The organism is Paenibacillus tritici (assembly GCF_018207515.1).
GTDB lineage: Bacteria > Bacillota > Bacilli > Paenibacillales > Paenibacillaceae > Paenibacillus_AQ > Paenibacillus_AQ tritici.
Window position 1 is genome coordinate 5,818,955 of the sequence record NZ_CP073365.1, and the last position, 57,671, is coordinate 5,876,625.

General features: G+C 54.9%; 48 protein-coding genes and 1 other RNA gene (2 of these 49 running past the window's edge). 4 read left to right on the forward strand and 45 right to left on the reverse strand.

The features are described from left to right. From KDC22_RS25015 to KDC22_RS25040, 6 genes are all read right to left on the reverse strand, one after another. A protein-coding gene (locus tag KDC22_RS25015) for a pyridoxamine 5'-phosphate oxidase family protein (protein ID WP_173128268.1) crosses the window boundary here: on the reverse strand, positions 1 to 70 show its 5' portion. 383 nt of this gene lie to the left of the window's left edge; only the first 70 of its 453 coding nucleotides appear in the window; it begins with the start codon at positions 68 to 70; the stop codon falls past the left edge of the window. 96 nt (positions 71 to 166) lie between these two features. Then, complete coding sequence (locus KDC22_RS25020; protein WP_211720744.1) at positions 167 to 1,276, reverse strand: LCP family protein; 1,110 nt, start codon at positions 1,274 to 1,276, stop codon at positions 167 to 169. A gap of 83 nt (positions 1,277 to 1,359) precedes the next feature. Further along, a complete protein-coding gene (locus KDC22_RS25025) occupies positions 1,360 to 1,656 on the reverse strand; it encodes a YlaH-like family protein (protein ID WP_211720745.1) in 297 nt (98 codons plus the stop codon). Positions 1,657 to 1,778: 122 nt separating this feature from the next. Then, the gene (typA, locus tag KDC22_RS25030) at positions 1,779 to 3,623 is read right to left on the reverse strand and encodes a translational GTPase TypA (RefSeq protein WP_173128276.1); all 1,845 of its coding nucleotides are present in this window, start codon (positions 3,621 to 3,623) and stop codon (positions 1,779 to 1,781) included. A 253-nt stretch (positions 3,624 to 3,876) separates the two neighbouring features. Then, complete coding sequence (locus KDC22_RS25035; RefSeq protein WP_173128278.1) at positions 3,877 to 4,389, reverse strand: hypothetical protein; 513 nt, start codon at positions 4,387 to 4,389, stop codon at positions 3,877 to 3,879. A 183-nt stretch (positions 4,390 to 4,572) separates the two neighbouring features. Beyond that, complete coding sequence (locus tag KDC22_RS25040) at positions 4,573 to 5,232, reverse strand: TerC family protein (protein WP_211720746.1); 660 nt, start codon at positions 5,230 to 5,232, stop codon at positions 4,573 to 4,575. A 141-nt stretch (positions 5,233 to 5,373) separates the two neighbouring features. On the opposite strand from KDC22_RS25040, the gene KDC22_RS25045 reads away from it, so the two are divergent. Next, complete coding sequence (locus KDC22_RS25045) at positions 5,374 to 6,069, forward strand: TerC family protein (RefSeq protein ID WP_211720747.1); 696 nt, start codon at positions 5,374 to 5,376, stop codon at positions 6,067 to 6,069. A 24-nt stretch (positions 6,070 to 6,093) separates the two neighbouring features. Here the strand turns inward: KDC22_RS25045 and thiI are convergent, their stop codons facing one another. The 6 genes from thiI to KDC22_RS25075 all read right to left on the reverse strand — a co-directional run bounded on the left by thiI (position 6,094) and on the right by KDC22_RS25075 (position 10,891). After that, complete coding sequence (gene thiI, locus KDC22_RS25050) at positions 6,094 to 7,335, reverse strand: tRNA uracil 4-sulfurtransferase ThiI (protein WP_211724187.1); 1,242 nt, start codon at positions 7,333 to 7,335, stop codon at positions 6,094 to 6,096. 57 nt (positions 7,336 to 7,392) lie between these two features. After that, entirely contained in the window at positions 7,393 to 8,544 is a 1,152-nt protein-coding gene (locus tag KDC22_RS25055; RefSeq protein ID WP_211724188.1) for a cysteine desulfurase family protein, read from the reverse strand. Between the two features lie 142 nt (positions 8,545 to 8,686). Continuing rightward, the gene (locus KDC22_RS25060; protein ID WP_211720748.1) at positions 8,687 to 9,400 is read right to left on the reverse strand and encodes a lytic transglycosylase domain-containing protein; all 714 of its coding nucleotides are present in this window, start codon (positions 9,398 to 9,400) and stop codon (positions 8,687 to 8,689) included. 188 nt (positions 9,401 to 9,588) lie between these two features. Continuing rightward, positions 9,589 to 9,993 carry a hypothetical protein gene (locus KDC22_RS25065; protein ID WP_173128290.1) on the reverse strand — a complete coding sequence of 135 codons (405 nt, stop codon included), beginning with the start codon at positions 9,991 to 9,993 and terminating at the stop codon, positions 9,589 to 9,591. A gap of 11 nt (positions 9,994 to 10,004) precedes the next feature. After that, positions 10,005 to 10,226 carry a DUF1540 domain-containing protein gene (locus KDC22_RS25070; protein ID WP_216857140.1) on the reverse strand — a complete coding sequence of 74 codons (222 nt, stop codon included), beginning with the start codon at positions 10,224 to 10,226 and terminating at the stop codon, positions 10,005 to 10,007. 167 nt (positions 10,227 to 10,393) lie between these two features. Then, positions 10,394 to 10,891, reverse strand: coding sequence for a YpuI family protein (locus KDC22_RS25075; RefSeq protein ID WP_173128293.1), 498 nt, complete (start codon positions 10,889 to 10,891; stop codon positions 10,394 to 10,396). 231 nt (positions 10,892 to 11,122) lie between these two features. On the opposite strand from KDC22_RS25075, the gene KDC22_RS25080 reads away from it, so the two are divergent. Beyond that, on the forward strand, positions 11,123 to 12,991 hold the full coding sequence (locus KDC22_RS25080; protein ID WP_211720749.1) for a S8 family peptidase: 1,869 nt from the start codon (positions 11,123 to 11,125) through the stop codon (positions 12,989 to 12,991). A gap of 7 nt (positions 12,992 to 12,998) precedes the next feature. On the opposite strand, the gene pdxR is transcribed toward KDC22_RS25080, so the two are convergent. Further along, complete coding sequence (gene pdxR / locus KDC22_RS25085) at positions 12,999 to 14,438, reverse strand: MocR-like pyridoxine biosynthesis transcription factor PdxR (protein ID WP_211720750.1); 1,440 nt, start codon at positions 14,436 to 14,438, stop codon at positions 12,999 to 13,001. 95 nt (positions 14,439 to 14,533) lie between these two features. On the opposite strand from pdxR, the gene KDC22_RS25090 reads away from it, so the two are divergent. Continuing rightward, a complete protein-coding gene (locus tag KDC22_RS25090) occupies positions 14,534 to 15,748 on the forward strand; it encodes an aminotransferase-like domain-containing protein (protein WP_211720751.1) in 1,215 nt (404 codons plus the stop codon). A 120-nt stretch (positions 15,749 to 15,868) separates the two neighbouring features. Here the strand turns inward: KDC22_RS25090 and rnpB are convergent. The 30 genes from rnpB to KDC22_RS25245 form a co-directional block, all read right to left on the reverse strand. Next, positions 15,869 to 16,286: RNase P RNA component class A (gene rnpB / locus KDC22_RS25095), an RNA gene on the reverse strand. Between the two features lie 78 nt (positions 16,287 to 16,364). Continuing rightward, positions 16,365 to 17,480 carry a Nif3-like dinuclear metal center hexameric protein gene (locus KDC22_RS25100; protein ID WP_211720752.1) on the reverse strand — a complete coding sequence of 372 codons (1,116 nt, stop codon included), beginning with the start codon at positions 17,478 to 17,480 and terminating at the stop codon, positions 16,365 to 16,367. Continuing rightward, the gene (locus KDC22_RS25105) at positions 17,456 to 18,235 is read right to left on the reverse strand and encodes a tRNA (adenine(22)-N(1))-methyltransferase (protein ID WP_211720753.1); all 780 of its coding nucleotides are present in this window, start codon (positions 18,233 to 18,235) and stop codon (positions 17,456 to 17,458) included. The genes KDC22_RS25100 and KDC22_RS25105 overlap by 25 nt, the downstream gene beginning before the upstream one ends. Continuing rightward, positions 18,232 to 19,059 (reverse strand): hypothetical protein, encoded by an 828-nt coding sequence (locus KDC22_RS25110; RefSeq protein ID WP_173128312.1) that lies wholly within the window; start codon positions 19,057 to 19,059, stop codon positions 18,232 to 18,234. The genes KDC22_RS25105 and KDC22_RS25110 overlap by 4 nt, the downstream gene beginning before the upstream one ends. Positions 19,060 to 19,184: 125 nt before the next feature. Further along, a complete protein-coding gene (rpoD, locus tag KDC22_RS25115; RefSeq protein WP_211720754.1) occupies positions 19,185 to 20,318 on the reverse strand; it encodes an RNA polymerase sigma factor RpoD in 1,134 nt (377 codons plus the stop codon). Positions 20,319 to 20,358: 40 nt separating this feature from the next. Beyond that, positions 20,359 to 22,194 carry a DNA primase gene (gene dnaG, locus KDC22_RS25120; protein WP_216857141.1) on the reverse strand — a complete coding sequence of 612 codons (1,836 nt, stop codon included), beginning with the start codon at positions 22,192 to 22,194 and terminating at the stop codon, positions 20,359 to 20,361. Between the two features lie 30 nt (positions 22,195 to 22,224). After that, positions 22,225 to 22,686 (reverse strand): YaiI/YqxD family protein, encoded by a 462-nt coding sequence (locus tag KDC22_RS25125; protein ID WP_211720755.1) that lies wholly within the window; start codon positions 22,684 to 22,686, stop codon positions 22,225 to 22,227. Positions 22,687 to 22,872: 186 nt separating this feature from the next. Next, on the reverse strand, positions 22,873 to 24,954 hold the full coding sequence (glyS, locus tag KDC22_RS25130; RefSeq protein ID WP_211720756.1) for a glycine--tRNA ligase subunit beta: 2,082 nt from the start codon (positions 24,952 to 24,954) through the stop codon (positions 22,873 to 22,875). Further along, positions 24,947 to 25,834 carry a glycine--tRNA ligase subunit alpha gene (gene glyQ, locus KDC22_RS25135; RefSeq protein ID WP_173128324.1) on the reverse strand — a complete coding sequence of 296 codons (888 nt, stop codon included), beginning with the start codon at positions 25,832 to 25,834 and terminating at the stop codon, positions 24,947 to 24,949. Before glyQ ends, glyS begins: the two co-directional genes overlap by 8 nt. Positions 25,835 to 26,283: 449 nt before the next feature. Continuing rightward, complete coding sequence (recO, locus tag KDC22_RS25140; RefSeq protein ID WP_211720757.1) at positions 26,284 to 27,039, reverse strand: DNA repair protein RecO; 756 nt, start codon at positions 27,037 to 27,039, stop codon at positions 26,284 to 26,286. A 36-nt stretch (positions 27,040 to 27,075) separates the two neighbouring features. Beyond that, positions 27,076 to 27,219, reverse strand: coding sequence for a YqzL family protein (locus tag KDC22_RS25145; protein WP_173128330.1), 144 nt, complete (start codon positions 27,217 to 27,219; stop codon positions 27,076 to 27,078). A 107-nt stretch (positions 27,220 to 27,326) separates the two neighbouring features. Next, positions 27,327 to 28,217, reverse strand: coding sequence for a GTPase Era (era, locus tag KDC22_RS25150; RefSeq protein WP_173128333.1), 891 nt, complete (start codon positions 28,215 to 28,217; stop codon positions 27,327 to 27,329). A 619-nt stretch (positions 28,218 to 28,836) separates the two neighbouring features. Continuing rightward, positions 28,837 to 29,256, reverse strand: coding sequence for a cytidine deaminase (locus KDC22_RS25155; protein WP_211720758.1), 420 nt, complete (start codon positions 29,254 to 29,256; stop codon positions 28,837 to 28,839). Between the two features lie 254 nt (positions 29,257 to 29,510). After that, positions 29,511 to 29,906 carry a diacylglycerol kinase family protein gene (locus tag KDC22_RS25160; protein WP_173128340.1) on the reverse strand — a complete coding sequence of 132 codons (396 nt, stop codon included), beginning with the start codon at positions 29,904 to 29,906 and terminating at the stop codon, positions 29,511 to 29,513. Then, a complete protein-coding gene (ybeY, locus tag KDC22_RS25165) occupies positions 29,906 to 30,406 on the reverse strand; it encodes an rRNA maturation RNase YbeY (protein WP_173128343.1) in 501 nt (166 codons plus the stop codon). Before ybeY ends, KDC22_RS25160 begins: the two co-directional genes overlap by 1 nt. Next, positions 30,378 to 32,657: an HD family phosphohydrolase gene (locus KDC22_RS25170; RefSeq protein ID WP_173128346.1), complete on the reverse strand. Its 2,280-nt coding sequence runs from the start codon at positions 32,655 to 32,657 to the stop codon at positions 30,378 to 30,380. The genes ybeY and KDC22_RS25170 overlap by 29 nt, the downstream gene beginning before the upstream one ends. 17 nt (positions 32,658 to 32,674) lie before the next feature. Next, complete coding sequence (locus tag KDC22_RS25175; RefSeq protein WP_173128349.1) at positions 32,675 to 33,646, reverse strand: PhoH family protein; 972 nt, start codon at positions 33,644 to 33,646, stop codon at positions 32,675 to 32,677. 15 nt (positions 33,647 to 33,661) lie between these two features. Then, positions 33,662 to 34,843, reverse strand: a complete 1,182-nt coding sequence (gene yqfD, locus KDC22_RS25180) for a sporulation protein YqfD (protein WP_211720759.1) — start codon at positions 34,841 to 34,843, stop codon at positions 33,662 to 33,664. After that, the gene (gene yqfC / locus KDC22_RS25185; RefSeq protein ID WP_211720760.1) at positions 34,840 to 35,133 is read right to left on the reverse strand and encodes a sporulation protein YqfC; all 294 of its coding nucleotides are present in this window, start codon (positions 35,131 to 35,133) and stop codon (positions 34,840 to 34,842) included. Before yqfC ends, yqfD begins: the two co-directional genes overlap by 4 nt. Positions 35,134 to 35,304: 171 nt before the next feature. Continuing rightward, positions 35,305 to 35,910 carry a hypothetical protein gene (locus KDC22_RS25190; RefSeq protein WP_211720761.1) on the reverse strand — a complete coding sequence of 202 codons (606 nt, stop codon included), beginning with the start codon at positions 35,908 to 35,910 and terminating at the stop codon, positions 35,305 to 35,307. A 16-nt stretch (positions 35,911 to 35,926) separates the two neighbouring features. Next, complete coding sequence (gene floA / locus KDC22_RS25195) at positions 35,927 to 36,928, reverse strand: flotillin-like protein FloA (protein ID WP_173128361.1); 1,002 nt, start codon at positions 36,926 to 36,928, stop codon at positions 35,927 to 35,929. A 35-nt stretch (positions 36,929 to 36,963) separates the two neighbouring features. Further along, the gene (locus KDC22_RS25200; protein WP_211720762.1) at positions 36,964 to 38,346 is read right to left on the reverse strand and encodes an NfeD family protein; all 1,383 of its coding nucleotides are present in this window, start codon (positions 38,344 to 38,346) and stop codon (positions 36,964 to 36,966) included. Positions 38,347 to 38,541: 195 nt separating this feature from the next. Beyond that, positions 38,542 to 38,985, reverse strand: coding sequence for a GatB/YqeY domain-containing protein (locus KDC22_RS25205; protein ID WP_173128367.1), 444 nt, complete (start codon positions 38,983 to 38,985; stop codon positions 38,542 to 38,544). A gap of 15 nt (positions 38,986 to 39,000) precedes the next feature. Then, positions 39,001 to 39,174 carry a 30S ribosomal protein S21 gene (gene rpsU / locus KDC22_RS25210; protein WP_005547957.1) on the reverse strand — a complete coding sequence of 58 codons (174 nt, stop codon included), beginning with the start codon at positions 39,172 to 39,174 and terminating at the stop codon, positions 39,001 to 39,003. A gap of 142 nt (positions 39,175 to 39,316) precedes the next feature. Continuing rightward, positions 39,317 to 39,676 carry a histidine triad nucleotide-binding protein gene (locus KDC22_RS25215; RefSeq protein ID WP_211720763.1) on the reverse strand — a complete coding sequence of 120 codons (360 nt, stop codon included), beginning with the start codon at positions 39,674 to 39,676 and terminating at the stop codon, positions 39,317 to 39,319. Between the two features lie 1,273 nt (positions 39,677 to 40,949). Continuing rightward, the gene (locus tag KDC22_RS25220) at positions 40,950 to 44,468 is read right to left on the reverse strand and encodes an AAA family ATPase (protein WP_211720764.1); all 3,519 of its coding nucleotides are present in this window, start codon (positions 44,466 to 44,468) and stop codon (positions 40,950 to 40,952) included. Then, a complete protein-coding gene (locus tag KDC22_RS25225; RefSeq protein WP_173128376.1) occupies positions 44,465 to 45,652 on the reverse strand; it encodes an exonuclease SbcCD subunit D in 1,188 nt (395 codons plus the stop codon). Before KDC22_RS25225 ends, KDC22_RS25220 begins: the two co-directional genes overlap by 4 nt. A gap of 54 nt (positions 45,653 to 45,706) precedes the next feature. Beyond that, entirely contained in the window at positions 45,707 to 49,897 is a 4,191-nt protein-coding gene (locus tag KDC22_RS25230; protein WP_211720765.1) for a UvrD-helicase domain-containing protein, read from the reverse strand. Next, a complete protein-coding gene (locus KDC22_RS33620) occupies positions 49,894 to 53,556 on the reverse strand; it encodes a PD-(D/E)XK nuclease family protein (RefSeq protein ID WP_246552967.1) in 3,663 nt (1,220 codons plus the stop codon). The genes KDC22_RS25230 and KDC22_RS33620 overlap by 4 nt, the downstream gene beginning before the upstream one ends. Positions 53,557 to 53,868: 312 nt before the next feature. Then, on the reverse strand, positions 53,869 to 55,269 hold the full coding sequence (locus KDC22_RS25245; RefSeq protein WP_211720766.1) for a class I SAM-dependent rRNA methyltransferase: 1,401 nt from the start codon (positions 55,267 to 55,269) through the stop codon (positions 53,869 to 53,871). Positions 55,270 to 55,375: 106 nt separating this feature from the next. On the opposite strand from KDC22_RS25245, the gene KDC22_RS25250 reads away from it, so the two are divergent. Further along, positions 55,376 to 56,365: a Na/Pi cotransporter family protein gene (locus tag KDC22_RS25250; RefSeq protein WP_211724189.1), complete on the forward strand. Its 990-nt coding sequence runs from the start codon at positions 55,376 to 55,378 to the stop codon at positions 56,363 to 56,365. Between the two features lie 138 nt (positions 56,366 to 56,503). On the opposite strand, the gene KDC22_RS25255 is transcribed toward KDC22_RS25250, so the two are convergent. Next, complete coding sequence (locus KDC22_RS25255) at positions 56,504 to 56,953, reverse strand: RpnC/YadD family protein (protein WP_211720767.1); 450 nt, start codon at positions 56,951 to 56,953, stop codon at positions 56,504 to 56,506. Between the two features lie 100 nt (positions 56,954 to 57,053). Next, positions 57,054 to 57,671: the final stretch of a hypothetical protein gene (locus tag KDC22_RS25260; protein ID WP_246552969.1), read on the reverse strand. Its footprint extends 1,590 nt past the window's final position; only the last 618 of its 2,208 coding nucleotides appear in the window; its start codon lies off the right edge, out of view — the gene reads right to left on this strand; its stop codon occupies positions 57,054 to 57,056.

Sequence of the window (57,671 nt, forward strand, 5' to 3'; positions counted from 1 at the left end):
GAAGAACAAAGGTTTCCGACTGCAGCATAGCTAGCAGAGTTTCATTGAGCTGAGCAACGGCTTCGGACATAGTTACAGGCCCCCTATGCGGCATGAGTACATTCAATTTATTATATTATAGCACAGGACAAAACTTGCATTCAATTTACAGAGAATGTACCTTGGCTCATCGGCTGCCTGCCGCCACGGAAGCAGAGACACCGGATATCCGGTCCTGCAGGCTTTTCTTGGCCGCTTCAAGCTCTTTGTCGTTAATATATACATAAGGACTGCGCCAGGTTCCGGTTACCGGCACATATTCGACATTCTCCTTGGAAATATCCCAATAAGTGGCGATAAGGCTCTTAATCTGCGCATTTTCAATATCGCTCTCCAGGTTATCATCCACTGCGTCCAGCACCCGGCCGATTTTGAGTACACCGCCCAGCGACTGCATCTGGGATATCAGTGAATTCAGCACCTCGTTCTGGCGTTTATTGCGTTCAAAATCATCGGAAGGCTTCGTAGCCGGTTTGCAGTTGGACTTACGGTAACGTACATAATCAAGCGCTTTGTCTCCGTTTAGCTGGGCCTGGCCCTTCTTGAGATTAATATCTGTGCCGTCCACGCTGTCCGTATAACACATATTTGCGCTGATATTAACGTCTACGCCCCCGAATTCATCCACGATATCCCGGAAGCCCTGGAAATCGAGAACCGTTGTATAATCAACCTCAATGTCCAGATATTTGCCCATCATCTTCTTCATCTCGTCCTCGGCAAGAATGCCGGAGGTCTTCTCTTTACCCTTGAAGCGGGAGTAAAAAGCGTTGATCTTACTCTTCTTGTATCCGCTTAGCTCGATGTATGTATCACGGGGCAATGAAACCACAGTGGCCGATTTGGTCTCCGGGTTCAAGGCCGCGACCATAATCACATCCGTCAGGTTGGACGGGTGCTTCGGACGGTTATCGGTGCCTAGCAGCAGCAGGGTCAGCGGCTTCTCTGACGCGGATTGTCCCGCCTGAACCGGCTGATCCACTCCGAATCCTCCCCGGTCAACCTTCCAGTACAAGTATCCTGCGTAACCTAAGGCTGCCAATACGGCAATCAGGAGAATGACCAGCAGGAGTCTCATCAGGCGGAAGAAGAAACTGCGCTTTTTAGGCTTTTTCTTTTTGCTTGCGGTTGATTTTTTGGTTGTAGCCGGTGCCGTTGATCTGGGCTGTTGTCTGTTATTGGTGCTTCCTTGCGGGCTGTTCTTTCTGGGTGGCAGACCGCCCTTGCTTGTATTCATAATTGATTTAGTTCCTTTTCATTCAGGTAGAATAAGATCACTTTATAATAAATTAGACGAGCCAGGGCAGCAAAAGTTGCGCCCTAGTTACGCTTCGCTGCAGCGGAAGCCTTCCGCTTCTGCCGGGCCTCTACCAGATAGCGGACACGCACAAGCAGCATCAGTCCGACAGCCACCAGCAGGCACTGGATAATCGGCAGCTTGTCATGCTGGAAAATGAGCAGCATCCCCGAACCCGCCGCCATCATGATGTAGAGTACGATCTCTTTGCCGATAGGCAGCTTCTGGTTAACGCGAAATACTTGGTTATACACGTACGTCAGCAGAATAAAGATAACAATGTAAGCGACAATTGGATGCTCAGCGAACCAGCTCTGCATAACCCGTCACTCCTCCCGGATATAAGTATCGCTTACATTATATCATCCACAGCCGTTTTATACTGCAAAACCACAATAAAAGCCGCCGGATTCTTCATCCGGCGGCTTGAATGGCTTGCAGTTTACGCTTGGCTGGCTTGCGCCGCTTTACGCTGCTTCTCTACACGTTCGCGCTCGCCCTTGTTCAGAATCTTTTTGCGCAGACGAACAGATTTAGGAGTGATTTCGCAATATTCATCATCATTCAGGTACTCAAGAGCACCTTCCAGTGAGAACATACGTGGAGTTTTCATCTTCACAGTCTCATCCTTCGTAGCAGAACGCACGTTGGTCAGCTGTTTTTCTTTGCAGATATTTACAATGATGTCATTATCGCGGGTATGTTCACCCACAATCATGCCTTCATAAATTTCAGTTCCCGGTTCCAGGAAGAGAATACCGCGGTCTTCTACTCCCATCATGCCGTAGAGAGTCGTATTGCCGGTTTCACTGGATACGAGTACGCCCTGGTGACGTCCGCCAACCTGTCCGCCAATCAGTGGAGCATAGCTGTCAAACGCATGGTTCATAACGCCATAACCGCGGGTCAGGGTCAGGAAGTAGGTGTTGTAACCAATCAGACCACGTGCAGGAATCAGGAACTCCAGGCGAACCTGGCCAGTACCATGATTGATCATGTTGACCATTTCTGCTTTGCGTGTACCCAGACTTTCCATAACAGCGCCCATGCTTTCTTCCGGAACATCAATCATCAGACGCTCAAGCGGCTCCATTTTGGCTCCGTCGATTTCCTTAACGATAACTTCAGGCTTGGAGACCTGCATTTCGTAACCTTCACGGCGCATGTTCTCGATCAGGATACCCAGGTGAAGCTCACCACGGCCGGATACGACAAATGCGTCAGGGGAATCTGTCTCATCTACACGCAAGCTGACATCGGTCTCCAGCTCTTTGAACAGACGCTCACGCAGCTTACGGGAGGTAACCCACTTGCCTTCTTTACCTGCGAACGGGCTGTTGTTCACGAGGAATGTCATTTGCATCGTAGGCTCGTCAATCTTCAGAACCGGCAGAGCTTCAGGATGCTGCGGATCAGCAATGGTCTCACCGATGTTGATATCCTTGATACCGGCAATGGCAACGATGTCGCCTGCGCCAGCCTCTTCCGTCTCCACACGCTTCAGACCCTGGAAGCCGAACAGCTTCTCAATCCGGGCAGTCTTGCTCTTGCCGTCACGCATAATTACAGTCACGGATTGGCCTTGCTTAATTACACCGCGGTTCACGCGGCCAATAGCAATACGGCCCAGGTATTCATTGTAGTCCATCAGGGTTACGAGGAACTGCAATGGTTCTTCAATCTTTTCGGTTGGAGCCGGAATATGCTCAACAATCGTTTCGTACAGGGCAAGCATCGTGTCATCCTGCTTCTCAGGGACCATACTTGATGTGCCGTTAAGTGCAGAAGCATACACAACCGGGAATTCAAGCTGATCGTCATTGGCTTCAAGCTCAATGAACAGATCCAGGACTTCATCAATAACTTCCTTCGGACGCGCAGCCGGACGGTCAATCTTGTTCACGACTACGATAGGGGTCAGGTTCTGTTCCAGCGCTTTGCGCAGCACGAATTTCGTCTGCGGCATGCAGCCTTCATAAGCGTCAACCACGAGCAGTACGCCGTCAACCATCTTCATGATCCGTTCAACTTCACCGCCGAAGTCGGCATGTCCAGGGGTATCTACGATGTTGATCAGGAACTCTTTATAGGTAATTGCTGTATTTTTGGCTAGGATGGTGATTCCGCGTTCCCGCTCCAGATCGTTACTGTCCATGGCCCGTTCCTGCAAGTGCTCGTGCGCGCTGAAAATCCCGGACTGCTGAAGAAGCTGATCGACGAGTGTTGTTTTACCATGGTCAACGTGGGCAATGATCGCAATATTACGGATATCTTTTCTTGAATGCATGATTTGTATCCAAATCCTCTCATTTATCAAATTAAAAATGTTTAAATTTATAGCATGTCACGGCAGTCTCACAAAAGAAGCGCCAGGCAGAAAGCCGACGCTCCAACATTCCTTAATTTTATAGTGAAAGTACTATGAAAAGCAAGTCTTTTTCTGAAAAAAACGTTACCAGGCTCGCTTAATTTTTCTAATTCTGCCATAAGGCTGATTCAAAGGGGCATATTAAGCGGATCAAGGTCTGCTTGTCCACCGCTTACCAGCCACCGTTCCACTTCTTGCGGCTTCCCGGTCTGCCTCTGCCCAGCATCAGCCAGAGACCTGCAGCAACCAGTACAGCGCCGAGCAGATACAACGCCCCGGTACCCAGCAGAGTGAAAATAATCAGCACCAGGCTAAGCAGCCCGAGAATCACGGAGGTGGTTGTCAATCCTCTGGTTCCGGCTGAAGCATACAGCGAATATTCGTATAGTCCGACCGCGATACCCAGCAGAAGTGCAGGCCATAAATGCCTCATAAGATCCCAGCCCCAGGTATTGCATAAGCCAAAGAGCAAGCCGTACACCGTTAGTATGCCCGCAGGAATGAGTACTGATGCAGAAGCGCGGCGGGTGAAAAAGAGCACATGCAGGATCAGGCCCGGAACCAGAATGATGAGCGGCCACAAGGTTCGTCCCAGAAAACCGAACACCCCCAGCTTGCCCAGCAGAATCACAAGGCCGGCGGCTGCGATATACACACCCAGTTTCATGTCATTTTTGGAAGACATCTTTCACCTATCCCTTCAAAATTCGTGTCTTTTCACTGGCGACAGCATTCCCTTTTATTTTATCTGATAAAGACATAAAACACCATCATTCTTCAGGCACTGGACGATTATAATAAAGAAAAAAGCTGCACCAAAGCCCTCCAGCTTTTGGTACAGCCTCAGTATTGCCGGTATTGCCGGTTCTCAACCTGCGGACAGGGTTCTGCGCTTAACCATTCCCGTTATCACAACGATGATACCCAGGAACATCGGCAATAGCGCGTGAAGGGTTGGCAGCAGGAACGAAATCACCGGGCCGAATTTGGCATCCTGCAGCAGCATGTTACCGGCGGTATACGCCAGGATATAGGCACCGATGAAGACCAGCACCGGAAAGCGGTGCAGCCAGCCAACGATAATACCGCTTCCCCAGACTACAATCGGTATGCTGATCGCAATTCCGATCACGATAAGTGCCAGATCCCCTTTTGCCAGTCCTGCTATCGCCAGTACATTGTCCAGACTCATGATGAAATCAGCCAGCAAAATGGTGCGCACCGACTTCCAGACGCTCGCGCTTCCCTCAATCCTGAGTTCACCTTCGTCCTCAAGCAGCAGCTTGAAGGAAATCCAGAGCAGCAGCATTGCCCCTCCGGCCTGAATATAGGGGATCTTGAGCAGCAGCACTGCGGCAAAGGTCAGAATACAGCGCAGTGCGACAGCTCCGGCGGCGCCCCACCAGACGGCCAGCTTCCGGTGCTTCTCCGGAAGATTCTTGCTGGCCATCGCGATGACCATGGCATTGTCCCCGCTGAGCACCAGATTAATCATCAATATCTCACCAAGCAGCAATAAAGAATCCATCCAACTCTACCTCCCCGGGCTCCATGTATCTACATGTATGCCCTGGGGCGACAAGCTATGCTTCTTGTCCCGTTTTTTATAGAAACTGAGCATGAGCAGCCGGATTCCAGCGTATATCAGAGTATAGAGGAGTGATCCGGAATGAATACATCCGCTGTGGATTTCATATTATCTCTGCTCAATATTGTTTTCCTGGATCTGATACTGGCCGGCGACAATGCGATTGTAATCGGTCTGGCCGCGCGGAACCTTCAGGGAAGCCAGCAGAAACAAGCGATTCTGCTGGGAACAGGCGGCGCTGTCGTCCTGCGGATAATCGCCACCATTCTGGTCGTGTGGCTGCTTCAGATTCCCTGGCTGCTGCTATGCGGCGGACTGCTGCTTATCCTCATCGCCTTCAAGCTGCTGTCCGGAGACAATACGGAAACGGATATTCACGCGGGCGGCACTCTGTGGGCGGCTGTGCGGACCATCGTTATAGCGGATGCCGCCATGGGCCTGGACAATGTAATTGCTATCGCCGGTGCAGCCAAACATAATATAACGCTTGTTGTGCTTGGGCTGCTAATCAGTGTGCCGATTGTCGTCTGGGGCAGTACCCTGTTCATCAGACTGATCAACAGATACCCCTGGATTATTTATATCGGCTCAGCCGTGCTGGGCTTCACAGCCTCCAGCATGATCGCCAGTGAGCAGAAGATTTCCGCTTACTTCAGCATACACCCGTTGCTGCACTATCTGTTCATTGCCGCAGTGATTGCGGGCATCCTCGCCGCCGGTCACTGGAAACGCCGCCGTACGCACAGCAGTATTCCGCGCAGCGGAAGCTCTTTTTAATCCCCCCGAATAATCCCTGTCTATTTAGAACCACTCTTCCTCCAGCCCTGCCTGAGCCGGAACTAAGTCATTAGGCTTCTCGTTGCCATATGGCGTAATGGACACTGTCTCCGTTCCTGCAACCGCAGCATCCAGCAGAGCCTGATACCCGGGCAGTGTGGCTTCGATTTTGTCCACAATCCGCATGTTCGGATTCGTTGTCGGTGATTTGGGCACGAACAGCGTACAGCAATCCTCGTAAGGAAGAATGGACAAGTCGTACGTCCCGATGCTCTGGGACAGCTCCACAATCTCACTCTTATCCATCATCACCAGCGGACGCAGCAATGGCAGGCTGGTGGCACGGCCAATTACATTCATACTCGGCAAAGTCTGGCTGGCCACCTGGCCCAGACTGTCACCGGTAACCAGAGCCAGCGCTCCTTCACGCTCAGCGAGCCCTGTAGCAATCCGCAGCATTGCCCGGCGCATCAGGGTAATAATCAGATTATCCTGCCCGATCCCGGTAAAGGAGGTCTGTACCCCGGTGAACGGTACCAGATGCAGCTTGATCACCCCCGCATAACGTGACAGGACCCGCGTTAAATCTACAACCTTTTGCCGGGCCAGCTCGCTTGTATAAGGATAACTGTAAAAGTGTACACACTCTACCTCCAGCCCTCTGCGCATGGATGACCAGCCCGCAACCGGACTGTCGATGCCGCCGGAGAGCAGCAGCATGGCCTTGCCGTTCGTGCCTAACGGAAATCCGCCAACACCGGCAATATTCTCGCAGAAGATGAGGGTATATCCTTCACGGATCTCAATCCTCAGCTCAAGCTGCGGAGACTTCACATCTACGAGCAATCCGGGATAGCCTTGCAGCAGCGGAGTAGCTACAAGCTTATTCATCTCGATCGAGCCATAAGGGAAGTCCTTCCACACCCGGCGGGCGCTAACCTTGAAGCTGGTTCCGGCCGCCGGAGCCACAATATGGAGGAAGGTCCGGCTGGCATCCAGAATATCTTCGAATTCCGAGCGTGCCACCTTCACCGGGCTAATCGAAGCGATCCCGAATACTTTTTTGAGCGCATCCGTTAACTCTCCCGCCGGTTCACCGTTCAGCTCTACATAAATCCGGCCGAATTCCCTGCTCAGTGTCACCTTCGGATACGGCTTGACCATTTCCTTCACATGGCGCAATACCGTTTTCTCGAACCGGCTGCGGTTTTTCCCTTTCAGTGTAAACTCTCCAAAGCGCAGCAGGAGCATGTCTGCGAACTCCATGCTGTTCCCGTATCCGGCATTCTTCACTCCGGTTCCTGTGTCTATTGTTGTCATTAGTTATTTCATGCCTCCTTCGGCAATCTTCAAAGATTGAACGGCTGCAAGCAAGGCCTGCTCCAGCTGTATTATATCCTGTTCGGTGTGGCTGTCCCCCAGACTGATCCTTATGCCCCCAAGCGCAGCAGCGGTATCCCTGCCCATTGACAGCAGAATCCGGCTGGGTTCCGCCAGCCGCGAGGAGCAGGCGGAACGTGTGGCAACCGCCATCCCAAGCTCCTCCAGCCTGCGGGCCATGACCTCTCCCTTCATACCGGGATAGGAGAAGTGGACAATATGCGGCGCCCCGTCCCCGCTGCTGTTCAATACAAGCTCCGGGATTCTTGATATATAATTCTCCAGCCGTGTCTTCAGCGGGCGAATCCGTGTGGTAAATTCCTGCCGCCGTTCCCCGCTCATCCGCACCGCTTTGGCTGAGGCTACAATATTCGGCACATTCTCTGTTCCGGCACGATGGCCCCGTTCCTGGGAACCGCCGGTCAGTATGGGGAACAGCGTTACCCCTTCTCTGACATATAGAATCCCTGTTCCGCGCGGACCGCGCAATTTATGTGCTGATAAGCTGTACAGATCGGCCTGCCAGTCCCTCAGCTCCACCTCAAGCTTGCCGTAGCCCTGCACTCCATCGACATGGAACACGGTCCGGCGGTTCACAGCCTTCACCTGGCGCCCGATCTCACCCAGCGGCTGTACTGTACCGATCTCATTGTTCACATGCATTACACTGACCAGCACAGTGTCTGCACGGACCGCCGCTGCTATTCGCGAAGGTTCGACAACCCCCTGGCTGTCCGGTGCAATGAAGCTAATCTCCCAGCCCAGCTTCTGCAGCTGGAGACAGCTCTCATAGACTGAGGGATGCTCCAGCTCCGTAGTCACGATATGTCGTCCCCTGCTCTGGTATTGCAGCGCAACCCCCTTGACAGCCAGGTTGTTGCTCTCGGTAGCTCCTGAGGTGAACACAATCTCCTGCGGCAACACGCCAAGCGCAGCTGCACACACCTCCCGTGCACGTTTCACCAGCCTGTCTGCCTCTTCTCCCGCCCGGTGCAGGGAGGAAGGATTGGCAAAGTGCTTCCGCATCACCTGCTCCATGGTCTGCACAACCTCTTCATACGGGGGAGCAGCAGCGGCATAATCCCAATACAGCATATATCGTTGTTCTCCTTTGTTTATCATTTCAGTGAGAAATATAAGTATAGCAAAATCCGGCCTTTTTTTATATTTGCAAAAAGGATCAAACGGCCTGCTGCCGCTGTAAGCGGCGGATTGCAGATCCGTTTGATCCTTTGTATTATACCGCGTATTGCGCGCGGGCGCGTTCTATTTTGGCAATGTAGGCCTGAGTTTCCTTCGGAAGTGCGGAAAGATTCGCCATAAGCTCTGCATCGTTGCTGACGCCAAGCTTGTTCACCCGGCCCGGCCCGGCATTATAGGCGGCCAGAGCCATTTTCTCCTGTCCGTCATACCGCTTAAGCTGGTAAGAGAGGTATCTTACCCCGCCGTCAATGCTCTGCGCCGGGTCAAAAGGATCGGAGACGCCCAATCCGTTCGCTGTTCCATCCATAAGCTGCATTAGCCCCTTGGCTCCCGCAGAAGATACAACGTTAGGATTGAACGAGGATTCTGTGTCAATTACCGCCTTGATCAGATCCACAGGAACGCCGTATTTCGCACTGGCTGTCTGGATCAGCTCTTCATAATCCGTCGGCACCGTCGCTGTTATTTCCCCGGAAATGTTGTCCTTGGCTTCTGCCGCTCCCCCAAGTTGCTGCCACAGCAGAGTATCCATGGAAGAAGCATCGGGCAGAGAAGTTAACGAGCTTCTACTGCTGCTGCCAGTAGTTAGCGGCTGCACGGCTGCCTGCTGAAGCAATGCGGCAAACTCGGCTGTTGATGAACCCGTGACTTCAGGCGATGAGACCTTACCGGCTTCGCGCTTGACGGTTGAGCTTCTCAGATCCACCCATTTCAGCTGGCCGCTTGGAGCAGCGGCATTGATTGACATGTCTCCATTCCCTCTTTCAGTTTGAATCTATTTAAACATAGCCCATAAAATTTAAATTTGAAATACAGATTAATTTTACTATTTATTCATGGCGATTACTATATGTACAAGCGAAAAAACAGACCTCAGACCTGCATAGTTAGGTCTGATAGCCTGTTTTGAAATCAGATGTGCGGGTTCCGTCTGCTCTAACGGGCAAAAGGAATTAAGACGAAATAACTTAACGTAGACACTATTCCCAGCCCCATTGACCAGGCACCGGCTGACTTTTGCCCTCTGGCATAAGCATAATACCCCAGCACAGCCGCAACCGGCCCCAATATAATGGACCAGATGAATAAAGAGACCACACCGAATCCTAAGCCGATATAGCCGATTCTCCGGTCCTCTCCTTCGTTCACACCGCCGGTTGACCGCTGATCCTCTTCCCGTACGGTTGTTCTCTGAAGCTGCGCGGGAGGGCTGAGCTCGGCAGCGTATTCCTCATTGTGTCTTCTGTCCCGGCGGGGATAATCCACCCTGCTGCGGGGCCTGAGAATAATTTTCCTGCGCTCTGAACGGTCCACTTTGGGTTCATCATTCGGATTATCCATAAGGTCCCCCTCTAAGCGTTCGGCTTAAACGTCAGACAACAGGTAGCGGATGAAGTCTCAGCATGGTCCTGATGATTATTGTCCGTCATCTCTTCGGCATATTCTTCCATGTAACGGCTGCCTGAATGCTGATCAATCTCAATGACAATTTCTTCGGCACGGCACAGGTTCTGTTCTCCCCAATAATGACAGTTGCTCACACTGCACTTCACAAGCGGTTTGGCGTTTGTCATAATGATCACCTCGGCTTCTATTATGCCCGCCGTGATTTTTGGCTATGCGGCAGATCGTTGCCAGTTGATGTATGCCGCGCACATATAATAAGACCAGGTGCCGTCATGATCACATGACACACCTGGTCTTAGGCAGAACCTTCATATACTGGATAACGACGGATCAATTATACCTGATTCTGCATCCGCTTCTCAGTCAAATAATCATTCTCGTAATAGGTGAGATCATCGCGCAATTCTTCGTATACCTTGGTGATCTCCATGATGATATCGCGTGCCGGACGGACAGGCTTCTTACGGAAACGGATCGCATCCTGGCCGGTATAAGCATATCGTCCATCTTCCGAATAGCTCTCATTCTTGGGATAGAAGAAATTATTAACTCCGAGATGATATACATTATATAGCGCTTTTTGCGCGAAGACTTCATCAAAGGTAGCGCGGCGCAGTGCAAGCCCAAGCTTCTCATAAGACATTTCCGAGAACACCAGCAGATGGCGGAGATCGGACAAGAACCCCCGATAGAAATGTAGCGTTTCTTCATCCTTTTCGGTAACAAGCTGCGGCAGGGCATGCTCGTTCAGGAACAGTTCCATTTTTTCGATTACGGATTTCAGTTTTTCTCTTGTCGATTCACACAATTTCTGCACATTGGCTGCTGACATGGCGATTGCTCCCCCTTATTGTTCCTTGCATTTGTAGTTGTTGTACTCTCTTGATAGTATCACAAAATCTCTTATGCCTCCACCCGGACACAAATTCAAAACCCTGGAAGGCGCTTACTTTCTGATATTAACATAAAACCAAGGACGGCGGTATCCTTTTCTATGATGCATAAAACATGCCCTCCCTTCTAACCCTAACAGGTATTCTATAACGATGAAGGAGCGGAAATCATGTCCCGTAAAAATTTAACCGTCGCCGGTCTGGTCACTGCTGCGCTGACTGTGCTGCTGCTCACCTTTGCCCTGCGGCCGGAGGACCGCGGTACACTCAGACAAGCCTCTGTTCCTAATCCCCCGCAGGAGAAAACCATTAAAAAAGCCGCCCTTGTCCAGGATGTAACGGCCACTGACCAGCTGAACCGTGCGGATGTAAACAGACATCTAAGCACGCTGCTGGCGGATATCCATGGCGCTTCGCCTGAGGATATTTCAGCATATGCCACTAGCCTGCAGCAGGGACACGGGCATATTACCCTGCTGATGCTGGTTGATTTCCGCATACATAAGACGACTACCTATAAATCCTCCCTGCCTGAAGGAACCGACCAGGAGAATAAGCTGCTGCTCCAATACCTGAATACAGCAAAATCAGCCATCAAAGGCCACCAGGCCTATGAGTCCCCTTCCTTTATTATCGGCGATAAAAAGTATTACTTCGTTGCCCAGCGTAACCGGGAAGGCCAGCTTGCGGTCATCGCCCTGATTAATCAGAAAATTCTGGACCGGGTTGCTCTGCATCAGCTCAAGAATCTGCGGCTTATCCCGTATCCGAAGGAAGGCAAGTATCGTATTGAGTCCGTACATGCGGATACCCTGAAGGATATCACGGTCAAGACAGGACATGACAATGAGAATGCCAGCCATTATTACGAGAATGAGATCGTGGTCCGGTTCCCTAACGGGCATCCCACTGCGGCACAGCTTCAGACGATCGCTGCCGATATCCGCTGTAAGACCCCGCGCAAGCTGGGCTACGCTTATGTCTTCCGTTCGGACCAAATGAGCTATTCCCAGCTCAAAACTTACTTCGCTAATAAGTGGCATCCGCTGTACGCAGAGCCTCACTATATGTACTTAACCAATGATGCGGCCAGCGAAAATACCGGGGCTAACGTGATTACGCCCAATGACCTGCTCTTCTCGACTTACCAGTGGAATCTGCCGGCGATTGAAACTGCGCAGGGCTGGAATCTGTCCAAAGGCAGCAAGGAAGTCGTCGTAGCCGTTGTGGACACCGGTGTTCAAGCGAACCACCCCGACCTTAAGGGGCAACTGCTTACAGGATATAATGCTATCACTAACAGCTCCACACCGGATGATGATGTAGGTCATGGAACGCATGTTGCGGGCATTATCGGAGCATTGACCAATAATCAGGAGGGTGTGGCCGGAATCAGCTGGTACAACAAGATTCTTCCGGTAAAAGCGCTCGACAACTCCGGGGCGGGCACCACCTATTCCGTTGCCGAAGGGATCATTTGGGCGGCTGACCAGGGAGCCAAGGTGATTAATCTCAGCCTTGGCAACTATGCCGACTCACAGTTTCTGCATGATGCCATTAAATATGCCTACGACCGCGATATCGTCATTGTCTCCGCCTCAGGTAATGACAATACGGAGCGCCCCGGTTATCCGGCGGCATATGAAGAGGTTATTGCGGTAGCTGCAACCAACGCCTCCGGAGACAGAGCCTCCTTCTCCAATTACGGGGATTACATTGATGTAGCTGCCCCGGGGGAGAGTATTGCCAGCACCTATCCTGATAACCAGTATGCGGCGTTATCCGGTACCTCGATGGCCAGTCCTCATGTGGCCGCCCTGGCCGGGCTGGTGCGCTCGCTCAATCCTGCACTGACCAATAAGGAGGTCACGGAGTTACTGACTGCTAACGCTGTGGATCTGGGGAATGCCGGACATGATAAATATTACGGCTGGGGCCAGGTCGATATCTACCGCACCCTCCAGGCGGCAGGCGGAGGTGAGGTTCCGCTGCAATTGTTCCCGCAGCATGTCGGCAAACAGTTGAACTCTATACAATAGCAATAAGCTAGCTGCCGAAGCGCAAATGCCGCTCCAGCAGCAGCAGGAACTGCCGGAGTCCACGCTCCATGCCTTCTTGCGTAAGCTGCGAATAACATAGCCGGATATGCCGTGAGGGCATATCACCGGCATAGCAGACATCGCCCGGCAGGAACGAAATTCCTTCCTGCTCAGCCAGGGTATGCAGCTTATCAATTGCGGGAGATTCCGGCAGCTGCAGCCACAGATTCAAGCCGCCCTCCGGCAACCGCCAGGTTACCCCGGCCGGGGCATACTGCTTAAGCAGCTTCGCCGCCGCTTCCTGACGCATACGCAGCGCTATCCTCAGCTTCGCAGCATAATCCTCATATTTGCGTTCTATGAAGGGTAATACGGCCCGCTGGGTCAACAGCGGGCTGCCGAGGTCACTCGCAGACTTGGCAGCGATCAGCCTGGAGAGAATATTGCCCTCAGCGGCAACACAGGCGATTCTGCAGCCGGGGGCCAGGACCTTGCTGAAGCTCTTCATATACACTACATGCCCGGCGGTATCCATCGACTTGATGGAAGCCGGAGGCGGCTGATGGAAATACAGGTCACTGAACGGATCATCCTCCACGATGAGACAGCGGTAGCTGCGGGCAAGCTCGAGCAGCCGCTGTCTTCTTGTCATGCTCATCGTGACCCCGCTAGGATTCTGAAAGGTCGGATTGGTATAGATAAGCTTAGGCGGCTTCCGGTCACACATTGCTGTCAGTTTGTCTACCCTCATGCCTTCCCCGTCCATCGGAACGAAGATCATCTCTGCTCCCCGCCCGGCAAAAACATCAATCGCCCCGGTGTAGCTGGGCGCCTCCAGATACACGGTATCCCCCGGACCAACGAACGTCCGGGCCACCAGATCAATCCCCTGCTGGGAGCCGCTGGTGATCATCAAATCACCGGAGCTAAGCCGGATTCCGCGGCTCTGCAGATGCCTGCGCATCACCTCGCGCAGCTCCGGATCACCCTGGAAGTTACCGTAGGTGGCCATCAGCTCCGGCTGTTCCCTTACGAGAGCCGCCATCGTCGCTCCAATCGTCCCGAGCGGGAGAAGGCTGCTGTGAATGGCCGCCAGGTGAAAGGGATAGTCCACCTCTGTAACATCGAAATTACGCCATAGCTGGGCCCGTGGCAGATAGTCATCGTAACTGTCCTGCCATCCGGCTGCTGCGCCTTGCCTGCCTGGCTCCCGATCGGTTACATAGCAGCCTTTGCCCTGGCTGCACAGGATGTGCCCTCGTGTCTCCAGGTCTGCATAAGCCTTGCTTACCGTTACCTGGCATACCTTCAAGGAGGAAGACAGGCCTCTGACGGACGGCAGCCGGGAACCCGGCTGCAGCAGTCCTGAGGTTATCCGCTGGGAGATCGTCTCACTGATCTGCTGCGGCAGCGATTTGTCGCCGCTGCGGAGTAATTCAATATGCATGGCTGCTTCCTCCTGACTGTTATATTTACCGCTTTACTGTTATACCGCTATAACGTTATGATACTACAAAATTCAGAATAGCAGGGAGCATGAATATGAAGATCAACTATGCGGAAATGACAAACCATCTGGGGTCCTCCGCTGTCCGCGATATTCTCAAAATTACACAGGGCAAAGACATCATCTCGCTCGCAGGCGGACTGCCTGCTGAAGAGCTGTTTCCGGCAGAGGCGATCCGGGAGGCTTACAGCCGTGTACTGACGAGCAGTGTTACTGCGCTGCAATACGGACTGACAGAAGGTTATCTTCCCCTGCGGGAACAGATTGCGGCCAGACTGGGGCAGCAGGGTATGCCTGTGTCCGCACATGAAATGATCCTCACTACCGGCTCCCAGCAAGCCATAGATCTTCTCTGCAGAATAATGCTTGATCCGGGGGACGCCGTGCTTGTGGAGGCACCGACTTATCTTGCTGCCTTGCAGGTCCTGGGTTCTTACCGCGCCGACATTCAGGTTGTGATGAGCGATCACGCAGGAATGCTTCCAGAGCATCTGGAAGAGCAGCTCCGCACACACCGCCCTAAGCTCTTGTACGCTGTGCCTACCTTCAACAATCCGACTGGTGCAACCTGGAGCAGAGAACGCCGTGAACAAGTGGTGGAACTGTGCCGGAGATATGGTGTGCTGATTCTGGAGGATAACCCGTACGGGGAGATTGCCTTTGATGAATCACCGCAAGCTTATCCGCCTACCCTGGCTGCTATTGACAGAGAACTGGGCGGCGATCCTTGTGTGGTCTATACAGGCACCTTCTCCAAAATCGCAGCACCCGGGCTGCGCACAGGCTGGATCGCGGGTCCTGCGGAGCTGGTCCAGATACTCGCCAAGGCCAAGCAGGCAGCCGATCTGCACTCCAGTACGATTGACCAGCGGGCCTTGCATGAGCTACTGCTCGTGTTCGACCTTGAAGCACATATCCGCCGGATCTCCCGGGAGTATAAGTCACGGATGAGGCTGCTCTCGGCAGAGCTCTCTTCACAGCGTTGGCAGGAAGCGAGCTTCCTGGAGCCTCGCGGCGGCATGTTCCTCTGGCTGAGCCTGCCTGCCCATATCCATACTGCCGATCTGCTGCCGCTTGCCGTAGAGGAGGGGGTGGCCTTTGTTCCCGGTGAAGTGTTCTATTCCGAGCAGCCGCTGAGGAATGCCATGCGCCTGAATTTCACCCATACACGGCCGGAGCTGCTTCCGATTGCCGTAAAGCGGCTGGAGACTGCACTGTCCCGTTATGAGCAGCGGCTGCTCCCTCTATAATTCAAGCGCGTACGCTATCCCTGGACAGACCTAGAACGCAGAACAGCGATTCTCCAAGTAACCGGAGAATCGCTGTTTTATTAACGTATTAGCTATTGAGAGATAGTCATAGTTGTCAGTTAGGAAAGTTTGCCGTAAGCCGGGTTCTGTGCTCGTTGTGGTTCAAACGGGAACTACCCTCCCACCATAAGCGACAATCATCTATCTAGGCCATACATTACTGCACAGCTCCAGCGACCAACCTAGACACGCCTCAGGCGAAGGCTGCGGCTCCCGGTTAAGGAAGCTGCTGCGTCTCATTAGGTCTTGCTCCAGATGGGGTTTACCAGGAACGAAGTCACCAGCGTTCCTCGGGGTCTCTTACACCTCGGTTCCATCCTTGCCTGTGCCGCCCGAAAGCGGCCATCGGCGGTCCATTTCTGTGGCACTATCCTTCAGCTCGCGCCGACTGGACGTTATCCAGCACCCTGCCTTGTGGAGCCCGGACTTTCCTCCCGCATACGTTCACACGCATACCGGCGATTGTCTGTCAAACTTTCCGAAACAACATTGTATATTATACAGATATGCATAAGCCTGCACAAGTGTAAATAATTACAGCCTCCCTGAAATACAGTTACATGAAATGAAAAGGCTCGGTATTCAGCGCAGAAGCATGTACCCCTGTGCCATACTTATGCTCAGTCAGCTTGCCGGACAGAAATTCGGCCACCTTCTCCTTCATAATCTTCTCCGCATTATGACCCGGATCGATCAATGCGATACCAGCCAGGTGCGCATCCTGCGCAGTGTGGTAATCAATATCTCCAGTCACCAGCACATCGGCCCCTTTGAAGATGGCGCTGTTGTAGTACTTGGCACCGGACCCGCCCATCACTGCTGCCTTGCGGATCGGACGGTTCAGATCCCCAACGACCCGCACGCTCTCCACATCCAGCCCGCGTTTGACCGTTTCGACGAATTCTCCAAGCGTGGCTGGCTTCGTCAGCTTCCCCACCCGTCCCAGTCCGAGGCTGCGGCCTTTGAGGTCCATAGAATACAGATCATAAGCCACCTCTTCGTACGGATGGGCCTTCAGCATGGCCTGTACGACTTTGTTCCGGATGGTATGCGGCACAATCGTCTCGATACGGACTTCTTCAGCGCGCTCCAGCTTGCCCGGCGTACCGATATACGGGTCTGTGCCTTCCTGCGGGATGAAGGTGCCATAGCCTTCGATATTGAAGCTGCAATGGCTGTAATTGCCAATCCAGCCCGCTCCGGCGTTCAGGATGGCATCCAGCACCTTCTGATGATGATCCTTCGGCACAAATACAACGAGCTTGGACAATTGCTCTGTATGAATATCTTTAATCGGTGCGCCATTCTCAATGCCGAGCGCTTTCGCCATCCAGTCATTCATTCCGCCTTCTGCCACATCCAGATTGGTATGGCTGATGTACACGGCAATGTCGTTTTTGATCAGCTTCTCATACAGCCGGCCCATAGGAGTATCGGTAAGAATGCCTTTGATCGGCCGGAAAATAACAGCATGATGGGCAATAATCAGATTGCAGCCCTTGGCCACCGCCTCGTCCACGATATGCTCATTGACATCCAGAGCAACCAGTACGCCGGTAATCTCCTTCTGCAGGCTGCCTACCTGAAGCCCGACATTATCCCATTCCTCCGCCAGATGCTTCGGGGCAAGCTGCTCCATGTATCCAATTACAGTCTGTCCTTTGGCAAACATTCCAGCACCTCCGTAATCCGCTTAATCTGCAGTCTGATCTTGCTGCGCTTCTCTTCTGCCGCCTCCAGCTCTGAACGCGACAGCGAGCTTAGGATCCCTTCCAGCTTGGCGATTTCCCCCTGCCACTTAGCCGCGAACACTTCATTCGGTGCTTGCAGCAGCCAGGGTCCCATCTGCAGCAGCAGGGCTTGGTCACAGACTACCTTGCCTCCGGCGAGAGCATATTCGCTGTAGAGCTGTTCATTCGTCCGCTTAGCTTCAGCATCTTCAGGAGCAGCTGTCAGGATCTCATACCGTTTACCGTCTTCTTCCAAAATATGCTCCGAGACCAGCACCCAGCCGTTATCCAGCAGCCAGCGGCGGAGAATATCCTCGCCTACATTCGGCTGCAGCGCAAGGGTCTTCACTCCGGCCAGCTTACCCAGCTTCCGACCGCGTTCAAGTATAGCTGCGATCAATGATCCGCCCATACCGGCAATGGTGATGCAGTCCGCTTCTCCCGGCTCCAGCACCTCAAGCCCGTCTCCGCGCCGTACGGTGATTTGTCCGCCGAGCCCTGCTTCCGCTACGCCCCGGAGTGCAGCTTCATAGGGACCGGGATTCACTTCGCCTGCAATGGCAGCAGGAGCTATTCCGCTCTGTACAGCCGCAACCGGCAAGAGCGCGTGATCCGATCCGATATCGGCCAGTCTGCTGCCCTGTGGCACCTGCTCCAGCAGCAACTGAAGCCGGTCTGATAATTTTACGTTGTTCATGAGGCCACCCACGTTATCCATTTTTTTCTGAAGAGGAACAGCAGCGCAAGGCCCACTGCTATCTTCAGTATTAATACAAGTGTAGTCCATTCGGGGAATCCCGATCTGAGCCACAACGCATCCACCTCCGGCATCAGCCAGAGGGAGACTCCAACGCCCAGATACACTCCTGAGACCCCGCTGACCTTGTGATACAGCAGCCAGCTCATCCAGATCATGAGTACACACAGCGGCAGCCAGAGCAGCTCCAGCTCAAGCATGGATGCATCCGGCCGTACCTGGCCGAAGAACCCTGCATACAGCAGCGCCCAAAAGGCATATCCGCAGAAGTGAAGCAGTCCGATGCGCAGTAAGAATCCCAGCACGCACCATAAAAGACCGCAGCCTGCAATTAACAAAGGCCTCCAGAAAGCCGGATCAAGATCATGCAGCTCAATCAGCCAGAGTCCGAATCCCAGCGTTAATACGCTGCCAATTCCCGCCAGCATCAGACTGATCATCTTGTTGCGGTTCAAATAAATAGCCGAATATCCATAACAAATAATTAAGACACTGAGCGCCGTTCCAAGTTGCAAAGGCCAGGGAAAAACGCTAAAATAAAGACTAATCAAGAAAATCAAGGAAATAATTCCAAAACCAAACAGCCAAATTTTGATGCTTCCCTGCTGGAGATTCCGCAAGGATACCGGATTGCTGTCTTTCATCTCTGCTTGATCCTCATCATAGAGGTTGGTCAGGAAGTCACAGTATTGCTCGGGCAGCAGCTTGCTTCTTCTCCAGTATTGGATTTCTCTTAATATAGTGTCACGTTTCTCCAGATTCAACCGGCATCCCTCTTTCCAGAACAGAACTTGCCTTCACCGTATAGCAAGAACCCCCGCCAAGCGGGACCCCCCACAAACACATAGGACCCCCTGCCACCGTGCAGCAGAAGGTCCGGTTGTATAGCCTATTCGAGGAAATCCTTCAGCCGCTTGCTGCGGCTCGGGTGACGCAGCTTACGCAGCGCCTTAGCTTCGATCTGACGAATCCGCTCACGGGTAACGCCGAACACCTTGCCCACTTCCTCCAGCGTTCTCGTCCGGCCGTCATCCAGTCCGAAGCGCAGCCGAAGCACATTCTCTTCACGCTCCGTGAGCGTGTCCAGTACATCCTCCAGCTGTTCCTTCAGCAGCTCATAAGCCGCTGCATCCGCAGGCGCCAACGCCTCCTGATCCTCGATGAAATCTCCCAGATGCGAATCATCTTCCTCACCGATAGGTGTCTCAAGGGATACCGGCTCCTGGGCAATCTTCATAATCTCTCTAACCTTCTCAACGGTAAGCTCCATCTCTGCTGCAATCTCTTCCGGCGACGGCTCGCGTCCCAGCTCCTGCAGTAATTGACGGGAGACCCGGATCAATTTGTTAATGGTTTCGACCATATGCACCGGAATACGGATCGTACGCGCCTGGTCGGCAATCGCACGCGTAATCGCCTGGCGAATCCACCAGGTCGCATAGGTACTGAATTTGAAGCCTTTGTTATGGTCAAACTTCTCAACCGCTTTGATCAGACCCATATTGCCTTCCTGAATCAAATCCAGGAACAGCATGCCGCGGCCCACATAACGCTTGGCGATACTGACCACGAGCCGCAGATTCGCTTCTGCCAGTCTCCGCTTCGCTTCCTCATCGCCGTTCTTGATTCTCATCGCCAGTTCCACTTCATCGTCAGCCGATAACAGCGGCACACGGCCGATTTCCTTCAGATACATCCGGACGGGGTCGTTGATCTTGATACCCGGAGGCAGCGACAAATCATCGTCAAAGCTGAAGTCATCTCCCTCTTTGTCCTCATTGTCCTCGCTTGGGCGGAGGCTGTTCACCTCTTCATCATTCTCATTCACAACCTCGATCCCCAGATCGCTGAGCTGTTCGTAGAATTCCTCCATCTGCTCGGGGTCCTGATCAAATGGTGACAATTTCTCCATAATATCTTTGTAATTGAGTGATGATCTTTTCTTGCCGTGATCAATAAGCTGATCCTTAACCTGATCCAGAGTAAATTCCGCTTCCATTTCAGTGTGCTGATCGTTCGCCATAATTCGACTCCCTCCTCCCTAGGTACATCCTGTCAACTTCTCATTGTCTCTCTAGGGCTAAAATTTCACTTGCTATTTGTGCTGCACGCAAAAAGTCACCGGATTTCTCCGCCTGGATCATCTCTTCACGCTTGGGCTCAATTTTGCGCAGCAGAGGATACTTCTGCACTTCACGAATACAATCGTCCAGCACCTGCGTGTTCCAGTCCGGAGGGGTGTCCATCATGGAGATTGCCGTTGCGGTCTTCTCCAGACGGTCATCCTGAAGCGATGATAGAAACCGGCTGATGCCGGGTGGTTTGCCTTGCGCATAGTAAGCATATAGATAAGCGGCTATTGCCGCATGATCATCAATATTGAACTCTTCCCCGAGCCGTTCACCCACATAGGCCGCCGCTTCCGGGTCCTGAATCATGAATGACAAAAGGCGCCGTTCCGCAACATGGTAAGCAGGCAGTAATGTAGGTGTCTGCACTTGCCCTTTTTTATGCCTACCATTATTCCACCTTTTATCGTTATTATCCCCTTCGGGGTTGTTTTTTTGCATGGAGGCCCGAAGTAAATTGCAATCCTGCTTCAAGCTGTCATAGGACAGCTCAAGTTCGGAGGAGATTTCCCGCAGGTACACCTCCCGCTCCGTTGAAGAATGAAGCCCGGCGATAATCTCCAGAGCCTCCTTGACATAGGCAATTTTGCCGTCTTCCTCTAGGAGTATATGGTTTTTTTTCAGATATATAAGCTTAAATTTGATGGAGGACACCGCAGAGTCAATCACCTGTTCCCTGAACCTGTCCCCGCCATGCCGGGAGATGAATTCATCCGGGTCCAGACCGCTTGGCAGCAGTGCAACCTTAACTCTCAGCCCGCTGTCTTCCAGGAGGGGAATAGCCTTAAGGGCTGCGGCTTGTCCAGCCTTATCTCCATCATAGGCAAGCACAATCTCATCCCCGAGGCTCTTCATCAATGCCACATGACCCTCGGTGAGCGATGTTCCCATCGTGGCTACCCCGTTATGCACACCTGCCTCCCAAGCCGAAATGACATCACCGTATCCCTCGAACAGGACGATTTGCCGCGTTTTGCGGATGGATGCTTTGGACTGGTGCAGATTGTACAGAATCCGGCTTTTGTTAAATAACCGGCTCTCTGGGGAGTTCAGATACTTCGGCTGCCCTTCCCCGAGAATTCGTCCGGCGAAGGCGATCGTCTTGCCCATCCGGTTCGCAATCGGAAAAATAACCCGGCCGCGAAAGCGGTCCAGATATCCTTTGTTCTCTCCCCGGACGGACAGCAGCCCGCCCTTCTCCATCTCGGCGAGATCGAAGCTGCGTTTCTCCAGAAACTGCAGCAGCGTGTCCCAGCGGTCAGGCGCATAGCCAATCTGGAACTGGTCGATCATTTTGTCGCTGAAGCCCCGGGTTCTTAAGTAATCCATGGCGGCAGTGCCGTATTCCGTGTTCTTCAGCAAAAAATGATAAAACTTCGCCGATAATTCATAGGCCTGAATCAGCCTGTCCCGCTCCGGATCAGGCGGAGCCATGGCCCCGCCTCTACCCTCAGGAACGGGGATATCACTCTCTTCCGCCATTATTCTGACTGCTTCGGGGAAAGATAATCCTTCGATTTCCATCCTGAATTTGATGGCATTTCCGCCCATACCGCAGCCAAAGCAATGAAAGACCCCCCGGTCAGGGGTGACGGTGAAGGAAGGCGATTTCTCCGAATGGAACGGGCAGAGGCCCCATAAATATTTGCCTTGCTTGGACAATTGGACAACCTTACTGACTGTATCGACAATATCATGCCGTGCCAGCACGTTCTCGATAACCTCTTCGGGAATCGTACCATGTCCGCTAGCCACTTCAACCACCTTCATCTCTTAACAAATAAATATAATTCGCTACAGCTAGACATTCTCCTGCAAAATTCTCAAAAGTTTTGTCAGTTTATGTTGAAAAAAAGTTTTTTCCTCTGCGGTAATCGCTTTTGGCCCCTTGGAATAGTGGCCCCGTCTGCGTTCTACCGCGCGGGCATGTCTGCCCTCCAGCATAAAATCCATTTTGGAATCCTCATATTCCTGTCCCCGGTTCGAGAGCACCTTGCAGCGTTTGCCCAGCGCCAGCGCCGCGAGTCCATAATCCTGCGTAATTACGACATCTCCTGCAGCAATATGGTTGGCGATATACAAATCGGCACTGTCAGCCCCGCGGTCCACCTGGACCACCATAACGCCTTCTTCGGCCCTCAGCACATGATCGTAGGAGGAAACCATCAGCACCGGAAGGCCAAAGCTGCGGGCCACGGCAATAATCTCCGTCTTGACCGGACAAGCATCCCCATCAACGACAATCTTTCTGGACTGGGACATTACCACAAGCCTCACCAAATTCCCGTGTAATATATATTACGCTCCGTGCCCGGCAAAATCCTTCTTTCGTAAAGCATAAATACGGAACGAATGTCAACTTACGCATTGGCACCGTTCCGTATATTTATACCCTAAACCCTCGATCTATACCATAAAATCACAAACATTACTTAAAACAGCCCGTGATTACCACACCAGCTTGCTGAAATCGGCAAACAATCTGGAATCCGCATGAATGCCTGACAAGAGCGCCAGACGGTTAGCGCGAACCGCCTCGTCTTCAGCCATAACCATAACCGAATCGAAGAATCCGGTAACGGCATCCTTCAGGCCCGACAGAATCTGCAGAGCTTCAGCAGCATGTCTGACTTCCAGTGCTGCGCGGTAAGGCTCATGAATACTCTGCCAAGTATCGTACAGCTTCTGCTCCGCCTCTTCCTTAAGCAGTGAAGGTTCGATCACTGCACCTTCCGGGGCTTTGGCGGCCAGATTGCTGACACGCGTCAGTGAATCCACGGTGATTTTGAAATCAGCCACATCTGTCACCGCATTCATCAAGGCCAGGCTTCTGCTTACTACATCAACAATATCATCGAACCCTGCGGCTAGTGCTGCATCCACAACGTCATAGCGGACATTGTTGTCAGACAGCAGCCGTTTGACGCGCAGGCCGAAGAACTCGTACAGGTTAATACGCAGTTCAGGGGTGAAATGTTTCTCTGAACGCAAACTTTCATGAACTTCCAGCGCCGCGGCAAAAATCTCCTCCAGGCTGATATTAAGCTGATGCTCCAGCACGATCTGTACAATGCCTGCCGCCTGACGGCGCAGCGCATAGGGGTCCTGGGAACCGGTCGGGATGATTCCAATGGAGAAGCAGCCAACAATCGTATCGACTTTGTCAGCAAGACTGACTACAAGGCCTGCCTGTGTAGAAGGAACAGCATCTCCGGCGAATCGCGGCTGATAGTGCTCGAAGACCGCTTTCGACACCTGCTCAGGCTCACCGGCCTTGCGGGCATAATCCTCACCCATCGTGCCTTGCAGCTCAGGGAATTCACCCACCATTTGGGTAACCAGATCGAATTTGCAAATATCCGCAGTCCGGCTGACTTCAGCAGCAGCTCCTGCCGGCAGCCCAAGCTTCACAGCGAGACGGTCTGCAATCGCGCGGATACGGCGCACTTTGTCACCGACACTGCCCAGCTCTTCATGATAGACGATATTCTCCAGCTTGGCCAGCGCATCGTTAATCTGCAGCTTCTGATCTTCTTCATAAAAGAACTTGGCGTCCGACAACCGGGCGCGCAGCACCTTCTCGTTGCCTTTGGCGATAACATCCAGCGAGACGGCATTGCCGTTACGCACGGTTACGAAGAATGGCAGCAGCTTGCCGTCTGCTCCAAAAACAGGGAAGTAACGCTGATGCTCACGCATGGAGGTAATCAGCACATCCTGCGGAATATTGAGGAAGGCAGGGTCGAAGGTACCGAACAAGACGGTCGGTGTCTCTACCAGGAACAGCACTTCTTCCAGCAGATCCTCCTTGATGGCAATCTTCCAGCTTTTCTCTTCCGCAAGCTTATGAATTCCGCTTAGAATCAGCTCTTCGCGTTCCTTCACATCTACCAGCACATGCTGGCTGCGCAGAGCTTCCACGTATAGGGCAGGTTCAGCAATCACCGCTTCTTCTCCGAGGAACCGGTGGCCGCGGCTCACATTGCCGGCTTTGACTCCGGTAATCGTAAGGTCAATAATCTCCTGGCCGAAGAGAGCAACCATCCAGCGGATCGGACGGACAAATTTGAAATCATAAGCACCCCAGCGCATATTTTTCGGGAAAGTCATGGCACTTACAATGCCTGACAGGCCTTCCGAGAGCAATGAGGCTGTTTCGATACCGGTGCTGCTCTTGGTCACATAGATATATTCGACGCCAGCTAGCTCCTTGAACGTGAACTGCTCCGGCGTGGCGCCCTGGCTGCGGGCAAAGCCCAGTGCAGCCTTACTCCATTCGCCGCTGGCATCCAGGGCGATTTTGCGTGACGGACCTTTGACTTCTTCACTTACGTCCTCCTGGCGCTCCGCAGCATCCTTCACCAGTACGGCCAGACGGCGCGGTGTCGCATAGGCTGTAACGCCACTATGGCTGATCCGCGAGGCTTCCAGCCACTTCACGGTCCGGTCCTTCAATTGTTCCATAGCCGCGCGGATAAAGCGTGCAGGGATTTCCTCCAGACCGATCTCGAACAGAATATCCTTAGACAAGGTCAGCACCCTCTTTCTTCAGCAGCGGGAAGCCCAGCTTCTCGCGTTCCTCCAGATATGTTGCCGCTACGGTGCGGGCAAGATTACGTACTCTTGTAATGAAACCTGTACGTTCGGTTACACTGATTGCTCCGCGCGCATCCAGCAGGTTGAAGGTGTGCGAGCATTTCAGCACATAATCGTAGGCCGGGAAGACAAGGTGATTCTCCATCGCTCTACGGGCTTCCTCTTCGTAGGTGTTGAACAGGCTGAACAGCATTTTGACATCTGAGACTTCAAAGGTATACGTGGAATGCTCGACTTCCGGCTGATGGAACACATCCCCGTAAGTCATGCCGTCCACCCATTCCAGGTCGAAGACATTTTCTTTATCCTGAATGTAGGAGGCGAGACGCTCCATACCGTAGGTAATCTCCACCGCTACCGGACTTGCTTCAATTCCGCCTACCTGCTGGAAGTAAGTGAATTGGGTGATTTCCATCCCGTCCAGCCAGACTTCCCAGCCGAGACCCGCACAGCCCAGGGACGGATTCTCCCAGTTGTCCTCGACAAACCGCACATCATGCAGCAGGGGATCTACGCCCAGTGCCTTCAAGCTGTCCAGGTACAGCTCCTGAATATTATCGGGTGATGGCTTGATGATGACCTGGAACTGGTGATGCTGGTACAGACGGTTCGGGTTCTCTCCATACCGGCCGTCGGACGGACGGCGTGAAGGCTCAACATAAGCAACCTTCCACGGCTCCGGACCCAGGGAACGCAAAAAAGTCATAGGATTCATCGTGCCCGCCCCTTTTTCCGTATCATACGGCTGGACGAGAATACAATTCTGGGCTGCCCAGAACTGCTGCAGGGTGAGAATCATCTGCTGAAAGTTCATAACTACCGGCTCCTTCGCTTTACAAGTGTGTACTGCCTCTTGCTTGTGACTGTCTCTTGCTGCTGCGCGATGGAGGCGGCACTAGCTTCTATATTCTGCGGCGGACGATGGGAGAGTTCTCTCCAGTCCCTGCCACATGCAAAAAAGCTCCCGCCCCCATGCCTGATGAACAGACATAGGGACGAGAGCTATAAGTTCTTCTCCCGCGGTTCCACCCTACTTGATTACGCTTCGCGCGAAATCCACTTTTCATGCTGCCGCTTCCGTACTCCCGGGCGCCCTGTTCATGAACGTTGTCCCGCCAGGCTTCCACTCTCCCCGGCTCGCTGAAGCGACAATTCAGTTCACTACTTTCCCGATCAATGCACTCTCTCCATAATCTGGAGCAGACACGGCAAGTTATTCATTCAATGAAACTGAACTTATAGTAACGGATAATTCGTGTTTCGTCAAATATTGTATTTGTCGAGCTGGTCCAGGAAGCTCTGTGACTTCAGTCTGAGCCCCAGCTGCATATCCATAAATCCGCGCATCACGGTCTTGAGCTCGGTGCGAGTCTCCGGCTTCACATCCACATTGCCGAGCCGGGTCAGATCAAGTGCGGCGAATACCCGCAGCAGCTTCAGGGCCCGCGGGGAAATCTCCATCGCCGCAGGATCATTATGACGGCAGCTTCGGCATAAAACGCCGCCAAGGCGGGGGCTGATTCTCAGCTCTTCATCCGGCTTGTCCTTGTCACAGACGATACAGGTATCAAGCTGCGGGCCGTAGCCTGCAGCCTGCAACACCTTCATTTCGAATACATTGATGATGATGCCAGGCTCTTTGTCTTCTTCAAGTGCATTCAGGCAGGCGCTTAATTGACGGAACCAGAAGCTGCCCGTCTCTTCATCATGCAGCACCCGGTCGAGCAGCTCGCAGGCATAAGATGCGTATGCCGCTTTGACAAGATCCTCGCGCAGCGGGTGATGGGACTTCGTGATCTCTCCGGCATTCAGTGTTCCCAGCCCGCCGTTGTTGCGGAAGAACACAAATTCTCCTGTTGTGAACAGTTGGATCAGGGCAGCATGGCGGCTTTTGACCTTCTTCGCGCCCCGCACCAGAACCCCTACTTTACCGGCGTTCTCGGTGCAAAGCGTAATAATGGCGTTCCCTTCGCCGTAGTCCATGCTGCGGATGACGATCCCTTCCACCCTGTATAGCATGCCTCTTCCCCCAACCACTCGGCAAGCAACCAGTTCTTATTGTGCTTCTTCATTGATATCCATCTCTTCCTCCGCCGGCAGCGGACCGCTGCCCTCCGGCGAATCCCCAGCTTCCCTGTACAGCAAATACGCATCGAGATCTCCAGTCATTGCAAAATACTTCCACGAAAAATTCCGCATTCGTATTCATCCTTTCTTCGGAAACACGATGTTCCTTCAGAAGTAGGATGTGCGAAGCTGGGGGATCTATCCTTGCAATTCCTGCCAAGGCTGCTGGAGGAGGGTAATCAATCTTTGTGGAAGCCCAAATCCCGCAGTACGCGGTCCTGGTTGCGCCAGTCTTTTTTCACCTTCACCCATAATTCCAGGAAAATCTTCGAGCCCAGCAGGTTCTCAATATCTGTCCGCGCACGGCGTCCGACTTCTTTCAGCAGAGCCCCCTGCTTGCCGATAATGATCCCCTTCTGGGAATCCCGCTCCACAAAAATAACTGCCGAAATATGCACAACCCCGTTAGGCTCAACACTCATGTCCTCAATCGCCACGGCAATGGAATGCGGGACCTCTTCGCGGGTCAGATGCAGAATCTTCTCGCGGATCAGCTCCGCACAGACGAACTGCTCGGGGTGATCGGTAATCTGGTCGTCAGGATAATACTGCGGGCCTTCCGGCAGATATTTCTGCACCTGCTCCAGCAGCGTGTTGACATTATTACCCATCTTGGCAGAGATCGGTACGATTTCGGCGAACTCATGCAGCTTGTTGTATTCCGTAATCATCGGCAGCAGCGCTTCCGGCTCAATCTTGTCAATCTTGTTCATGACAAGAATTACCGGTGTCTTAATCGCGCCCAGCTGTTCCGCGATAAAGCGGTCGCCGCCGCCCATACCCTCTGAGGCATCCACGAGGAACAATACCGCTTCCACTTCATGCAGAGTGCTCATCGCCGTCTGATTCATGTAATCGCCCAGCTTGGATTGTCTTTTATGAATACCCGGTGTATCCAGGAATACGATCTGTGAGTTATTTGCCGTATATACCCCGTGAATTTTGTTGCGGGTGGTCTGCGGCTTGTCCGACATAATGGCGATCTTCTGGCCGATCACCTGGTTCATTAGTGTTGATTTGCCTACGTTCGGTCTGCCGATAATGGCGACAAACCCTGATTTGAATTTCATATAATCTTCCTTCCTATTTGTCTAACAACTTGGTCAAAAGCGTTCGATCCCCCTAAATCCCCCTTCGCCAAGGGGGACCCCAAGGGCCCCGGCCCTCTGGACATCCGGAAATGGCGTGGGCGCAGCGCTTGGCGCGGTAAGAGACTTTGGAAGCACGAGCGCTTTTCGTTCCCTGTGGGAACACGCTTGACTACGGCGCGGTTGATTGGCGGTCGCCAACGTTTGGCGTGAACAAGACGCTCTGGAGCATGAACGCTTACGTTCCCTGCGGGAACACGCTTAACTGCAGCGCGAGAAGAAACTGGTTACTTGGATACCTAAACATCGAACTGCCTAGGTAACTATACACCTGATAACATTTTTTAGTTGTATTTTGTACACTTATTCTGCTCAAATTCAGAGGTTTTTGCAGTTTAGCTGTAATTTGTACATCTAATTTCCTCAGCAAAGCCACTTTTGGCAATCCACCGCGAATTTAGTTGTACAATTTACACTTAAACCCTATTATAGCTAGCCTGACGTAAATATAGTTGTACCAAATACACTTAAAGCTCGGGCTCATACGGTATACACTTATGATCCTGCTACCGAACGGCAACCGTCTTCACAAGCTTGCCGTTTACTCCGGAGCCTGCCCCTGCTCCAGGTCCGCAGGGCCGAAAGCGCCCGGGAGCAGATCACGCACGGTAGTCTCCACAATGTCACCCTTCAGGTTACCGAGGATGACCGGCATGTCAGGCCCGCACAGCTCAACCATTACCTGGCGGCAGACGCCGCAAGGCGACACAGGTCCATCCGTATCCGCCACCACAGCGATGGCTTTGAAGGTACCCGGCTTATGACCGTCCGCAATCGCGCGGAACATGGCGGTCCGCTCACCGCAGTTGGTTGGACCGTAAGCGGCATTCTCAATATTGCAGCCGTGGTGGACCTTGCCGTCCTGATCCAGCAGCGCAGCACCGACCCCGAACCGGGAATACGGTATATATGCATTGGCTCTTGCCTTGATCGCTTCCTGAAGAAGTAGAGCAGAATCCATAGTTGTCCTCCTGAAAGTTTTATTGAGCATTCACTTCATGAATCTTCTTCGAAATAAAACTCGCCTCGTAAGCATCCGCTTAAGTTTTGTGAGCATTCGCTTAAGCACCGTAAACATTCACCGCATCGGTTATTCTTCGTACAAAACCCGCTTTGTAAACATAACAAACTTAACCCGGTTTTGTCGTTCTAAGTAAAGATGACGGAACGCACAAAGCGGGTCCGTCTCTTACATAAGCTGAAGTTGTAAACTGATTATGACATAAGACTCGTGATCCAGTCCATCACGGGATGATAAAAAACATAGATTCCGGCTATAACGGCAAACACCGCCGTAAGCAGGACGGCTCCTGCGGCGGTATCTTTGGCCTTCTTGGCCAAGGGGTGTATCTCAGGCGAGAGCAGGTCAATCGTTGCTTCAATCGCCGTGTTCAGCAGCTCGGCTGCAAGCACCAGTGTGATCGCCAGCAGCAGCAGCATCCAGCTTGACAGAGGGAGCCTGAATACAGCAGCGGCGGCCAGCACAAGAACAGCGAGGCCGCTGTGCACCTTCATATTCAGCTCCGACCGGAACGCCGCCGCAATGCCATGAGCCGCAAACCGGAAGGAATGCCAGAATTTTTTGTGGCCAACCGCCGTATTCTTGACCATTAGCGTGTCAACCCGACCTGAGCCAGCACCTTCTCCTGCTTAGACATCATTTCGGCCTCGGCTTCCGGCTCCTGATGGTCATAGCCCAGCAAATGCAGGAACCCGTGGACGAACAGGAAGCCCAGTTCCCGCTCCAGCGAATGGCCGTATTCCAGCGCCTGCTCCTGCGCACGGGTGACAGAGATGATGATATCCCCCAGCACGTAAGGAACCTCTTCCAGATCTTCATCTTCCTCTGCCTCAGCGTATATAATCTCCGGTTCGTCTTCCCCGGTCTCATTCATCGCGAAGGACAGCACATCCGTCGGACGGTCAATTCCCCGGTATTCCAGATTCAGCTCATGAATACGTTCATTATTGACAAAGGTAAGATCCACTTCGCCCGTGTCAATCCCTTCGGCTTCACCCGCCTTCTGCAGAATTTTCTCCAGCAGCTCAATCAGATCGCCGTTAATTTCATATTCATCCTGTTCATTGTTCCAAACGACGCTCAGGCTCATTTTTGCTGGCCCCTTCCTCTTTTTTGGGCTTGCGTACATCCTCGGGGTATTCAATCCGGGAATGGAAAATGCCCATTACTGTCTCTTTAAGTGTCCGTGCAATAATATCCAGCTCCTTGATGGTCAGATCACATTCATCGAACTGATGGTCATCGAGCCGGCTTTTGATGATTTTCTCAATCATGGTCTCAACCTGCACAACGGTCGGTTTGCGGAGCGAACGGACCGCGGCCTCCACACTGTCGGCGATCCCGACGACTGCCGATTCCTTCGACTGCGCCTTCGGGCCCGGATAACGGAAATCTTCCTCCGTGAAGTCCGGCTCCACCCCTTTTTCTTCCGCAAGCTTCAGCGCTTTATGATAAAAATAATGCAGGAAGGTCGTGCCATGATGCTGCTCCGCAATATCCCGGATCGGCTTCGGCAGCTTATATTCTTTCTGCATCTCGACCCCGTCACGGGCATGGGCCACAATGATGGATTTGCTCAGCTTCGGCTCAATCGAGTCATGAGGATTCTCCATATTGTTCTGGTTCTCGATGAAATAGAACGGCCGCTTCGTCTTGCCGATATCATGATAATACGACCCTACCCGGCAGAGCAGGCCGTCCGCACCAATCGCTTCCGCCGCAGCCTCAGACAGATTGCCCACCATCACACTGTGGTGATAGGTTCCCGGCGTCTCTGTAAGCAGCTTGCGCAGCAGCGGATGGTTCGGGTTCGATAATTCGACGAGCTTCAGAGCCGACAGAATGCCGAACGTAGCCTCGAAGAAAGGCATCAGCCCGATGACCAGCACAGCAGTGAGCAGACCGCCGGCAAAGGAGAAGCCCAGGGCATACAAAGTATTGGTCTCGTTCCACACGCCTCCGCTTAACATGGTCAGTATGGCTACCGTCAGACAGCCGAACAGGGACACCATGATCCCGCCCTTCAGCAGCGTAGAGCGCTGTCCGGCACGATGAGTGGAGAAGATCGCGACATAACTCACGATAAGGGCAAAGAACCCGAAGGTGAAATCAAATACGGTGCTCTGCTGGACATTCAGGATAATACTGGCCAATACACTGAACAGAATGGAACAGAAATAGGCTAAGGTCATGTCCAGCAGCATCGTGATCAGCATCGCCCCGACAGCAACCGGAGCCAGGAAGCCGATATACGTCCTGACGTCCGTCTGCAGGAAGGCGGTCAGCTTCATCATAATAATCGTAATGATAAATACCAGTACCAGCATAAGCAGCTGGGAGTTATTATACTTGAACCCGGAGGCTCCTCCGCTATAACGGATAAAGGTCAGGAGGCCAAAGGACAGAAGCGCAGAGAGCAGCAGCAGGCCCAGTTGCGGCCAATAGTTGACTTCTTTGCTGAGCAGCCCGTTCTCATCCAGCAGCTTATACAGCTCGGGAGTAATCTCCTGATTCTTGGCGACCAGCACATCCCCCTGCTCGATGAACACATCCGGCGTATTCTGACGGGCCTGCACCTTCGCTTCCTTCGTGGCTTCCTCGTCATAGAATTTGTTGCTGGTTATAACCAGCCGCACCAGCTCCTGCACCACCTCACGGGCGGTCCGCTGGCTCAGTGAACTGACACTGACCTGCTCGGCCACCTTGGCGCGTGCGGTCTGGGCGTCGGTAATCTGGTCATTCATCAGCTTGATGACAATATCCCGGGCGACCGGCTTCATCTCAATGATGTCCTGGGAGGTTAGCCGCGGGATCTTGATATACGTTTCTTCCGGAATAACATAGGTCTGGTCGTTGATGACAGACTGCATTTCATCCAGCAGATGCTCGGAATACGTTCCGGCTTTGCTGCTGGCAGCCACAAAATTAAGTATAAAATCACTGGCGCGCCGCGGAATCTCCTCCCGGTAGATTTCCGTCTTCTCGCTCTGCGATATCGTATCATCCTGATTCAGCCGGTCGATCCGGTCTAGCAGCAGGGTTACGAGATTCTCAGTTCTCATAGGTATGATTGCATACCGGTTGGTCACGTTCTCGGCCGCTGTCTCCTGGGCTTTCAGCTTGGCATTGGTGTCCAGGATTTGCTTGGGGGCTGTAATCTCCTTGGCACTGCGGGTCCCCTCTTTGATATCATACTTTTTGGGCAGCAGATCAGAGGATAGACTGAAGTAGAATACAAGCCCCAGTAACAGGAAAAGAGCATAGCGCGAAACCGCGCTATACTTCCACCCGCTGGTGCTATATACAAATCCGCTTAATTTCGATGGTTGCTTTGAGGCCATGAAGACAATCCCCTTTTTTATTGGAGGTTTTCGGCAGAGCGGTCATAGGCAACGATAATTTTCTGCACCAGGGAATGCCGGACTACGTCTTGTTCTGCGAAGTAGACGAAGCCAAGCTCCTCAATACCGGAAAGAATCGTTTTGGCTTCAATCAGCCCTGACTTCTTGCCGCGCGGCAAATCGATCTGGGTAACATCGCCGGTGATGACCATCTTGGAGCCGAAGCCCAGACGGGTGAGGAACATTTTCATCTGCTCTGGAGTCGTATTCTGGGCTTCATCGAGGATTATAAAAGCATCCTCCAGCGTACGCCCGCGCATATAAGCAAGCGGTGCAATCTCAATCAGCCCGCGCTCCAGCGCCTTGGCCACCTGATCAGGCCCCATAACGTCATATAAGGCGTCGTAGAGCGGACGAAGATAAGGATCAACCTTCTCCTGCAAATCTCCCGGAAGGAAGCCCAGGTTCTCCCCTGCCTCCACGGCCGGACGCGTAAGCACGATACGCTTAACTGAGCCTTCCTTCAGTGCGGTTACGGCGAGCACCACGGCAAGATAGGTCTTACCGGTCCCCGCCGGACCGATGCCAAAGACGATATCACGCTTTTTGATCGTTGTCACATAATGTTTCTGGCCAATGGTCTTGACACGGATCGGTTTGCCCCGGAAAGTCGTCGTAATCTCACCCTTGAACAGGTCAAGCAGCTGGTCGGCACGGAAATCCTTCGCCAGCTCCACGGCATACTGCACATCACGTTCACTTAGCACGTAACCCCCGCGTACGAGGGACAGCAGCACGTTGAACAATTGACCCAGCATGTCCACTTCCCGCTCCGCACCGCGGATGGTAATTTCTGCTTCACGCGAGTTGATGACCGCCGGGATCTCTTTTTCGATGATTTTCAGGAATCCGTCCTGCGGGCCGAACAGGGATTGCGCTTCTCCCGCATTTTGTAAAGATATTTGAATGCTTGCAGTCTGTTCTGACAAGTAGCCTCATTCTCCTCAATTGTTTACTATCGGAAGTTCTTCCGCAATTCTCTCTTCCACCTCAAACAGCACTTTCATATAAACTTTACCATTCTCTTTCTTCTCATGCAAAATTTTTTGACTTTTGATGACGCTATCAGCGCCATAACGCGCGAAAATATCACTCTTCGCCCGCGTCAGCCCTTCCGTACGGGCCTCCTCCGGAGTAAGCGCTTCAGTGGTATATTTAACCTCCAGCTCCTTCTCGGTCATCAGGCCCAGCGGCAGCTGAAAGGAACGCCAAGACAGCATGTCGGGCTCCGTAAGCGTGCGCGATTTGTCAAAGCCGGAATCCCCGTAGCCCCAGAGCTGAACCGCCCATTTGCCGAGTACGAGATATGTGCGGTCTTTGCGTTCTCCGGTATAAGCGCTGCCCGTTCTCCGGAGCGGCACCTCCAGCTTGTATTCATGCCATACCAGACCTTTAACGTCGCCTTTGGCAACCACAAATTCTGTATTTTCCTCGTCACCCAGCGCTCCTGAGATCAGGATATCCCCTTTTTTGACACGTGAATTGCGGCTCACGACAGGTCTGCCCTGCTCTGCATAGATCTCGGTGACTACCGCATCGGTCCGGCTGATTAGATGACGCTGGCTGAGCAGCGGCTTCTGCTCCGGGCGGTCGGCTTCGACGACCTGGATGGTAATGCTCGTCCCCGTCCGGTGGAACCCGGCCCAGGTCAGCCCCGGCACAAGGCTGGTCAGCTCCCTGGATAGCTCGTCCGACTCTTTCATGCGCCAGATCCACTGAAGCGGGTAGACCCCCTCCCTGCGGGCGGCTTCCAGGATGTCCTCGGTGGGAATGCGGGTATTCCCCTCAACCTTGACGCTCCACACCATAGAGGACAGCAGCAGCAGCCCTACACCGAACACAAGCACACCTGCGGCAAAAAACTTCCGTTTCCACAAGCGCGCGATTCTAAACGGAAGCCCGTGACGGGCCGTAACATGCATCCGGCAGCCTGTCTGCTTCAGAAGCGGGCGGAGACTGAAAAAGTCATCCAGCAGCAGATTCAAAGAAGCGCCGTCCCCGGCAGGCCTCACATCCCAGATGATGATGCCCGCTCCGGTTACAGCATTGATAAACCGTTCCACCTGCGGTCCCGTCACATGCAGTGTAACGAACCCCCGCAGCGATGACAGAGGCGGCTCTTTCATGGATTCTCCCCACTTTCCTTATATCTGATTTCACCGATAATCCCGATTACAGCAAGCTCCTGGCCCAGAATATTACGGATCACCAGCTCTTCTCCGGTAATCTCCAGAACGCCTTTGACAAGCGCCAGCCTGAGCTGCTCCGATGAGAAATGCAGTACGCCGCGGTGGTTCTCAATATACAGTTCCTTGTTGCCGATCAGGGTGATCCGGGGCATCTCCTGCAGCACATCCTGCGGAAGATCCAGTACCCCGTTTGTCCATCCCCGCAGCCTGCGGCCGATACGGGTCATAAGTAGACGCTCCCCCTTCCTGCCTTCTGTACACCTTATGCGGTAACGCACTTTTTTATGAGAGCAAAAAAAGCCTGAATCCTCTCCGGTCAGGGAGCAGATTCAAGCTTCTGCGTATAGATCAATGGAATTGTGGCCGGAAGCGAACGCTGCTAACGGCAGTGCTCCACTTTAGCGGCGCGTGGAATGCGGCAGGCGGGCACGGGGCGGGCCCAGCACCTCAGCCCACATGAGGCCGCTGCGCAGCGCTTCACGGTCACCCGTGAGCGGATGGCGGGCAAGTGCAGCGGGGTCTGCGTTCCCGTAAGCTTCTGCGGCATCAGAGTCCGCAGACGGCACGGCTGCCGCCATCCCGTCAAAAGCAGCCTGCATCCGCTCCAGCTCCTCCTGCATGCGCGCTATACGGACCTCCACGCCGTCCTGGGTCCCGGCCTGCTCCAGAGACACGCCTTCGCCTGTCTCGTAATCAGGAGCAGGCCGTGCCGCCTGCCCGGGCCACTCAGGCGTTGCGCCGGACTCCTGCGCCTCCTGCTCCGGCTCAGGCCGGCCCGAAGCCGCCCGGCCTCCGGCAGGCGCCGGGAATCCGCTGCCCGGCTGTTCAGGGCGTCCGCTGTCCGCTGTCCGGGCAGGAGTACGGGGGCGGCGCAGCGGATTGCCTTCGCCCCCGCCGCCAAAGGTCGGCATGCCTCCGCGCGGGGCTGATTTTCCTTTATTTTTGTTCCAGTTCGTAATGATCGCGATCACTGCAATCACCACCAAATAGATCAAGCTGCTCATGGGGAATCACATCCCTTTATTTGTGGGGCGGACGGCTGCTGTCGTCCCCGTCGTTTAGTTTGCCGAGCGAACCGCGCATTTGCGTGTCGGCCTCAATGTTTTTGAGATTCATGTAGTCCATCACTCCGAGCTTGCCGGAGCGCAGCGCTTCGGCCATGGCCAGCGGAACCTGGGATTCGGATTCAACCACCAGTGCCTTCATTTCGACTACCCGGGCCTTCATTTCCTGCTCATGGGCAACGGCCATGGCTCTGCGTTCCTCCGCCTTAGCCTGGGCAATGCGCTTATCCGCCTCCGCCTGCTCAGTCTGCAGGTAAGCGCCGATATTCTTGCCGACATCCACATCCGCAATATCAATCGACAGAATCTCAAAGGCTGTACCTGAATCCAGCCCCTTGGACAGAACCGTCCGGGAGATGGAATCGGGATTCTCCAGTACGTCCTTATGCGAATTACTTGAGCCTACTGTGGTTACAATCCCCTCGCCTACACGGGCAATAATGGTTTCTTCCCCCGCACCGCCGACGAGGCGGTCAATATTGGCCCGGACCGTCACCCGTGCCTTGACCTTAACTTCAATCCCATTCTTGGCAACGGCCGCAACAATCGGCGTCTCGATTACCCGCGGGTTAACGCTCATCTGAACGGCCAGCAGCACATCGCGTCCGGCCAGATCAATGGCCGCGGCACGCGTGAATTCCAGCGGAATATCCGCTCTCTGAGCTGCAATCAGCGCATTAACTACCCGGTCTACGTTCCCTCCGGCAAGGTAATGGCTCTCAAGCTGATTGATATTCAGACCGAGCCCGGCCTTGGTGGCCTTTATCAGCGGATTGACAATCCGGCTCGGCGTGACCCGGCGCAGACGCATTGCCACCAGTGTAATAATGCTGATTTTGACACCGGATGCCCAGGCAGACACCCAGAGCATAACCGGGAAGAAGCTGAAGAATACGCTTAGTACAATGATCACGACAACCGCGATCAGCAGAAAAGTAATCATAGATGCTTCCATCATACGTTTGATAACCTCCGTAATTTTTTTGAGCAGCCTTAGTTCACAGCTTCCTTCACAACCACACGGCCTCCCTCGACCTTCACCACTGAAACCGCAGTGTGCGCATCAATGAATCCGCCCTCTGTAACCACATCTATCCGCTCACCGCCAATGGCGGCGGTTCCGGCTGGACGCAGCGGCGTTACACTGATTCCTGAGGCTCCGATCAGACGCAGCTTCTCCTGGACAGGCACATAACCCTGATCTTTGGTAAGGCTGTCCTGAAGGATGAACCGGTTCCAGATTCCCCGCTCCTTGAAGGCTACGGCGACAATCACTATCACAACTGCCGCTGCTGAAAAAGCAATTCCCAGACTGAACATCGCATGGGTGAAGCTGTATGCCGCTCGGACAACACCCGCCACAAGACTGACTGAGCCCAGCAGCCCCAGGATTCCGAAGCTCGGGACAAACAGCTCCAGCACGAGCATCACCAGCCCCAGAATGAACAGCAGCAGCGTCTCCGCCCCGGCGAAGCCCGCCACATAGTTGCCGAAGAAATAGAGGGCGAATGCCAGTGTACCGACAATTCCGGGCACCCCAAAGCCGGGCACCAGCAGCTCAATGAACACCCCGGCAATTCCGACGAAGAGCAGAATGACCATAATCACCGGGTTGGTCAGAAAATGCGACATTTTCTCCGCACCGGTGTGCTCAACGCGAAAAATGTCGTCTGTGGAGTAACCCAGCCAACTAATCGCCTCATTGGCTGTGCCTGCAATCCGGTCAGCGTAACCGGCCTGAAGCGCTTCCTCGCTGCTTAGAGCAATGATCTCCCCTTGCCTCTTGCTCACGCCGAGTTCGGGCTTGTTCACGGCCAGCTGGAGATCCACCATCCCTGCCGCCACTTCCGGATCACGCCCGTTCAGCGCTGCGGCCCCGGTCATCTTGGATTTCCAATACGATATCATTTTGGCATCCTCTACGCTCTTCCCGTTCATATCCACCAGCGACGCGGCACCGATCATACTGCCCGGCTTCATGATAATAGCCCCGGCGTTCAGCGCGATATAACTGCCTGCGGAAGCAGCATTGCCCTTGATGAAGGCCACGGTCGGGATCTTGCTGTCCCTGACCATCGTGCCGATGCTTTCGGCGGAATCCACCCGTCCTCCGGGTGTATCAATCTCCAGAACAATCAGAACCGCGCCGTAATTGGCCGCCTCCTGGAATCCCCGTTCGAGGAAACTCTGCAGGCCGCGTTCGATTTCCTGATCTACCGGAATAACGAAGACCGGTCCGTTCACCGTTTCACCTGCAGCCGCCCCCGGTGCACGAACCGCTTCATTATCTGCCCGGGCAGTCCCCGCTACCGGTAGCAGCAGAAGAATCAGCCATGCAGCGATGCAGGACAAGATGATGGTGCGTAACCTGTTCAAGCTGGCGCCCCCCTTTGTAAGCACATGTAACCTTTCGCATTCTTATCATATATTATAACGCAGCAGATAATCCTAGTACGACCGTTCGATCCGGGCGTTTCATTGGCTTTGCACATTCATATTGCACTAAGTAAACTGGGATTAATTATGTATATAATGAAAAACACCCCTAATTAAAGGGGTGCTAGCGTTATATTATTGCAGAAATTGCTGAACCGCCTGGTTCACGAGTTTACCATCGGCGCGACCTTTGACCTTAGGCATCAGTGCGCTCATCACCTTACCCATTTCACTTTTCGAAGAAGCACCGGTTTCCTGGATGGTCTGCTGTACAATTACTTTAATTTCTTCTTCGGAAAGCTGCTCGGGAAGATATTTAATGATAATCTCGATTTCTGCCTTAGTACTCGCGGCAAGCTCTTCGCGACCCGCTGCTTCAAATTCTTGGAGGGCATCTTTGCGCTGTTTGATTTCACGACTAAGGATATCAAGCACTTCGTTGTCGTCTAATGTTCTCTTCAAATCTATTTCAAGATACTTTATTGTAGAACGAACCATTCGAATGGTGGAGAGTGTGAACTTGTCCTTACTCTTCATCGCTTGCTTCATATCTTCGTTCAATCGTTCGCTAAGATTCATGCGTGGGTAATCCTCCTAAAACTTTCTCTTACGAGCAGCCTCAGACTTCTTCTTGCGCTTTACGCTTGGCTTCTCATAATGCTTGCGTTTCTTCACCTCAGCCAAGACACCATCCTTAGCAATGGAACGTTTAAAGCGACGAAGTGCAGCATCAATTGTCTCGTTTTTGCGAACTTTCGTTTCAGACACCAGTTTTCCCTCCCTCCGACCAGACCGTCCAAGAGCATAACAACACGGTTCATCACCTTTCATTATAGGTCAAACCTAAATAAGGTGTCAACCTTCGTTTTATTCTTTTTTCAGTCCGGGGTTGTGTGCTTAAAATTCCTTCTTAGGCGTGGGAAGCGGAGTTCCCGACCAAGGCTCCGAGCTTGGTACCCCCAAGCAGATGATAATGCAAATGAGGCACCGCCTGCCCGCTGTCCGGGCCGCAATTGTTGATCAGCCGGTATCCGGTATCCGCGATTCCCAGCTCACCTGCAATCTGCTGGGCCACGGCATGAATCTCGCCGATCAGCGGCAGATCCTCAGGCGTAACGTCATTCATGGAAGCAATGAATTTCTTCGGGATAATCAGCACATGCACTGGGGCTGCAGGCTCAATGTCGTGGAATGCGAGAATCCGCTCGTTTTCAAACACTTTTTTGGACGGGATCGAACCTTCAATAATTTTGCTGAATACAGTTTCCATACCACGCTTCCTCCCATTGATTGTGTAATGCAGAAGCTTGCATCCGGCACTTTCCGCGGCACAGTCCTGGTGTCCGGCGGGGCGCATTTGCCTGAATGTCTTCCTGACTTCCGGCCTGATTTGCTTCGCGACAAATAGTTAGTATATGGCTCTAATCATACAGGATGTTGAGCGATTGTGAAAGTCAGGGACGGCATTCCCTGCAAACAAATAACAGGTGCCGGGCTGCCAGCAGAATCATCCGCTCAAATTCAAGCAGATTCGTATACAAAACACTCTAACTGGTGAATGAAGTAAGAAATGATGCGGCTCATGCAGTTTGTAAGGCGGCCTATGTACCTGTAAGGCGACCAATGAAGCCTGTAAGGCGAACTCAGGATTCTCCATTCGCCTACTTCTGGCGGGATCCGGCATAATGAGGAGCACTAATGCTCTTCATTGGCTCATTTGGGCTACGTCTGGTGTATTCAGGTGCATTAATGCTCCTTATTGGCTCCTTTGGCCTGCGTCTGGTGAATTCAGGTGCATTAATGCTCCTTATTGGCTCATTTGGGCTACGTCTGATGTATTCAGGTGCATTAATGCTCTTCATTGGCTCATTTGGGTAGCGTATGGTGAATTCAAGTGCATTAATGCTCCTCATTGGCTCATTTGGCTTCCGTCCGCTGAATTCAGGAGCATTAATGCTCCTCATTGCTCTTCTTCACCCACACTCGGCACAAGCACAGGGATTAGCTCACTTTGACCTCATTTTATGTATAGCCGACTTCCGACTGTTTCTAAATCATTTACCCCTTTAATTCTAATCCATAATAAATGATCCGACTTCCTTGTAAAGCACGACATTCGTTTCTGCGAGAAATAGAAGGAGAAGTTAGCATGTGAAGCATATGAACTCTTTTTAATAAAGACAGGAAGGACAGGCTGTATTATAACAGGTCTGCGGCTACCCTTTACTTCGGTAAATTCAAATATAAGTGATGCAACAATGCTATCCTCTTAAATGGGAAGGGTACCCTTTCAATGAGAACAAAGAACGAAGAAGGATAAGTTACTGTCTGTAACCCCGTGTGAGCGTCTTGTAAATAAAAAAAGACAAAAAAAAAGAAACACCCTTCACAGCTTAGATAAGCTGCTTCGGCGGCGGACGTATGATAAGGAACAATTCCCTGTCATACGTCCGCCGAGGTGTTTCAAATAATGTCGGCTTAGCTGTATTATAACAGGGGGTTGGAGGTGTATCTGTGATTCTTATCACTTCCAACCCCGGGTATTACATTTTTTCGAGCAGGATCGTTGAACCCCCGCCGCCCTGCCCGGCGGGAACTACAATCAGCTTGCGCGGCAGTCGGGCCCGAAGCTCGGGGACATGGCTGATGATGCCTACGGACAACTGATCATTATGCAGCCGCTCCAGTGAAGTAATCACTGTATCGAGCAGGTCCGGGTCCAGTGTGCCAAAGCCCTCATCCAGGAAAAAGAATTGCAGCGGATATTGTCCACGCAGCTGGATCTGGGCGGACAGGGCAAGCGCCAGCGACAGGGAAGTCAGGAAGGTCTCTCCCCCGGACAACGTGGACACCGGCCGTCTGACGCCGCCGTTCCCGTCATCCCGGATGACGAATCCCCCGCCCGAATCCACTTCCAGCGCGTAACGCTGCTTGCTCAGGAAACGGAGCCGCTGTGAGGCGGCCTGACAGACCTGCATCAGTTGTTCCTCCGCAATATACTCCACAAAAGCATTGCCGCGCAGCACAGTCTGCAGCTTGGATAAACGCTCCTGAAGCGCCGCATATCCCGCTCTCTTGTCCTCAAGCTCCACCCAGCGGATATGGCGCTGCTGCAGATCCTCCAGATCCCGCTCTGCCCGCGCCCGGGCCTGAAGCGAGATTTCGTCATCCTCCCTGCACTTGCGCAGCGCTTCCTGGCTCTCCTGCCATTCTTCACGGCTGAGCACAGCTCCAGCCAGCTTGTCCTCAATGCTACGCAGCTGCAGCGCACACTCGGCTTCCTCCTCCCGGTGCGCCTTCACCCGCTCAGCGGCCTGCGTCCGTTCTCCAGTCTCCAGCGACGAGGCCTCGACCTCTGCAGCTGAGGCGAACGGTGAAGACTGCAGACTCTCCTCCCACTGGGCAGCGGCTGCAGTATAATGCTCCTGCGCCGACTCTGCCGCCTGACGGGCTACCGCAGCTTCACGGGTCTGCTGCTGGGCCTTCTCCGCTGCCAGGCGGTGTCCCTGACGGCTGCGTTCGAGCGCAGTCTGCAGTTCAAGCAGCCTGCGCTCACACTCGGCCAGCAGCGCCCCCGCAGGGCGGCCGCCGGTCCCTTCCCTCAGCCGCTGCTCTTTGTCGCGCGCAAGCGCCTCCTTGCCTTCCAGCTGCGCATCCCACTGCGCCAGCTCCTTGTCCAGCCCGGCCAGTTGTTCGTTCAGCGTCTGCACCGCGAGACTCTTATCTTCCAGGAACTTGACGCTGATCTCCAGCCGGCTGCGGATTTCCTCGGCGCGTTCATCCTTGCCGAGCATCTCACGGTAGGTTGCCTCAGCCGCTTCCGGGGCAAGCTCCGGAAAGCGGCTGTTCCATTCTTCCCTAAGCTTATCGGCGGAACCGGCCAGCTGTGCTGCCTTGGCAGCCAGATCTTGCAGCCAGGTCTGCTCCGCTTCAACACCGGCCGCTTCCTTGTGATACAACTGCTCCAGCTCCTGCATGGAACGCTGCCAGTCTGCTGCCGAACGGCGCAGCTCTGCCGAGCGCCCTTTGAGGGCCGACAACTGGTCGTTCAAGACGGACAGCTCGTCATTCATCGCGGCTAAAGTAAGTTCATCCGGCAGGGATGTGGTTACTGGCGCCGCCGGAGCGTTGAGGGAACCGGAACCTGAGTGAGTCTCAGTGCTGGTGAGGGAACCAGGAGCGGCATGGGACGCAAGGATTGTGGTCTTGTCCGTAGCCGTTTCTGTTCCAGCGGCAGTCTGGTTCATTGCTTCTTCCGGTGCTGCTCCCCCTAGTTGAGCGAGCCATGAACTGTCCTGCGCCAGCAGGCTATGCAGCAGATGGCGCGTCTCCAGCGCCTGCCGGGCCTGAGTGCGGACATGGCGGAGCCGGCTGTCCAGCTCATCCAGTGCCCCCTGCTCCTGCTTCAGCGCAGGGGAGGGGTGATGTTCGCTGCCGCAGACCGGGCAGGGAACCCCTGCCTGGAGTTCACCGGCGAGCGCCTGCGAGAGCCGGTGAACCTCCTGCTCCTTCAGGGCAGCCTCCAGCGCGCTGATGTGCAGCTCCAGGCGGCCGGCAGCGGCTCCCGCTGTCCCTTCGGCCGCCCGCAGCTCTTCCTGGTGCAGGGCAGCGGCGGCCAGCAGCTCTCCGCGCCCGGCATCCAGCGCCTGCCGCCGCGAAGCAGCAGCGGCCAGCCGTGCCTGCGCCACCGTGAGCACCGCCGCGCGGTCCTGGCGCTCACGTTCTGCCGATTCCCGCTGGGCCTCGGCAGAACGCAGTCCCTGCAGTCTCTGCATGGCTTCCTGCAGAGACTGCCGCTCCTGGGAGCGGACCGCCAGCGGCTGCAGGCTCTGCTGCAGCTCGTGTTGTTTCTTTTGGCCGCGGGCCAAAAGTTCACGCTCCCGGGCCAGGCTCTCCCGCCCGGCGGCCAGGCCCCGGGCGGCTTCCTCGCGGCGCGCCTGCAGCGCCCCGCGCTCGCGGTGCAGCTCGCCGAGCTCGGCTTCCAGCTCGAGCGCGCGCCGGTACCGGCCCTCCTCCTGACGGAGGGCCGGCTCGCCTGCGGACAGCGCGGCTTGTGCCGCCGCTTCCGCTTCCCCCGCTGCCGCCGCTTCCTGCACGGCAGCTGCGGCCAGGGCCTCAAGGCCCACGGCGCGCTGCGCCCGGGCCTTCCAGGCCTCTTCCGCGCTGCGCCAGGCCTTCAGCGCGGGCAATCTCCGCTCGGCATCGTCCGCCTTGCCGAGCCTTTGCTCCAGGAGGAGGATTTGCTCCTCCTGGGCCAGAAGCACCTGCCGCTGCAGCCTGCGGCGCTCATGCTCGTCCTGCAGCTCGCGGATACGGGCGTAGCGCTCAGCGCGCTCTACCGCCTCTGCAAGCCGCTTGCGGCAGTCCGCCGCATGGCGGACCGCCTCCTGCACGCGGACGGCTGCCGCTTCCACATCCTCCTTGCCTGCGCTGCCCAGCCCCTGCTGCTCGGCTTCAACGGCGCGGAGCGCCGCCTCATTCTCTTTGACGCGGCGGCTAAGCTTCAGTGCGAGCCCGTCTCCGTACTGCTCCAGATGGAACAGGCGCTGGAGCATCTGCCTGCGGTCTACACCGCGCAAGGACAGGAACTCGGCGAACTTGCCCTGCGGCAGGACAACCGCACGGGTGAAGTCATCCATCTTGAGTCCGATATGTTCTTCCACACAGCGGGTGACATCCGCCAGCTTATCGGCCATGACGGTATCCCCGTCCTCCTTAACCTCAATGAACCGGCTGATCGTATTGCTGACGGACTGTTCGCCGGTCCGTTTGAACTTACGCTCCACCCGGTAGCGCCTTGTCCCCGAAGAGGAGGTCAATTCGAAGGTGAACGCCACACTGAGCTGATCCTCGGAATGGTTCATGATGCCCTGGGTTCCGTTCACCGCGCGTTCTACCTTGCCGTACATCGCCAGCGTAATGGCATCCAGCAGGCTGGATTTGCCGCTGCCGGTCGGGCCAAAAATCCCGAACAACCCCGTCTCGGTCAGACTGGCAAAATCAATCTCCTGCTGCTCCCTGTAGCTCTGCAGCCCGGACACCTTCAGTAGTATCGGTTTCACTTCAGTAACTCCTCCCCTTCAGCAGGCTCCTGCCGTTCTTCCTCCGCCAGCTCCAGGAACAGCTCAATCAGGCTGTCCTCAGGTTCCGCCCCGCCGGTCTGGCGCTGATAGAATCTGCGGAACAGCTCCTGCACCGGCATCCGTGAGCGTGCCGTCTCTTCCAGCTCCTGCTCCATCTGCGGATATATCGGACGGATATGTACGATGCCTTCCCGTGACTTGCGCAGACGCTGGATATCGTTCATGGACATGGCTTCTGTCAGCCGAAGCTCCAGATCAATGAATGCACCCGCATCCCTGCCTTCATCCAGCCAGCCGTACACCTCCTGCAATCCGCCCGCAGACTTCCAGTTCACCAGCGGACGCCCGCTGCGCAGATAGATCTCCTCGAACACAGGCTCCCCGCCGGGGGCAACGTCAATCAATGCCACAGACTTTGCCTGTCCTGCTTCCGAGAAGCTGTACGCCAGCGGCGAGCCGCTGTAGCGGATCATTCCGTCGCCCTTGACCCGCTGGGCACGGTGAAGATGGCCAAGCGCCGTGTACTGTGCGCCGCAGGAGAGGGCCGAAGGATCAACGGTATAGGCACCGCCTACCTGAATCGGCCGCTCGGAGTCACACTCCACACCGCCCAGCACATAAATATGGCTCATCGCCAGATTGACCGTCTGCGGTGTGAACTCCCGGCCGAGCATCTGCATCAGCCTGCCGACGCGTGCACTGTAAGCCAGCCGCAGCTCAGCCTCTCCGCTGTCCCCGGCGAGCAGCTCGCCAAGCCGGGCTTCGGAGGGGTAGGGAAGCGCAGCGATTTTGGCAATCTCACCGGTTCTTGCAGCATGCACTGTCACCGGCTCGGAAGTCGGCATCCCCACCAGCGTGATTCCCTGTCTGCGGACAAGCGGGGATACGGAAGCCACACGCTCCGGCTGGTCGTGATTGCCAGAGATGACAACCAGCGGCCGGCCGTTCGCTGTCAGTCTAGCCGCCGCATCATAGAACAGCTGCTCAGCCGCAGCGGGAGGATTGACCGAATCATAGACATCTCCCGCCATCAGAATCAGATCCGCCCCGGAGGAATCTGCAATCTCCACCAGTTCATCCATGAACTGCTCCTGCTCCTTCTGCCGGCTTCTGCCCTCCAGCGTCCGCCCCAGATGCCAGTCTCCCGTATGCAATATGCGCATTTACGCCCTCTTTTCCCCGCCTGTCTGCGGCAATCATAGATTTGTATCCGAACCTCATAGCCTTACCGCGCGGCCCCCGTCGAAAAAGAACAGCCACACCTCGCTGACCGGCTCGCCCAGAATATCAAGCAGCGCCTTGCTGTACAGCTCCAGCTGGAAACGGTATTTCTCCGACAATAGCTTCAGCCCGTCTTCCTGCGGCGGTATAACATCTGTTTTGTAATCCAGCAGAATCAGCCGCCCTTCTTCACGGAACAGGCAGTCAATTACCCCTTGGATCAGTACAGTTTCCTTGTAAGCACCTCTACCGTCTTCCCCTGCAAGCCCCGCGGCCGCTTCATTCAGATAGTCCAGCCCCTGGTAGGCTTCGTCCGCAGGTACGCTGTAGCTGAACGGCTGCTCTCTTGTCTTCCATGCGGATTGCATAAGCCTGCGGCCCAGTTCACTGCTGTAAAAGCCCTCAATCTCCTCCAGCGCCACTGCGTCCGCCTGCTCCCTGCTTAGAATAGCAAGCCTTACCAGACGCTCCAGCGTCGCTTCAAGGACCTGCCGGTTCAGCGGCTCATCCAGGGGAATATGCTGCATTACGGTGTGGTATGCCGTTCCGCGCTCGGCGGGGGTCAATCCCCGTGCCTCCATGAATCGGGGCCGCTGCAGATGCAGACTGTCCCTGTATCCATGTCCGCCAACTCCACTGAGCATTTCCCGTCCTTCTCTAGCAGCCCTCTCTTCCAAAAGATCATGGGAAGGCTGCTCCTGCATGGATAACAAGGCCTTCAGCTCGGTAACCGAGGTTTTGGCCGGAATGCCCGAAGCCGCTGCATAGGGATAAGCCCACTCCAGCCTGTCCGCAATCTGCTCCGCAGCTGGTGTTGCCAGCGAGGGGACGGCCTTGCCCCTGCGGAGGGCATCAAGCACCAGACTGCGCTGCCTGTTCTTGTCATGATCCTCGTCTGCGGACGCGAAGGTCCCGGAGCCCAGCTCCTGCACATTAACCGTTGTAATGCTCCAATTGGACTCATCCTGATGCAGTACGGTGGATACCGCTCCCTCGCTTCCGGCCAGCTTGCGCAGAATAGCCGCAGCAGGATGGCGGATTAGCGCCGGTCCGACCCAGTCCAGATAGCTGCGCCCCCGGGCCAGCAGATGGTCAGCCAGCAGCAGCTCTTCGCGGCCCTGCATGGCCGTCCAGCCGGATACCGTACGCGGCAAATCCCTCAGGGTGCCGACAAGAATCATTTTGTCGCGCGGACGGGTCAGCCCGACATAGAGCACACGCATCTCCTCCGCCAGCAGCTCCAGCCGTGAACGGCGGTTAATGGCGAGATAAGGCAGCGTCGGGTAGCTGACCCGCGTCTCCCGCTCCACAAAGCGGGGGCCGAAGCCCAGCTCCTTGTGCATCAGGAATGGAGAATGCAGATCCTGGCGGTTGAACATTTTGGCCATGCCTGCCAGGAAGACGACCGGGAACTCCAGACCCTTGGACTTATGAATCGTCATGATCCGCACGCCTCCGGCTTCCTCCCCGCTTCCGCCGGCAACACCCAGATCACCGCCATTCTCCCTCAGCCGCGAGATGAAGACAAGGAAACGGAACAACCCTCTGGCCGAGGTCTCATTCTCAAATTGAACCGCGCGGTCATAGAGTGCCCGGAGATTGTTCTGGCGCTGGAAGCCTCCAGGGAGTCCTCCGAGCCATTCCAGATACCCGCTCTCCCGGTAAATACGCCAGATTAACACACTCAGACTTCCCTGCCGGGCAGCATCTCTCCAGCCGTTAAGCAGATCGAGGAAGGCCTTCAGCTTGTTCCGGAGCTGCCCGTCAATTTCTCTCACCGCCTCAGAGACACCCGAATCCGCAGCAACCGTCTCCGGCGCCGCTTCCCGATTCCAGGCAACAAGATCGTCGCCGGGCAGCCTCTCCGCAGAAGCCGAGACTTCCCCCACTGCTCCGTCATCATCTTCCAGTATTGCAGAAGCTGCCCAATTTGTAAGTGACGGTGTACCGGGCTGCACATTCCCGGTTTCCGCTTCCGGCTGCCAGTCCGCTGCTGCCACCAGTGCATCATAGAATGAGCCCTTGCTGCACAGCCGTACCTTCGCCAGCTCCTCCTCGCGCAGGTTCACCACCGGTGAACGCAGCACTCCGGCCAGGGGGATATCCTGGCGGGGATTATCGACGATCTGCAGCAGCGATAGCGCAATCTCCACCTCTGTAGCTTCAAAATAGCCCTTATTCTGGTCCCCGAATGCAGGGATACCTTCACCCCGCAGCTCCTCAATGATCTGCGGCGTCCACACACGGGCGGAGCGCAGAAGAATAACAATATCGCCGTATACGACCGGACGCATCATCCGCAGCGCTTTGTCGTAGATCAGGAGCGGCTCACCGCCGGTCATGCCTGTCATCTGCAGAATGCGCCGGGCAATAGCCCGGGCCTCCAGCTGCGCCGTCTCGCTCTCTACAGCTTCATTCTCCTGCTGGCCCAGCTCATCCTCCTCACCGGCTTCCTCCGTCGAACCGGGTGCAGATGCAGAAGCCCCTCGGTCAATCAGCAGCAGCTCTGGTGCAAAGTAAGTATCCGGCCCTTTCTCCTCCGCACCGGGAAAGCTCGCCCCATAGACCAGCTCTGCGCGCTCGTCATAGCTTATTTCGGCTACATTGCTGTCCATAATCTGCCGGAAAATCATATTCACGGCATTCACAACCTCCATACGGCTGCGGAAATTGCGGGCCAGATCTATAACCGATCCGCCGGCCAAGGCATCCCGGCCTGATGCGGACTCATCCTCCGCCGGTTCAACAGCGGGCTGTCCGCTGCTGAACCGGCGGTATTTGTCCAGGAACAGGCCCGGCTCAGCCAGGCGGAAGCGGTAGATACTCTGCTTCATATCCCCGACCATGAAGCGGTTGCCGGGGGACTCGCGGGAGATCAGACGGACAATCTCCTCCTGTACGCTGTTGGTGTCCTGATATTCATCCAGCAGCACCTCATCGAACTGGCTGCGGTATTCCATCGCTGCATCTGAAGGCAGCGAGTGTCCCGGAACCGAATCCGGGTGACGCAGAATTTGCAGGCAATAATGCTCCAGATCACTGAAATCGACCAGGCCCCTGCCCGCCTTCTCCAGCCGGTAACGCTCGCCGAATTCAATAACGGTCTCCGCCAGCTCATGCATCAGCGGAGCCGCCTCATGCAGCTCCCCGAGGAATACCTCCGCCGGGCGGCCGAACAATGATTTCTGCAGCTCCAGCAAGCTTTTTTTGACATTGTCACGGATGCCCTTCACCCGCTCCTGAAGCCCTGGGTCCGTAGCATCCTTCTTGCACGGCTTCAGCTTGCCGAAAGAGATCTCCATGAATATGTCATACAGAGCGGACCATGGCTGATCTTCCACCGCCTCCAGCAGTCCCTGCACCATCTCCCTATCAGCTGCCAGATTGTCCGCATAAGGCGCCGGACCCCCAGGCTGAAGGGCAATCTCCCTGCCCTGGTCCAGCTGGCTGATCGCCCCGCTTAGCGTCAGCTTCGCTTCGGCGAGGATGCTCTGTACCCAAGGCGACCTGCTCAGTGACTGCGTATCCGGCAGCGAGAAGTCGGCAGCGGTATCCCGCAGCCATTGCCCCGGCCAGGGATGGCTGCGTGCGAAATCATGCAGCCGCTGAATCAGCGCATGCACAGCATCGTCACTGCGCTCACCGCTGAACCAGTCCGCCAGCCGTACGAATACCGTATCTTCGCCATCCGTGTTAACCTCACCGTATTTCTCCTCCATCAGTTCCTCCAGCAGCTCCTGGCGCATCATTTCCGCCTCATGCTCATTCAGAATGCGGAATCCTGGATCAATCGGAATCAGCTGGTAATACCGGCGGATGACCTCCAGACAGAAGGAATGCAGCGTTGTAATGGAGGCTCTGCCCAGCAGGGCAAGCTGGCGGCGCAAGTACTCATGCTCCGCATCCGCGCTCTCTTCCAGCTTACGCTCCAGCGCCTCACGGATACGCTGGCGCATCTCGGAGGCGGCTGCTTTGGTGAAGGTGGCCACCAGGAGCCGGTCCACACTGAAGCCCGCTTCCAGGTTGCTGATTTTGCGGATAATCCGCTCTACCAGCACCGCCGTCTTGCCGGAACCGGCTGCCGCCGCCACGAGGATATCGCTGCCGTGCTCAGCAATGGCGCGCCACTGGTCATCACTCCACAGACTGCCTTCAGGCTTCGCTTCTATTTCAGGTCTTAGGTTCACCGTTTCTCTCCTCCTTTGCGGGACAGCAGCTCCCAGATCGCGTCTTTGCCCGGCTTGCTCAGATGGTTGTATCCATTGCCTTCTACCGTCTCATCGAACTGGCACACCGGACGGAAAGAACAGAAGGTGCAGGCTGTCTCCTGCTGGATACGGTAAGGCTTAATCGCCACATCGCCTTCTGTAATGCTTGTCCCGATATCCGATATAGTGCTGCGCACCGAAGTCAGCAGTTGTCCCCACTGCTCCGGCGTAGCCACAGACGCGCTGCTGTAGAAGCTGCCATCGCTTTTGAGAGCAACAGGAACTATGGATGAATACCCTTTATCCAGTGTCGTATCCATCAGGGAGACCACCTCGCGGTCCGCCGTCAGCAGCCCCTTCATCTTGAAGCGCTTCATCAGCTCCTGCTCCGCCTGCTCCCGGTTCATTCCGTTGGCTGAAGCCAGCAGCGGATCATGCACATGGAAATATAACGCACCAGCCGGAAGGGCAGCTGTACCCAGCCATTGCTCCGAGTAGGTGAGCAGGACATCCAGGTAGGTCAGCATTTGCAGAGATAATCCATAGTAGACCTCATGCAGCTTAAGATCCTTCTGGCTGGATTTGTAATCAATAACCCGCAGCAGAACCCCCTGCTCGCCTTCCGCCTTGTCTACACGGTCAATTCGGCCGACCACCTCCATCACACAGCCGTTCGGCAGTGTAATTCTCAGCGGAGGCAGGTCCTTGCCCGGGCCGAAATCCAGCTCCAGTCCAACCGGCTCGAAGCTGCCCCGGCGCGAATGCTCACCGAGAATGACCGAAGCGCGGCCGACGATGTTCTTCAGCTTGCGCGAGATATAGCTGTAGCGCTTGCTGCTCATCAGAATCTCCCCCTGAAGCAGCGGAGAGAGACGGTCCACTGTCGCCCCCGCCTCCTTGCGGCATTCCTCAGCCGTCAGGCTGCCCCAGCTGCGCCCCTGCTCCTGAAGCTGCTTGGCCATCTCGCTTAAGGCCGCATGGAAAAGCTGGCCGATATCCGGTGCCTGCAGCTTGTAGAGCTGGCGCTCCTTCAGCCTAAGTCCATAGGAGGCAAAGTGGGAGAACGAGCAAGCGACGAATTTCTCCATACGCGACACGCTTCCGCGCAGGGTAGAGCCGCCATACAACCTCAGACTGGTCTCCTTCTTCAGCCGAATACCTTCATTGCGGTAGAACAGTGAACCCAGCAGCCGGTCAAGCTGCGGCTTCATCGGCTGCAGGAACGGCTGCCCGTTCACGCTTGAATCCGGCGAAGTACCTGTATGCGGGTCTACCTGTTTATCCGGCTCTGAATTCAGCATCACGCCTGAGTGCAGATCAACCGTTATATCTGAGAGCCTGTCTGCCGTTGAATCTGCCGGCCTTCCCGCCGCAAACCAGTTATACACATCCCACCATAATCCGGGAATCTCTGATCCCTGGCGCCACTGCCGGAGCTGAAGCATCAGCATGCGCAGAGATTGCTCGGGATGGCCGATATAGCTCATATGCACAGCCTCTCCGTCATCAGCTGGGGACGGCGATTGCGGAACTCCTGACATAAACTGTGGAACTAACTGCTGGGAGAACAACTGCTGCAGCTGACGGATCACCTCCGAGGGCAAAAGTGCTTTGCCTTCATCATCTGCGGCGGCATAACTCACCCATAACTTCCGGCTGGCCGCCGTAAGCGCATTGTAGATCAGAAACCGTTCATCCAGCAGCTTGCGGGATGATCCCGGGGCAAGCTCCAGCCCGGACTTCTCCAACAGCAGGCGCTCCCCCTCGGACAAGATGCCGTCTTCCCGGAACTGTGCGGGAACGACACCTTCATTGAATCCCAGCAGGAACGCATACTTCACCCCGGACACCCGCGTCCGGTCCATCGTACCTATCAGCACCTGATCCAAGGCAGGCGGAACAAGCCCCAGCTTAAGCTCAGCCAGACCAGTCTCCAGCACCCCGGCGAACAAACCGAATTCCATCCGTTCCTTGCCCATCATCTCGGCAATCTGGTCGAGCAGATCCAGAACAGAGCCCCACAGCTGGTTATGCTCACGGGCCGCTTCAGGACGGCCTTGCTTCAGCGCTTCCGCTCCCATTCGTTCCAGCTTGCGGGCGGCTTCCGTATCTTCCAGCAGCAGATAGACTGCCCTGCACAGCTCCAGACCGCTGCGGCTGGCTTTGATTCTCTGCTCAAAAGCCTGCAGCGGTCCTGTTACCGCTCTGCGGCAGGCCTCCATCCTGGCCAGCATCGCTTCATCCACGGCTTCACTGCCCTCCAGGGAGAGGCGGGGAATCCCCTTCCAGGAGCGCCCGTCCGTCCAGCGGTACCCGTGAATGCCGCAGGCCAGCACATAGTTCTCCAGCTCATCCATATGCGCCCGGGTTATACTCCCGTCCAGTGGAAGCAGCAGCTCTGTCTTCACACAGCGGAACACATCCTCATAACGCCAGCGGCGGCGGACCACATCCAAGGCAGAACGGATGAATTCCACCAGCGGATGATGCAGCTCATTCAGCTTCTGATCCAGGAAGAACGGAACCCCGAATTCCTGGAACAGCGGGGCAAGCAGCGGTTCATAATCCGCCATATTCCGCATGAATACAGCCATCTCGCCATATTTCGCCCCCGAATCTCTGGTCAGGTCCAGCATCTCACGCAGTACACCCTCCACCTCGGTCCGGCGTGAAGCTGCTGCCCGGATACTGATAGCTTCATTCACCTGTTCCGCTGAACCTCCCCATGCCATCCGGCGCTGCAGCCCGCGCTCCAGATGGGCAAGTGCCGGACGGTCAACGAATCTGGGGAGCACCGGCGGAGCCAGCAGCTCATCCCATACTGTAAGGCCCAGCTCCTCCGCCATCCCGCGCAGCTTAATATAAGTAACTGCGGGCGGATGGAACAGCTCCAGCTCATGCGGAGCCTGTTCTGACGGATACGTCCGGTCAAGCGTCAGGGCAATGGTCATTTTGTCGGCGTACTGCATAAGCTCACGCAGGACGATGAATTCCTGGTTGGTGAAGCCGTGGAAGCCGTCCACCCAAATCTCTGAGCCGCGGAGGTAAGCCGAATCACCGACATGCTCAGCCAGCTCGGCCAGCCTGTCCTCTTCATCAATATAGAGCTGTGACATCTCCTGCTCCAGCTCGCTGAAGACGATATGCAGATCCTCCAGCTTCCCGGCCAGAATCGGACTGCTGAGGATGGCGGCCTGCATTCTGTTTATCTGCTCCTCCAGGTCACCCGCTCCAAGACAGCAGCGCTTAAGCTCTGTGTGCAGGCTGCTGAGCCGCTCCACAAAGCCCGGTCTGTCCGAGGAAGCGCCAAACAGCTTCAGCTCTTCCTTGCGCCGGCTGATAATCTTATAGATCAGCATCTTCTTGCCTTCCTCACTGATCGGCAGGCTGGCGCTTCCTCCCGTCTCCTGCTTCACCCGGTAGGCCAGGCGCGAGAAGCTTAGCGTCTGAGCACGGATACTTCCCTGCACTTGGCCCACTGCCAGCAGTCCGCGCTCCGCACCGAACGAGCCTTGCTCCGGCACCAGCAGAATAATCGGCGCTCCAAGAGGCTCTGACTTCAGCCGGGAGGACACCCTCTCCCATATTGTAGTAGTCTTGCCGCTGCCCGAGCGGCCGATGATAAAGTTAACCGTCATATCCGCAGACCCCTTCCGTTGAACACTAGCACTCTATGCCAATCTGAATCTATGTAACTCTCGTTCCAATAGTATAGCACACCTCCTCCGCGTGCTCCAGAACGTACGTTTGCCATAGTTTACAAATGCCTGCCACTGCAGATTTCCAGATGAATCCCGCTGTTCGCGGTGAAAATCCGGTGACAAGGCGCTCGTCATTTACTCATTCGGCCTGCAACGAAGGATGTTATTATTTTCTATAGAACAAGAAAAAAAGAGCCTCTATTAAAGAGACTCTCCCGTCTAACCGGCTATTCCGCCAGTCTATGTCTTTTATTTGCTGCGCACTTCAAAGATGGCGAACTTCAGATAATGCCCTTCTTCTACGCCGAGAATCTGCGGATGGTCCTTGCCTGCGGCCCGCCATTCGATCAGTCTCAGCACCTTGCCCGCATCCTTGGCCGCCTCCATAATCGTATCCAGGAACAGCTGCGGCTGCATATGGTACGAGCAGCTGGCAGTAACCAGATATCCGCCTTCGTTGACCAGCTTCATGCCTTGCAGATTGATGTCTTTGTAGCCGCGGACCGCACCTGCAACCGCACTTTTGGTCTTGGCAAAAGCGGGCGGGTCCAGAATCACGACATCCCACGTACGTCCGCCCCCGGCGGTCATCGGCTTCGCGGTATCTGCCTTGGCTGCCGGTTTGGAGCCGGGCTTGGCCTCCGCCGCCGGACCTGTAGCCCGCTCGCTGCGTTCCTCTTGTCCCTTGACCTGATTGCGCAGGAAGGCGAACGCATCATCCACAACGAACTCAACCCGGTCGCTGAATCCGTTGATCTCTACATTGGCCTTCGCACTCTCGATGGCATGTGCGGAAACATCCAGGCACGTTACCTTCTTGGCACCGTATTTGCAGGCATGAAGCGTGAAGCTTCCGGTATGCGCGAAGCATTCCAGTACGGTAGCACCGTCCCAGTACGGGAAGGAGACCGGCTTGCCGCTTTTGTTAACCGGCAGACTCTGGAGTGTACCGTCCTCTGCCGCTATACTCTGCAGTGTAATTCCGCTGCGTCCGCCCCAGCCCTTCATCAGCGGAGCGATAGACGCCCTGTTCTCCCGCTGATCGAAGAAGTACCCTGTCTTCTGCCCCTCTTCAATATCCACAATCACCTTCAGCCCATTCTCACTAACGGTGATGTGACGCGGGCATTCGCCGTAGAGCACACCCGTGGTCTGTTCCAGTCCCTCCAGCTCCCGTACACTGACATCGCTCCGCTCGTAGATGCCCCGCGGCGCCACCACCTGTACCAGCGCTTCAACAATCTCGGACCGGTGCTGATCCATCGCCAGCGTCAACAGCTGCACCACTAGCACCTCACCGAAGCGGTCGATCACCAGCCCCGGCAGAAAATCCGCTTCCCCATACACCAGACGATAGGCGTCTGCCCCCGGCAGGAAACGTTCCCTGTGCCGCAGACAATCCGCGAACCGTTCTGCAAAAAACGCCGTGTCCATCGCTGCAAGCTTATGCTGCGACAGGATTCTTACCCGGATCTGTGAGGCCGGATTGTAATAACCGGTAGCCAGATAACGCCCCTGGTGATTCAGTACATCCACCAGTCCTCCTGCCTGCGGCTCTCCGTCCACCGAGGCCACTTCGCTGGCGTAGACCCATGGATGGCCCTGCTCCAGTCTTTTTTTACGGTTACGTTCCAGAATTACCGATGCCAATGACTTCAACTCCCTGTTCTTGTCTTGTTGCCGGATTAATATACATGTCCCACGCCTGGCGTTCATATATTGGGTACAACCCCTGTTCAAAAAGGAGCCTGTCCTTATGATCCGTGAACTGCTATTCCCTGTCCTTTACGGTCTTGCCATATTCCTCGCCGGCATGAAGGTGATGGAGGCCTCGCTGTCACGGCTTGCCGGTCCGCTGCTGAAGCGCAGCCTGCACAAGGCCACTTCCACACCGGCCAAAGGCCTGATTGCCAGCGCCCTGCTGTCTGCGCTGCTACAGAGCAGCACCGCCGTGACGGTGCTGACCATCGGCATGGTCAATGCCGGGCTGCTGACCTATGCCCGCACGCTCGGCATTATTCTCGGCAGCAATATCGGCACCTGCCTGACGACAGAGCTGATCAGCCTGCAGATCAGCACCCTGGCTATGCCGCTGCTGATCGCCGCGCTCTGCCTGTGGGCCGCCGCCGTGATGGCCGGCGAGCTGCCGCCGCAGTCCTGGCGGCCGCTTGAGACCTGCCGCCGAATCTCGGGACCGCTGCAGTTCATCTGCCTGGCGGTATTCGGATTCGCACTGATCCTGTGGGGCATCGCGGTCATGCAGTCCATCGGCCCCGCTCTTGAAGGCAGCGGCCTGTTCCGCTGGTTTCTTGGTCATGCCGCCACCAGCGCGCTCTGGGGCTTGGCCGCCGGGGCCGTGCTCACCGCGATGGTGCACAGCAGCGCGGCTGTCATCGGCATGGCGATGGGCCTCGCTGCCAGCGGCGTGATGCCGCCAGCGCTTGGCATTGCCATTGTCCTCGGCGCGAACATCGGCACCTGCGTCACTGCCGTCATTGCCGCCATCGGCAGTACGCCTTCCGGCGTATTCGTCGCCTGGTCACATGTGACGCTCAATGTCGGCGGCGCCCTGCTGTTCCTGCCTTTTATAGGGCCGCTGCAGTCCCTATCCGCCTGGATCGGCGGCGGGCCTGCCGCTCAGCTGGCCCACGCCCAGACTCTGTTCAATGTCGTCTGCTCACTTGGGGTGCTGCCGCTATGTTATCTGCCTGTATGGTCCAGGCTGGAGCAGCGGCTGCAGCCCTGAGTCTCCCGAGAATCGTGATCGCCGCCCTAATTATACTGCAAACAGCCCCGCAGTTCTAATCAAGGATTTCTCCATCAACCAGCGGGAATTCATGCACGAAAAAAAAGACCTTGGGTAACATTCACCCCGGGTCTATATCTACATCAGCTTCTTAATCTTATGGAGTGGCAATTCGACGGCCTCTGATACCGCCTCCGGAGAAAATCCATGGAGCAGCAATTTACGGATAAGCTCCGCTTGACCTTCTTCTTTGCCTTCTTCTTTTCCTTCAGCTTTGCCTTCCTCTATACCCTCGGCTTTACCCTCTTCGTATCCCCAACGTTTCCAGGCTGGCATTAGTTCCATTATGGCTTCTCCCTCCTCCGGGTAATGATCTATTAATTCTCTTAGAATCTCCTCATCCTGTGTCCGGTCCGGCTTGAAATACAAATCCGCCACCGACATAATTAGCGCCAATCGCCCCTGATCCAATCGCGTCCGGAGCTTCATGAACATACGCAGGAATTCCCTGCGTACTTCCCTTGCTTCTCTTGTAGTATAACCCATCTTGGCTAATAACGCAGCAGCCACCGCATTGTCCGAATTCATAAATTGTCCTACTTACCTCAACAAAAAAAGACCCGCACACCGTCCGCAGGACGAATGCACAGGTCTGGTTGCTGCCTTAACCGCCAGCAGCAGCCTTACACTATTTCACACTGACCGATACCGATACTGTCTTGGTACCCAGCTTTCCTTTAACAGATGTGGTTCCCTTACTTACCGCTGTAATCATCCCGGATGCGTTCACCTTGGCTACAGAGGATTTGGAGCTGGTCCAGACCATGCTTCCCGTGACTACCGCAGTCTGGCCGGTATCATACAGCGCAGTTACAACCACGCTTTTGCCTGCACCCGGCGCAAGGCTCAGCCGCTTCTCACTGACCGTCAGCTTCATCAGCTTGGGAACAACATTGATCTTGACCGTTGCCTGAATTCCCTGATAGGAGCCGCTCAGTGTAGTTGTACCTTCTGCCAAGGCTTTGACGGAAGTGCCTTTGATCGAGGCTACAGCAGGGTTAGAGGACTCCCAGTTCATCGCCCCTGAGAAATTGGCAGATTTGCCGTTGGAGAAATACCCGGTGACCTTAATGCTCTTGGAGGCCTTGATATTCATCTCCAGCGTTGCCGGTTCCACAACCAGCTTCACAACCTTCTGTTCAATCGTCACCGGAACACTGATCGTCTTGTTGGAGTAGGTGCCCTTCAGGGTCGCCGTTCCTTTGACCAGTCCCTTGATGGTCTTAGCAGCAGTGGTCTGCTTAAG

Excerpts from the sequence above, each read along its gene's own strand:
- KDC22_RS25020 (WP_211720744.1), bottom strand. The coding sequence starts at position 1,276 with ATGAATACAAGCAAGGGCGGTCTGCCACCCAGAAAGAACAGCCCGCAA.
- KDC22_RS25025 (WP_211720745.1), bottom strand. The coding sequence starts at position 1,656 with ATGCAGAGCTGGTTCGCTGAGCATCCAATTGTCGCTTACATTGTTATC.
- typA (WP_173128276.1), bottom strand. The coding sequence starts at position 3,623 with ATGCATTCAAGAAAAGATATCCGTAATATTGCGATCATTGCCCACGTT.
- KDC22_RS25035 (WP_173128278.1), bottom strand. The coding sequence starts at position 4,389 with ATGTCTTCCAAAAATGACATGAAACTGGGTGTGTATATCGCAGCCGCC.
- KDC22_RS25040 (WP_211720746.1), bottom strand. The coding sequence starts at position 5,232 with ATGGATTCTTTATTGCTGCTTGGTGAGATATTGATGATTAATCTGGTG.
- KDC22_RS25045 (WP_211720747.1), top strand. The coding sequence starts at position 5,374 with ATGAATACATCCGCTGTGGATTTCATATTATCTCTGCTCAATATTGTT.
- thiI (WP_211724187.1), bottom strand. The coding sequence starts at position 7,335 with ATGGAGTTCGCAGACATGCTCCTGCTGCGCTTTGGAGAGTTTACACTG.
- KDC22_RS25055 (WP_211724188.1), bottom strand. The coding sequence starts at position 8,544 with ATGCTGTATTGGGATTATGCCGCTGCTGCTCCCCCGTATGAAGAGGTT.
- KDC22_RS25060 (WP_211720748.1), bottom strand. The coding sequence starts at position 9,400 with ATGTCAATCAATGCCGCTGCTCCAAGCGGCCAGCTGAAATGGGTGGAT.
- KDC22_RS25065 (WP_173128290.1), bottom strand. The coding sequence starts at position 9,993 with ATGGATAATCCGAATGATGAACCCAAAGTGGACCGTTCAGAGCGCAGG.
- KDC22_RS25070 (WP_216857140.1), bottom strand. The coding sequence starts at position 10,226 with ATGACAAACGCCAAACCGCTTGTGAAGTGCAGTGTGAGCAACTGTCAT.
- KDC22_RS25075 (WP_173128293.1), bottom strand. The coding sequence starts at position 10,891 with ATGTCAGCAGCCAATGTGCAGAAATTGTGTGAATCGACAAGAGAAAAA.
- KDC22_RS25080 (WP_211720749.1), top strand. The coding sequence starts at position 11,123 with ATGTCCCGTAAAAATTTAACCGTCGCCGGTCTGGTCACTGCTGCGCTG.
- pdxR (WP_211720750.1), bottom strand. The coding sequence starts at position 14,438 with ATGCATATTGAATTACTCCGCAGCGGCGACAAATCGCTGCCGCAGCAG.
- KDC22_RS25090 (WP_211720751.1), top strand. The coding sequence starts at position 14,534 with ATGAAGATCAACTATGCGGAAATGACAAACCATCTGGGGTCCTCCGCT.
- KDC22_RS25100 (WP_211720752.1), bottom strand. The coding sequence starts at position 17,480 with ATGTTTGCCAAAGGACAGACTGTAATTGGATACATGGAGCAGCTTGCC.
- KDC22_RS25105 (WP_211720753.1), bottom strand. The coding sequence starts at position 18,235 with ATGAACAACGTAAAATTATCAGACCGGCTTCAGTTGCTGCTGGAGCAG.
- rpoD (WP_211720754.1), bottom strand. The coding sequence starts at position 20,318 with ATGGCGAACGATCAGCACACTGAAATGGAAGCGGAATTTACTCTGGAT.
- dnaG (WP_216857141.1), bottom strand. The coding sequence starts at position 22,194 with ATGAAGGTGGTTGAAGTGGCTAGCGGACATGGTACGATTCCCGAAGAG.
- KDC22_RS25125 (WP_211720755.1), bottom strand. The coding sequence starts at position 22,686 with ATGTCCCAGTCCAGAAAGATTGTCGTTGATGGGGATGCTTGTCCGGTC.
- glyQ (WP_173128324.1), bottom strand. The coding sequence starts at position 25,834 with ATGAACTTTCAGCAGATGATTCTCACCCTGCAGCAGTTCTGGGCAGCC.
- recO (WP_211720757.1), bottom strand. The coding sequence starts at position 27,039 with ATGCTATACAGGGTGGAAGGGATCGTCATCCGCAGCATGGACTACGGC.
- KDC22_RS25145 (WP_173128330.1), bottom strand. The coding sequence starts at position 27,219 with ATGCGGAATTTTTCGTGGAAGTATTTTGCAATGACTGGAGATCTCGAT.
- era (WP_173128333.1), bottom strand. The coding sequence starts at position 28,217 with ATGAAATTCAAATCAGGGTTTGTCGCCATTATCGGCAGACCGAACGTA.
- KDC22_RS25155 (WP_211720758.1), bottom strand. The coding sequence starts at position 29,256 with ATGGATTCTGCTCTACTTCTTCAGGAAGCGATCAAGGCAAGAGCCAAT.
- KDC22_RS25160 (WP_173128340.1), bottom strand. The coding sequence starts at position 29,906 with ATGGTCAAGAATACGGCGGTTGGCCACAAAAAATTCTGGCATTCCTTC.
- ybeY (WP_173128343.1), bottom strand. The coding sequence starts at position 30,406 with ATGAGCCTGAGCGTCGTTTGGAACAATGAACAGGATGAATATGAAATT.
- KDC22_RS25170 (WP_173128346.1), bottom strand. The coding sequence starts at position 32,657 with ATGGCCTCAAAGCAACCATCGAAATTAAGCGGATTTGTATATAGCACC.
- yqfD (WP_211720759.1), bottom strand. The coding sequence starts at position 34,843 with ATGAAAGAGCCGCCTCTGTCATCGCTGCGGGGGTTCGTTACACTGCAT.
- yqfC (WP_211720760.1), bottom strand. The coding sequence starts at position 35,133 with ATGACCCGTATCGGCCGCAGGCTGCGGGGATGGACAAACGGGGTACTG.
- KDC22_RS25190 (WP_211720761.1), bottom strand. The coding sequence starts at position 35,910 with ATGAGCAGCTTGATCTATTTGGTGGTGATTGCAGTGATCGCGATCATT.
- floA (WP_173128361.1), bottom strand. The coding sequence starts at position 36,928 with ATGATGGAAGCATCTATGATTACTTTTCTGCTGATCGCGGTTGTCGTG.
- KDC22_RS25205 (WP_173128367.1), bottom strand. The coding sequence starts at position 38,985 with ATGAATCTTAGCGAACGATTGAACGAAGATATGAAGCAAGCGATGAAG.
- KDC22_RS25215 (WP_211720763.1), bottom strand. The coding sequence starts at position 39,676 with ATGGAAACTGTATTCAGCAAAATTATTGAAGGTTCGATCCCGTCCAAA.
- KDC22_RS25225 (WP_173128376.1), bottom strand. The coding sequence starts at position 45,652 with ATGCGCATATTGCATACGGGAGACTGGCATCTGGGGCGGACGCTGGAG.
- KDC22_RS33620 (WP_246552967.1), bottom strand. The coding sequence starts at position 53,556 with ATGACGGTTAACTTTATCATCGGCCGCTCGGGCAGCGGCAAGACTACT.
- KDC22_RS25250 (WP_211724189.1), top strand. The coding sequence starts at position 55,376 with ATGATCCGTGAACTGCTATTCCCTGTCCTTTACGGTCTTGCCATATTC.
- KDC22_RS25255 (WP_211720767.1), bottom strand. The coding sequence starts at position 56,953 with ATGAATTCGGACAATGCGGTGGCTGCTGCGTTATTAGCCAAGATGGGT.